Source organism: Rothia sp. HMSC072E10, assembly GCF_001813965.1.
GTDB lineage: Bacteria > Actinomycetota > Actinomycetes > Actinomycetales > Micrococcaceae > Rothia > Rothia mucilaginosa_A.
In genome coordinates, this window is the sequence record NZ_KV814486.1 from 288,399 (window position 1) to 346,069 (window position 57,671).

Genomic DNA, 57,671 nt, shown 5'->3' on the forward strand with positions numbered 1-57,671 from the left:
AATCTCCCGCGCGGCCCACTGCCTAAACGATTGAGGCTTTCAATCGCAGCATGAATACGGCGGCAGATAAACGTAGAAGGGGCGTGAACCCAACGGGTTCACGCCCCTTCTACGCATTTACGTATCGGCGTGCGATGCTCGAGATGCCTGTGCCGGGACAACCTCTCTAGAGCGGCATACACATCGGTGGGAAAAACCCACGGCGTATCTTAGTACGCGCCCTCCTTCGCAAAGACCGCACGAACGGTGCGCAGGAGAATGATGAAGTCGCCGGTCAGCGACCAGTTCTCAACGTAGTAGAGGTCCAGGCGAACCGACTCTTCCCAAGAGAGGTCGCTACGACCCGACACCTGCCACAGGCCCGTAATACCGGGCTTCACCAGCAGGCGACGGTACGCAATGTCCTCGTACTGCTCGACCTCTTCCACCAGCGGCGGGCGGGGGCCCACCAGCGACATATCGCCGATGAACACGTTCCACAGCTGGGGCAGCTCGTCAATCGAGTACTTGCGGATGAACTTACCAATAGGGGTAATACGCGGGTCATCCTTCATCTTGAAGAGCACGCCGTTACCCTCGTTCTGCGCCATGAGACGCTTCTTAACCTCTTCCGCATCGGTGCGCATGGAACGGAACTTCACCATCTTGAACAGCTCACCGTTCAGACCCACACGACTCTGCAGGAAGAAGACCGGGCCACCATCACGCTTAACCAGCAGAGCAACCACCAGGAACAGCGGGGACAGCAGAATCAGACCCAGGCCCGAAGCAATGACGTCCACGGAGCGCTTGAAGAAGGCCGACAAGCCGGTGATGCGCGGGGTCGACACGTGCACCAGCGGCAGGCCGTTCAGCGGCTGCATGTGCATACGGGGGCCGGCGATATCGGTCGTAGCGGGAGCCATAATCAGTGAGATGTGGGCGTCCGCGAGCTTCCAACCCAGCAGGCGAACCTGATCCGGGCTCAAGTGGTGACCATTCGTAACAGCAACCATGTGAATATCGTTCTCGCGGATAGCATCCATAATATCGGCCGGGGAGGTGCTGTAACCGAGCACCGGAATCGGAGCGCCGGCCACGGTGGTGCCGGGGGTAAAACCGGGCAGATAGAACGCAGCGGGGGACAGGCCGGAAGCGATCACGCCCTCCAGGTTCTTGTACAGGTGCTGACCGGTCGTCACATCAGAAATAATCATGACGCGAGTGAGCGCACGACCGCGGGTACGCGAACGCACCAGACCCTGACGAATCAGCCAACGCTCGATGAGCAGGAGGAGAAGGCCCAGCGGGTAAGCAATCAGCAAGTACATGCGGGTGACGTCAACCTTGAGGAAGAACGCCAGAATAATAAGCCCGCAGAAGAAGTAGGTAGTGCCGCGAGTGATGAGGCGGTATTCCTCGGTGCCGAAACCCATGATGCGCAGGCTACGAGAGCCATTGAGCTGGAGGATAATCCACCAGCCGAGAATCATGCCGACGCCCAGGAAAATGTAATCCAGAGCGGGCACTCGGCCGTCCAGAACGTTAATGGGCCAGACATTCACGTAGGGCAGGTCTGCGTTTTCTAGGCCGAAGCGAATAAGGTGGGCAGCGAGAACCGCCAGGGTGATGGATGCAAAATCACCCAGGTAGAGGGCACGCTGAACCTTCGGGTGCCAGCTTCGTTTAACAACGAAGTCTGCACCCCACATTTTTTTGAGACGATCTTGTACTTTCAACGGTGTAATCTTCCCCGGAAATTTGTCCTGTGCTGCGGACAGAGAGCGGCGAATAGGCACATTTACCCCTAAATATCGGTGCAAGGAGCCGTATTCTTATCTTTGTCTGTTGAATGAGTGAACAGTAACCGTGCTGAGTAAACAATGGCAGGGATTACGGTAAAGGCGCTGGTGAGGCGCCTAATGGAGCGTTATATCGAGCCAGAAGCACAATAACGTGTTCCGTAAACTATTCTACGGGTTTATGGGTCTTCCGTCCCGAAGAACGATAGCGATATCTGTCGCCTATAGTGATGAAATCAATCACAGAGGGCGAAAGATGTATAAGCTTTCTCGACTAGGAGATAACTAAATGATGGGCGCTATATTTGGCACCCGCGTGCATCTTTCCTAGGGGATTCTCAGAACAGCGTAAAAGCCCGTCCGCGGTAGGTCGAGTACGAGGAACAGCGACAACAAACGATACCCCGGACCTTGCGAGGCGGGAACCTGCGAATCCGGGGTATCGAGTTACACACGGCAACCCGACCAGCGGGGTAAACCATGACGAAAACGGCGAGAACCTACTAGGGGCGCTCGAGGCCCACGCGGTCCAGGATGAAATCAATCATCGGCTCGTAACGGCGCGGCGGGACGTTATCGTCCATCGGCACGCACACCGGCAGATCCCCCTGCTCCGCGGCCACGAACAAGCCCGGATCGTTACAATCGGCGATACCAATCGTCAGCAGCTTGCGAGTCGACGAGGCGTAGCCGGCCATGCCGTGATCGGAAACCACCAGGTCGGGGACCACGCCGCGGGCCTGCAACTGGTCCAGGGCGATGCGCATCGGGCCGGGGAAGTGCGTGTGCTGCAGGTTGCCGTATTGCTCAAACATCACGACGTCCATAATCTGGCGGACATCGCCGTCCAGGAAACGCTCGCCCTCTTCAATCTGAAGGACCTCGGCACCCGCGGCACGGGCCGCCGCGGCCAGCACCGCATAAATTGGGAAGAGGCCCGCCGGGTGACCGGTCGCAAACAGGATACGGGAGCCGGAGCGCACCGCCTCACCGAAGATACGGGCGTACTCCTCCAGGGCGCTGATGCACTGCTCCGCACCGATCGTGTCCTGGCCGTGTGTGTGGGAGCGGTCGGGGTTCAGACCGGCGCGGCGAACCATCACCTCAAACACAGAGTCGTAGTCCCAATCGCGGGTCCACTGCACGCCAAACTCGAGGTGCTCGTTGCCGTCAAGGAAACCCTGAATATGGTCCAGGTTGTTTTCGCGGGGGGTTGCCACCTCGCCGGTAATGCGGGCGGAGTCCAGGTAAGCGGCGAATTCATCGCGGCTCATGGAGAAGGACATGAAAGCTCCTTTGGGGAATTGGTGGAAGTAGAAAAGTCGAGGGTGATGTAAGCTTCGCGAAGCGGCTATGTTTCAGTGGGCCGAGGCACCGGCACAGCGGTCTCGTAGACGTCCAGAGTCTTGCGGGCCGTGGATTCCCAGCTCATCGAACGGGCGCGGGCCGCCGCGTTCGCCCCCAGGGAGTGGCGCAGGTACGGGGCGCGCACGAGGCGTTCGATAGCCACCGCCCAGCGTTCGGCAGTGCGGGGCGCCACAAGCAGACCCGTACGGTGGTTTTCCACGGCAAAACGCAGGCCGTCAACGTCGGAGGCGAGGACCGCCGCACCGCAGGCCTGCGCCTCCAGAGCGACCAGGCCAAAGGTCTCAGACGAGGAAGGGCAGGCCACGATGTCGGCGCTGCGGAAGATGCGGGCGAGCTCCTCCGGCGGTACCGGATCTTTCAGTCGAACCCAATCGGCGAGGCCGAGCTCGGCGGCGCGGTCCAGAAGACGCTGCTCGTAGTCCGACTCGGAACGGCCAATAATATCGAGCTCCACCTGGATGTCCCGGGGGAGCAGGGCGAGCGCCTCCACGAGCAGGTGCGGCCCCTTCAACGGCTGGGGTCGGCCGGCAAACACGATGCGGCACCGGGTCTCGGAGGTGTCGTGATCGGGGTGAACGCCGGGGAGCGGGCGGAAGATGTCGGTATCAACTCCCGGGGTGATAATGCTGATTCGCCCGGAGAGGCTGGGGTGGCTTTGCGCCAGTTCCTCGGCCTCCAGCGGGGTGTTCACAATGTACCCGTCCACGAAGGCCGGTAGCCGGTTCTCGATGCTGTGGCGAATACGCGGTTCGGCGGGCTCGCCCGGGCCGCGCCGCGCATCCTTGGCGGCCGCGGTGGTGTGCGGGGTGAAGAAAATTGCGACGGCCCTGGCCGAGAGGCGATGCTCGCCGGAACCATCGGAGCTACCGGAGTCGTCGGCTCCGTCGGGAACCCGCCCGGGAAAGAGCCTGCGGCTCCACGCGCCCTCTGCCTGCACCGCAGCCCAGCCGGAGAGCCAATAGTGCGCGTGAACCACATCGGGAACATTCATGGCCTGGGTGACGCAGGATTGGGCGAAGTCCTCCAGGTATTCGGCAAGGTCATTCTTTGTCGCTTCGCGCGCCGCGGGAACGTCAATGTAGTGACGTACCAGGCGCGAACCCCACTCGGGGTCCTCGACATGCGCCCGTTCGGGAGCCTGCGGGGTGCGGTTCAGCGTAAAAACCTCGACCTTCAGCTGAGGATTGATGGTGAGCATGGCCCGCACGGACTGCGCGATGTAGACGTTCATGCCGCCCGCATCCCCGCTACCGGGCTGTGCAAAGGGGTCGGTGTGCATAGAGTACACGTGAACCGTTCGGATTGCCTCGGGGCTACTCATCGACGCTTTCCTCTCTATAGCACAGCGCAAAGACCTACCCGCCTAGTGTATCGCGACAGGACTTTCGCACGTCGGGAGGTCTAGAATTTAGTACAGACTAGCCGCCTCACGGCGGCCCACGAAAGAACCCACCACGAGAAAGACCTCGACGGACATGACCCACCCCTCCGAGCAACAGGCCGCACCGCTGTACTGCCCGCCCTGCACCCCCGAGCGTGAGGAACGCACCGCGTACATTGACCTCGACGCCATCGAGCACAACGTGCGCCGCCTCAAGGAGCTGATTGGCCCCCGCGTGCTCATCGCCATCGTCAAGGCGGACGCCTACGGCCACGGTGCCTACCCGGTGGCTCGTTCCGCTCTGGCCGCCGGCGCCGACATGCTCGGTCTCGTGCACGTCAACGAGGCCCTGGAGCTGCGTGCCGACGGTATCGAAGCCCCCCTCATCGCCTGGCTGCACACCCCCTCCACCGACTTTGACGCGGCCCTGCGCGAGGGCGTTCGCCTGGGCGTCTCCGGCTGGGACCTGGAGGCGGTTGCCGCCGCCGCCGAACGCACCGGAGAGCGCGCCATCGTGCATCTGGCGGCCGATACCGGCCTGGGCCGCAACGGCGCCACGGTCGAAGAGTGGCCGGCCCTCGTGGCCCGCGCCGCCCAGCTGGAACGCGAGGGCCTGGTCCGCGTGGAGGGAATCTTCAGCCACCTGGCCGTGGCCGACGAACCCCTCCGCTCCGAAACCGCGGAGCAGCTGAAGGTTCTGGAGGGCTTCGTCGCCCGGGCGAAGGATGCGGGTTTGACTCCCGAGCTCGTGCACCTGGCCAACTCTCCCGCAACCCTGACCGCCGCCCTGGACGGCTGGCAGGCCGACGAGAGCCTGCTCGTCGACGGCGTGCGTTGCGGCCTGGCCCTCTACGGTCTTTCCCCGCTTCCCGAGGCGACCTCCGCGGACCTGGGGCTTGAACCGGCCATGACGGTGAGCAGCTACATCGCCAACGTGAAGGAAGTTCCCGCAGGTCAGGGCGTTTCCTACGGGCTGCGCTACCACACCGAGAAGCCCACGACCCTGGCTCTGGTGCCCCTCGGCTACGCCGACGGCGTGCCCCGCATCGCGGAGAACGCGCCGGTGCGCATCTACCCCGGCGCACAGGACGAAGCGGCCGGGCGTATCCCCGCGGGACCGGAGGGTAAGAACTACCGAGTGGTGGGTCGCATCGCCATGGACCAGATGGTTGTCGACCTGGGCGAGGCGGGCCTGAGCGACCCCGCTCTGGGCTACCTGGGAGCCCCGGTGGTTCTCTTCGGAGCCGGCGAGAACCCTCCCGTCGAGGAATGGGCCGAGGCCGCGCAGACCATTAACTACGAAATCGTGACCCGCATTTCGTACCGCGTGCCCCGCGTGTACGTGGGCGGCTCCTGGGTGGAGGCCGAACTCGACGGGCTCTGGGGCACCGAGACCGCCGAGACCGCAAACGAAGAGCGCGAGGGGTAAAGATGTCTGAGTATGTCTCCGCCGCCCTCGACCTGGACGTGACCGGGCCCGAGCACACGCGCCGCCTGGCGCTCGCCCTGGCGGAATACCTCAAGGCCGGGGACGTGCTCCTACTCTCCGGTGAGCTCGGCGCGGGCAAGACCACGTTCACCCGCTCCCTGGGGGAGGGGCTGGGCGTGCGCGAAGGCGTTATCTCCCCGACCTTCGTGCTCTCCCGCGTGCACCCGAACCTGCCGGAGGGCCCCCGGCCCGGCGGACCCGACCTGGTGCACGTGGACGCCTACCGCCTCTCCAGCGCCGAGGAGCTCGACGACCTGGACCTGGAGTTCTCCCTGCCGCGCTCGGTGACCGTCATCGAGTGGGGTCGCGGCAAGGCCGAGCACCTGAGCGATTCCCGCCTAGAGCTGGACTTTACCCGCCTGACCGGTGCCGATGCGCGCTTTGCCTACTCGGAGGAATTCAGCTGGGACGACGAAGATGAGAGCGTAGCCGAGGACGGCTCGGATGGTGAGGACCTCGAGGCGGATGTGCCCGAGCCTCGCCTGCTGCGCGTGCGCGCCTTCGGCCCCCGCTGGGAGGGTACCTTCGAGGAGCTCGCCGACCAGCTCCGCGAGGCGTAGCCCCCCGCACAGATATGGCGGGCGGCCCGCTGAGGGATAAGCCTCCCGGAGCCCCTCGGGTACCGCGTATCGCTCCCGGCGCACCGCCGGGGGCCTCGGCGGGTGCGCGTTAGAATGGGAGGGTGCTAGTACTTGCCCTTGATTCATCCGCCACCGCATCCGTGGCGCTCGCCCGCGTGCACGGCTCCGAAGCCGGTGCTTCCTTTGATATTCTGGCCCGCTTCGAGAGCGAAGATACCCGCTCCCATGCCGAAGTCATGGCCCCCTTCACCCGCGCCGCCCTGCAGGAGGCCGGCGTGCGCGGCGAGGAGCTGGACGCGATCCTGACCGGTACCGGCCCGGGCCCCTTCACCGGCTTGCGCGCCGGTATTGTCACCGCGCGCGCCCTGGGATTTGCTTGGTCCGTGCCCGTGTACGGCATGATGAGTCTGACCGCTCTGGCCGAGCGTGCCTATCAAGAACGGGTATTCGCTCAGGGCGGGGAAGCCGGCGAGGCGGAAGGCGCTGAGCTGCTGGTCGCCTCCGATGCGCGCCGCCGCGAGGTCTACTCCGCACGCTACCGCGTCAACACCGAGGGCTACAGCCTGGTGGACGGGCCGACCGTGAGCCCCGCCTCCGAAATTCTGCCCGGTGAGGGCCCCTCCTACGCCTACGGCTACGGTGCCGGCCTGTACGCCGAAACCCTGCGCGAATTGGGCTGGGATCTTGTGGAAGCGGGGGAGGGAATCCACCCCCACGCCGAGTACCTGCTGGCTGCCGCGGCACGACGGGGCCTTAACGCCCTGAGCCTCGACACCTCAGCCCTGTACCTGCGTGACTCCGATGCGAAGATCCCCGCCGCGATGCTGGCCCGCCAGCAGAAGCAGGCCGCACGTGCTACCGCACAAACTGTCGGGCAGAGGGAGGGCTAAATGAGCGCAGCCGAGAACTCCACTGAGAACTCTGAAAACATCGTGCGGGACGGTCTGGCCATAGGTGCTCGCCTGCGCGTGGCTGAGCTGCCCGATGTGCAGGCCATGCATGCCATGGAGACCACCCTATTCCCCGCTGACGCCTGGCACATCGACATGTTCCTTGCGGAAATCACCCACCCGACCCGCACGTACTACCTGCTGGAGATCCCCGCGAAGAACGCGGCGGGCGATGACCCGGATGCCGTTACCGAACGGTACTTCACCGATGGGGAAGATACCTGGCTCGCTATCGGCTATTGCGGCACCATGGTGGTCGCCGATACCGCTGACGTGCAGACCATCGGTGTGCTTCCCGAGTACGAGGGGCACGGCTTCGGCCGGGCCATGCTCGAGCAGATGCACGCGAGAGCCCGCGAGCTGGGGGCCGAGCGCATCCTGCTGGAGGTGCGTGCCGACAACCCGCGCGCCCAGCGCCTCTACGAACGTAACGGCTACCGCCAGATTCACGTGCGCCGCCGCTACTACGATGACGGGACCGACGCCATTATCATGGAATGTGCGTTCTAGATAGCACGGTATTCCCCCTCATTCCTCAGCCATTTTCTTCACCACAGCATTACTACGCGCGGCCGACGTGAGGCCGCGCGACAGAAAGACGAACTATGAGCACTCGCGAACCCCTCGTGTTGGGCATTGAATCCTCCTGCGACGAGACCGGAATCGGCATTGTGCGCGGCGCGCAGCTGCTGAGCAACACCATTTCCTCCTCGATGGAGGAGCACGTGCGCTTCGGCGGCGTGATTCCTGAGATCGCCTCTCGCGCCCACCTGGATGCGATGATTCCCGCCCTCAAGGCGGCACTCGCCGAAGCGGACATTACCCTCGACGAGGTGGACGCCATCGCCGTGACCGCGGGTCCCGGTCTGGCCGGTGCCCTCATGGTGGGTGTTTCCGCGGCAAAGGCGCTCGCCATCGCCACCGGCAAGCCCCTCTACGGCATTAACCACCTGGTCGCGCACGTTGGCGTTGGCCTGCTCGAGGACAACGGCACCGAGGACGGCTCCGACCTGCTGGCCAACGCCGGCTCGGGCGGCCTGGGCGCGCTTCTGGTTTCTGGTGGTCACACCGAAATCCTGCAGGTGCGCGACATTACCTCCGATGTGCGCCTGCTCGGCGCAACCCTGGATGACGCCGCCGGCGAGGCCTACGACAAGGTCGCCCGACTGCTCGGCCTGGACTACCCGGGCGGCCCCGCGATTGACCGCGCCGCCGCCGAGGGCAACCGCAACGCCTTCGTGTTCCCGCGCGGCCTGTCGAACCGCAAATTCATGGGCACCGCCGAGAACCCCGGGGAGCATCGCTACGACTTCTCCTTCTCGGGCCTGAAGACCGCCGTGGCGCGCGTGATTGAGAGCTTCGAAGCCGCCGGTGAAGAGGTCCCGGTTGCTGATATCGCCGCCTCCTTCCAAGAAGCGGTCGTGGACGTCATCACCAAGAAGGCGATGCTCGCCTGCCGCGAGCAGGGCATGAAGACCCTGCTACTCGGCGGTGGCGTGGCGGCAAACTCGCGTCTGCGCGAGCTGCTGGCCGCCCGATGCGCCTCCGAGGGTGTGCGCCTAATCATTCCGAAGTTCACCCTGTGCACCGACAACGGCGCGATGGTTGCCGCCCTGGGCGCCCGCCTGGTTGCCGCGGGCCGCGAGCCTTCGGGCGTGGACTTCACGACGGACTCCTCGCTGCCGGTGACCACCGTCTGCTTCTAAACTGCCTGCTTCTAAAAAAGCTCGTAGAAATGCCTCGGCACAGTCTCATGATGACTGCGCCGAGGCATTTTACGTATCTAAGTTTTCTTCCCGCGAGGGGTTAGCGCAGCGCTCGCGCACGAGACTGCGCGGCAACGTCTAGTGCCACCTCACGCATCGAGCCGGTGCGCTCGAACACTGCACGCTGGCGGTCGGCTCCCGTACCTTCTGCAAGGATGCGGCGCACCTGTGCCAGCTCCACCTCGCAGTCCAGATCGCGGGCCACCGGCTCCAGCTCGGGCAGCAGCAGTTCAAAGTCCTCGCGCAAGGTGCGCTGCTCCGGCGCGTTGGAAACCACGATCTTTGCGTCCAGGCCGTAGCGGGCCACGCGCCACTTATTCTCCTGCGCGTGCCAGGGGGCGAGCACCTCGGGCTTGTCGCCAGCCTCAATGCGGCGGGAGAAGTACTCTACCAGGCACTGGGTGAACGCCACAACCGCGGCAACATCCGGCAGGGAGGCCAGGCCGTCGCAATAGCGCATCTCGATGGTGCCGTAGCGCGGAACCGGGCGCACATCCCAGCGGTCCTCACTCGGGTCGTTAATCACGTCGGTCGCCACCAGTGAATCCAGGTACTCGTTGTACTGCTCCCAGGTGTCGAAGTGGAAGGGCAGGCCGTTGGTCGGCAGCTGCTGGTAGAGCTGGGTGCGGTGCGAGGCGTAACCGGTGTCGATGCCCTCCCAGTATGGGGAGGAGCAGGAGAGCGCCAGCAGGTGCGGCCCGTAGTTGGTGAGCGCGTCAACGAGCGGCAGAACCTTATCGCGAGAATCCACACCCACGTGCACGTGCACGCCGTAGATGACCATGTGGCGGCCCCAATACTGGGCGCGCTCCACGACGCGCCGATAGCGTTCTTTGGCCACGACGGGCTGCTCGGACCAGCGGGAGAACGGGTGCGTGCCCGCCGGGTAGAACTCGATACCCAGCCCGTCGGTAATCTCGCGAATGGTGTCGGTCAACTCCTGCAGCTGGCGGCAGGCCTGCGCCACGGTCGTGCAGACGCCGGTGATGACCTCGATGGTGTTCTCCAGGAATTCCCCGGTCACGTGTGCCCGGTCGGAGGCGGGCTCCAACAGTTCGGGGCGGCGCTCGCGCAGGATGCCGAGCACCTCGGCGGCGCGCTGGGTCAGTTCGCCGCTTTCACGGTCGATGAGTGCAATCTCCCATTCCACGCCGAGGGTGGACTGAGGGGAGGAAGCAAAGTCGATCATAGGACCTTTCCTGCGTCTGGAAATAGTGTCGTGCACAGTGCCGACTACGGAAGCGGATATCGGTGGGCTCTGCCCGTTCGGGCGCCGGCCGGTGAGAACCGGCCCGGCGGGAAGCACCGTTGTCGGGCACCGTATCTAGTGTACGGTCTGACGGTGCTCAACGCCCTGTCGAACGCAGAATCCGGAACCGGTACCGTAACGAATCGTCACGAAGTGTAACCCTCACCGCCCGAAGGCCCGGAGGTTGGGCGCACGGGGCTGGGGTGCCCAAGGCCGGAGGAGGTTAGACCGGACGCACGTGCCAGCCGACGCGGCGCGAGTCCCTGCCCGCGCCGATGCGCGTGAAGAGCAGCGTTGCCGGGCGGTACGAGGACTCCTGCGCATCACCAGAAGAATCAGCGTTCTTTTTCTGCTTCTTCTTGGCGGGCTTAGAACCCGCCGAACCCAGCAGACGCGCACGTAGCTGTTCCGGCACAATATCCACGCCGCGCTTCTTAATCGTCAGCGCGGTAAAACCCTGCTCGCGCACCCACCGCTTCAACTGCTTCTCCTGCAGGGGAATCTCCTCCAACACCTCGTAGCAGGCGACCAGCGGATGCTCCACCGGTTCGGCAGAACGCAGGTAGGCCAGGTGCTCGTCCAGTAGCTGCGCGCCAATGCTCTGCGCAAACTCCGCCACCAGGTGCGAGCGCACAATCACCGGGGCGGGCTCCAGCAGGTACTCACCCGGCCGCGGCAGGGACACCGGAACCTCCACGCTCCGCTCAGCCTCAGCTGCCGTGAGGGCGCTGCGGAAGCTGACCGCCTCGTAGGGCGGCAATAGGTCGGCAACCTCGCCGGCCGCCTCGGTCGCGGGCGATGCCGTGTCGGCCGACAGCTCGCGCACCGAGGTTGCTGTGCGGGCCACGCCCTCCTGGGCCAGCGCGTTAAACCAGAGGACGAGCTCGGCGAGGGAACCCTCCGACTGGATCCACTCCGCCTCAACGCGCGGGGCGGGGTTCTCCTCCGAGGCGATGTCCTCGGGGGAGGGGATACCCTCATGCGGAAAACCGGGTCCCAGCTTCACACCCATCGGCATGCCGGTGCGCGCCAGGCCCAGTACGAACGAGAACGGGGGCGAGAACGCCTCCGGGTCGAAGAGGCGTTCCGTCTGCGCCTTCTTGGCCCCTCGTAGCTCGCGGCGGGCCGGGTCCAACCACAGAATGGCGGGGGAGGCGCCCGCGCCGTCGGTGAGGGGAGCCTCCGAGCCTGCACCGCTGGCGGGGCCGTAGGCGGTGACATCGCCCGAGTACACGCGTGCCCGCGGGCAGAATGCCAGGTTTGCCGCGGCGAATGAGGCGGTCAGCGGATCGAGCTCCACCGCCACGGCGGAACCGCGAGCCGCGGCGTAGACGGCGGTATCCGAGCCGATACCGCATCCCAGGTCGGCCACGAGTCCTGGAACCCGCGCGAGGCGGTCGGCGCGGTAGTGCGCAATCACCGGGCGGGTGGCCTGCTCGGAGGCCTCCTGCGTGAGCATGAGCGTGCGGGCGCGCTCGCCGAACTTGGCGCGCGCACGGGTGCGAGCCTGCGCCAGGGAGATGATGGCAGAGGAGTCCTCGGGGCTGAACCCGCGTGAACGCAGGGAGGTGACGGCGCCGAGGGTGTCGGAGCCCAGTGGGTAGAGCTCATCGGCCGCCGCGAGCGCGTTGTCGCTGAGGGGCAGCGGAGGAGCGGGAGAAAAACCGAGCGGGTATTCTTCTGTAGGAAGAGCTCCGGGGGATGCGTTAGGGGTGTGGGGCATGTCCCCATTTTACGGGCCTCCGCCCGGGGAGTTGTGCCCCCTGCCGGAGCCCGCCCGCCGGGCCGCCCTAGACCCGGTGCCGACCCCTGTTCGCCTTGCGGTGAAACGCTCCGGCGGAGGGCGGGTTTTCTTGACCGAAAGCACCGGTGAAACTAGAGTTGAGGTAGCACTCGAGGCGGCCTTCTGGCGCATCACCGCGCCGCCGTCTCGCACCAAACGTTAATCCACAATCCGGAGGAACCGATTATGGCCATCAAGCCGCTGGAAGACCGCGTCGTTATCAAGATCGAACAGGCTGAGCAGACCACCGCATCCGGTCTGGTCATCCCCGAGACTGCGAAGGAAAAGCCGCAGGAAGCACGCGTTGTCGCCGTTGGCCCCGGCCGCGTGGATGAGAAGGGCAACCGCATCCCCGTTGACATCAAGGAAGGCGACGTTGTCGTGTTCTCCCGCTACGGTGGCACCGAGGTCAAGTACCAGGGCGAGGAGTACCTGATTCTCTCCGCACGCGACGTTCTGGCAATCGTCGACTAATCACTTCGAATACTCATGCGCCGTACCGTTCACCCGGTGCGGCGCATGAGCTATCATCTGCCCCCTCATTTTCTTTCTGTGACGCACTAGGAGTAGCGAACACATGGCTAAGCAGCTTGAATTCAACGATGCCGCCCGCAAGTCCCTGCAGGCCGGCGTCGATAAGCTGGCAAACGCGGTCAAGGTAACCCTTGGCCCGCGCGGGCGCAATGTTGTGCTCGATAAGCAGTGGGGTGCGCCCGTCATCACCAACGACGGCGTGTCCATTGCCCGCGAGATTGAACTGGACGACCCGTACGAGAACCTGGGCGCCCAGCTGGCGAAGGAAGTCGCCACCAAGACCAACGACGTAGCCGGTGACGGCACCACCACCGCAACCGTGCTCGCACAGGCACTGGTCAACGAGGGTCTGCGCAATGTCACCAGCGGTGCGGCTCCCGCCGACGTCAAGCGCGGCATCGAGGCGGCCGTGGAGGCTGTCTCCGCACGCCTGCTCGAGAACGCACGTCCCGTGCAGGGTCCCGAGGTGGCGCACGTCGCCGCTATCTCCGCCCAGTCCGAGCAGATTGGTGAGTTGCTGGCTCGCGCCTTCGAGAAGGTCGGCCAGGACGGCGTTATCACCATCGAGGACGGCTCCTCCACCGAAATTGAGCTGGAAATTACCGAGGGCATGCAGTTCGACAAGGGCTACCTCTCGCCCTCCTTCGTCACCGACGCTGAGCGCGGCGAAGCAGTGCTGGAGAACAGCCTCGTGCTGCTCTACCAGGGCAAGATTTCCACCATCGCAGAGATCATGCCCGTGCTCGAGAAGATCGTTCAGGCGAAGAAGCCGCTGACCATCATCGCAGAAGACGTTGACGGTGAGGCGCTCTCCGCCCTGGTCGTGAACAAGCTGCGCGGCACCATCAACGTGGTTGCTCTGAAGGCCCCCGGTTTCGGCGACCGCCGTAAGGCAATCATGCAGGACCTGGCAATTCTGACCGGCGGCACCGTCGTGACCGGCGAGCTCGGTATTGACCTGCCGCAGGTCACCCTGGAGCACCTGGGTTCGGCACGCCGCGTGACCGTGACCAAGTCCCACACCACCATCGTGGACGGCGGCGGCGACCCCGAGGCCATCGAGGACCGTGTGCAGCAGCTGCGCCGCGAAATCGAGCGCGTGGACTCCGAATGGGATCGCGAGAAGCTCAAGGAGCGCCTGGCTAAGCTGGCCGGCGGCGTGGGCGTCATCAAGGTCGGCGCCGCAACCGAGGTTGAGGCGAAGGAACGCAAGCACCGCATCGAGGATGCTGTCTCCTCCACCCGTGCAGCTCTGGAAGAGGGCATCGTCTCCGGTGGCGGTTCCGCGCTGGTCCACGCGCTGAAGGCGCTGGACGGCCTGGAGCTGGATAACCACGACGCAAACGTGGGCGTGCAGATCGTTCGCCGCGCCCTGGTCCAGCCGCTGCGCTGGATTGCGGAGAACGCCGGCGAGGACGGCTACGTCATCGTTTCCAAGGTCTCCGAGCTGCCCGTGGGTCACGGCTTCAACGCCAAGACCGGCGAGTACGGCGACCTGATTGAGGCCGGCGTGATTGACCCGGTGAAGGTGACCCGTTCGGCCCTGCAGAACGCCTCCTCCATCGCGGCTCTGGTGCTGACCACCGAGACCCTGGTGGTTGAGAAGCCCGAAGAAACTGAAGAAGACTAAATAGTGTGTGTGCCCGGTACTGCCCCCTGAACTGGAGGCGGTACCGGGCACTAGCTATCCCCTCAACGCCGCAGCATCGGGGTCTTCGCGTGCAAGAACCCCGTGCCCACCGCCATTCTTCGGGCGGCTCGGTATCTTCCGAGCGAAGAAACCCTAAGCGGCTTATCATAGAAGGTAGACTGTCCGTTTCCGCACCCTCCCCGGAGCATCCGGCGGACGCGCCCGCTCAGAACCCGCGTGGGCCTCCGCCCGGTACTCGCGCCGGGGGAGTGGGGTACATACCGCGACACCGTATAAAGCGCTTCCCCACGGCAAAATCGCACCGGCGAAGCACACCATCCGAAAGGTAGACAATGACCATCCCCACCGCTCTGTCCGAGGATCCCTTCGGCTTCACCGGCCTGACCTACGATGACGTGCTGCTGCTGCCCGGCAACACCGACGTCATTCCTTCCGAGGCTGACACCTCCACTCGCCTGTCCAAGCGCATTAACCTGAACATCCCCATCATTTCTGCGGCAATGGACACCGTGACCGATTCCGCTATGGCCATCGCCATGGCGCGCCTGGGTGGTCTCGGCGTGATTCACCGTAACCTTTCCATCGAGGACCAGGCCGCACACGTGGACCGCGTGAAGCGTTCCGAATCCGGCATGATTATCAACCCCGTGACCATCGGCGCGGACGCCACCATCGCCGAGTACGACGAGGTGTGCGGTTACTACCGCGTCTCCGGCCTGCCCGTCGTGAGCGAAGAGGGCGTGCTGGAAGGCATCATCACCAACCGCGATATCCGCTACATGTCTCGCGGCGACTTCGAGAACATCCGCGTTCGCGACATCATGACCCCCATGCCGCTGGTGACCGCCCGCCCCGGCGTTTCCAAGGACGAGGCTTTCGCCCTGCTCTCCCACAACAAGATTGAGCGTCTGCCCCTCGTGGACGAGGCAGGCAAGCTGGCCGGTCTGATCACCCTCAAGGACTTCGTGAAGACCGAGCAGTACCCCCGCGCCACCAAGGACGAGGACGGCCGCCTGCGCGCAGGTGCCGCTATCGGCTTCTTCGGTGACGGCTACGAGCGCGCCATGACCCTGGTCGAGGCCGGCGTGGACGCCCTCTTCGTGGATACCGCAAACGGCCACTCCCAGGGCGTGCTGGACATGATTGCCCGCCTGAAGAAGGACCCCGCCGCCGCACACGTGGACGTTATCGGCGGTCAGGCCGCAACCCGCCAGGGTGCTCAGGCCATCATTGACGCCGGCGCCGACGCCGTGAAGGTTGGCGTGGGCCCCGGCTCCATCTGCACCACCCGCATCATTGCGGGCGTGGGCGTGCCCCAGGTGACCGCGGTCAACGAGGCCGCTAAGGCAGCTATCCCCGCCGGTGTTCCCGTGATTGCCGACGGCGGTATGCAGTACTCCGGTGAGATTGGCAAGGCCCTGGTGGCCGGCGCTGACTCCGTGATGCTCGGCTCCCTGCTGGCCGGCACCACCGAATCCCCCGGCGACCTGATTCTCGTGAACGGCAAGCAGTTCAAGGCGTACCGCGGCATGGGTTCGCTGGGCGCTATGCAGACCCGCGGCCGTCACAAGTCCTTCTCGAAAGACCGTTACTTCCAGGCCGACGTATCCAGCGAGGAGAAGCTGATTCCCGAGGGCATCGAGGGTCAGGTTCCCTTCCGCGGCCCGCTCTCCGCCGTGATTCACCAGCTCGAAGGTGGCCTGCGCCAGACCATGTTCTACGTCGGTTCGCGCACCATCGAAGAGCTCAAGAACAAGGGACAGTTCGTGCGCATCACCCCCGCGGGCCTGAAGGAATCGCACCCGCACGACATCACGATGACCGTTGAGGCACCGAACTACCGTCGCTAAGACGCATCACCAACGATGATTCGCCGCACGGCGTGCACACCGTGCGCCGTTGAGCCCGTCCCGTACCCTCCCGGGTGCCGGGGCGGGCATCGGTGCGAATAACGCCCGGCGGCACCCCTCAAACCGAATTCGAAAGGATTCACCTATGTCTGAAATTCAGATTGGCCTCTCCAAGAGCGCCCGCCCCACCTACTCCCTGGACGATGTGGCGCTGGTACCCACCCGCCGTACCCGCGATCGCCGCGATGTCGACACCTCCTGGCAGATTGACGCCTTCAAGTTCGACACCCCGATTATTGGTGCGCCCATGGACTCGGTCATGTCCCCGGCGACCGCTATTGCCCTGGGCAAGCTGGGCGGTCTGGGTGTGCTGAACCTCGAGGGCCTGTGGACCCGCTACGAGGACCCGCAGCCGCTGCTCGACGAGATTGTTGAGCTGCCCGAGGCGGACCCCGCCTCCGCAACCACCCGCATGCAGCAGATTTACTCCGAGCCGATCAAGCCGGAGCTGATTACCGCACGCCTGGAAGAGATCCGCGATTCCGGCGTGGTGGTTGCCGGTTCGCTGAGCCCGCAGAATACTCAGGAGCACTACGAGACCGTGGTGAAGGCCGGCGTTGAGCTGTTCGTCATCCGCGGTGCATCCGTCTCTGCCGAGCACCTTTCGACCTCGCACGAGCCGCTGAACCTGAAGAAGTTCATCTACGAGCTGGATGTTCCCGTCATCGTTGGTGGCGTGGCCGGTTATTCGCAGGCTAAGCACCTGATGCGCACCGGTGCCGCCGGTGTGCTGGTGGGCTTCGGAGGCGGTTCCGCTCAGACCACCCGCCAGGGCCTGGGTATTTCCGCACCGATGGCAACCGCCATCGCCGACGTGGCGGCGGCACGTTCGGACTACCTGGACGAGTCCGGCGGCCGCTACGTGCACGTGATTGCTGACGGCTCCCTGGGCCGCTCCGGCGATATGGTGAAGGCGCTCGCGCTGGGTGCTGACGCCGTGATGCTGGGTGCTCCGCTGGCTCGCGCCTCCGAGGCGCCGGGCCAGGGCTGGTACTGGGGCAACGAGGCGCACTCGCTGGACTTCCCGCGCGGCGTGCGCACCCCGCTGGGCGTCGTCGGCACGCTGGAGGAGGTCCTGTACGGTCCTTCGCACCACGTGAACGGCACCAGCAACATTGTCGGTGCGCTCAAGCGCGCGATGGCTAACTGCGGCTACCTGGAGTTGAAGAAGTTCCAGAAGGCCGAACTGACCGTGGTCCCTTCCTACCGCGGCTAATGTAGCGTCATGAATCACCGCTCGGCGGCTACGGGGCTATCCCCGCGGCCGCCGGGCGGTGCCTTCTATCTGCAGCGTAAAAAGAACGGTCGTAGGCGGAATAGTACCCGCGCCACGGGCGTTCAAGCTCACACCGCGATAGCGTAAAATAGATATATCCCCGCGCAAGTGCGCGGATTAGCACCAACACGTTGAGGTAATTTTCGTGACCAACTCTGTGAACCTGGACCAGCTCGAAGAGCGTCCCGTCCTGGTGGTAGATTACGGTGCACAGTACGCGCAGCTCATTGCTCGACGCGTGCGTGAAGCCGGCATCTACTCCGAAATCGTCCCCCACTCCATGAGCACCGAGAAGATGCTCGCCAAGAACCCGGCAGCCATCGTGCTCTCCGGTGGCCCCTCCTCGGTTTACGCCGACGGCGCCCCCAAGGGCGACAAGGCCCTTTTCGAAGCTGGCGTGCCGATCTTCGGTATCTGCTACGGCTTCCAGGTCATGGCCCAGACCCTCGGCGGTACCGTGGCCCAGACCGGCCTGCGCGAATACGGCGCAACCGACGCCGTCGTCTGCGCTGAGAACTCCTCCTTCCTCACCGGCACCCCCACCACCCAGAACGTGTGGATGTCTCACGGCGATTCCGTGACCGAGGCCCCCGAAGGCTTCGAGGTGCTGGCAAAGACCCCCGGCGCCTCCGTGGCAGCATTCGTGGACGAGTCCCGCAAGCTCGGCGGCGTGCAGTGGCACCCCGAGGTGAAGCACTCCGACTACGGCCAGGTCGCCCTGGAGAACTTCCTCTACAACGTGGCTGGCTTGAAGCCCACCTGGTCCACCAATAACATCATCGAGGAGCAGGTCGCTAAGATTCGCGAACAGGTCGGTAGCGACCGCGTTATCTGTGCGCTCTCCGGCGGCGTTGACTCCTCCGTGGCAGCAGCGCTTGTGCACAAGGCTGTTGGCGACCAGCTCACCTGCTTCTTCATCGACCACGGTCTGCTCCGTGAGGGCGAGCGTGAACAGGTCGAGCAGGACTACGCAGCATCCATGGGCATCAAGGTCATCACCATCGACGAGTCGGAGCGTTTCCTCTCCGCACTCGAGGGTGTTACCGAGCCCGAGGCGAAGCGTAAGGCTATCGGCCGAGAGTTCATCCGCTCCTTCGAGGAGGCACAGCGCAAGCTGATTGCAGAGGCCGGCGAAGAGGGTGCAGACATCAAGTTCCTGGTCCAGGGCACCCTGTACCCGGACGTTGTCGAGTCCGGCGGCGGCGACGGCACCGCAAACATCAAGAGCCACCACAACGTGGGCGGCCTCCCCGACGACCTGACCTTCGAACTGGTTGAGCCGCTGCGCACCCTGTTCAAGGACGAGGTCCGCGCCATCGGTCGTGAGCTCGGCGTTCCCGAGAAGATTGTGGCACGTCAGCCGTTCCCCGGCCCCGGCCTGGGTATCCGCATCGTCGGTGAGGTTAACCGCGAGAACCTGGAGACCCTGCGCGCAGCTGACGCCATTGTGCGTGAAGAGCTGACCGCGGCTGGCCAGGACGAGCACATCTGGCAGTGCCCCGTGGTTCTGCTGGCTGGCGTTCGCTCCGTGGGCGTTCAGGGCGACGGCCGTACCTACGGTCACCCGATTGTTCTGCGCCCGGTCTCGTCTGAGGACGCGATGACCGCTGACTGGTCGCGCCTGCCGTACGACCTGCTGGCTAAGATCTCGAACCGCATTACGAACGAGGTCAAGGACGTTAACCGAGTGGTGCTGGACGTTACCTCCAAGCCCCCGGGAACCATCGAGTGGGAGTAATCCCCGAGTGGGAGTGAAGCTCCTTCCGTGAAGAAGCCGCCCGGTGCATCCTGCTGTGGATGCGCCGGGCGGCTTCTTCGTATCTTCCTAACGATATATAGCGGGTCTGAAGATGGAGGGGTTGTCGTAGTACCAGATGCAAAATATAATGTAGCTACGTAGTTACATGCTTTATATTTTCTATGTCATGAGTAGAAGGGGGAAATCATGACCGTTATGACTAGCCGCGAGTTCAACCAGAATCTCGCCAAAGCCCAAAAACAGGCACAACACTCACCCGTAATTATTACAAAGCGTGGTGAACCTACGTATGTCCTCATGACCTACGAAGAATACTCACGCAACCAGAATGAGGGAACCTCTCTCTATGACTTCTTCGCTAACTACCCTCAACCTGCTGAGGATGTAGATCTGCCTGAAGATTTTCCTGTGCCTGAACGCTCTAAGCATCAGCGCCCCGTCGTAGAGTTCTAGGGGTAACGATGTATCTGCTAGATACCAATATCATTTCTGAGCTGTGGAAACTCTCTCGAGGTAAAGCTGACCCCGTCTTTGAATCTTGGTTTCGTATTTACTCAGACAAGCCGCTCTATATTAGCGTCGTGACCCTGATGGAGCTGGAGCGTGGAGTGCTCGCCATGGAGCGTAAGGATCCGGCACAAGGTGCATATCTGCGTGAATGGTTTTTGGCAGTCCGAGAGAAATTTCAGAAACGGACTCTTGTTATCGACGGAGCTGTAGCTGATTGTTGTGCAGGGCTTCATGTACCAGACAAAGCTCCTGAAAATGACGCCTGGATTGCTGCAACCGCTTTGACCCATGGTCTTACTCTCGTAACACGTAACGTAAAAGATTTCGAGCGGCTGAATGTTCGGCTCCTGAACCCCTTTGAGTGTGTAACCTAAGATGGCTGAGAGTCCGTGAAGAAGCCGCCCGGTGCATCCTGCTGTGGATGCGCCGGGCGGCTTTTATCTATGAGGGCGAAAAATATTAATACGAAACGGATATTTTCTTCGAAATTAAAGAAAACCGCTTATTTTTTTAAACTGCGAGTCTAAATAAAAGAAATACACTCCGGAAAATTCCGCAAAAATAAGCGGGACAGAAATATTTAATACGGCCGATTCGGGTGGCGAATCGAACTACGCCAATGCGCGCTCGAGCCCAGGCCAAAATGCAGACCAAAGAAGGCCCCAAAACACAGGAACCCAAAAGCGCAGGCCATGTACACGCCGTAGGTCAGCACCAGGAAATCGGAGTCGTGTTCCAGGCCGGAGAGTACCAGGTGAGTCAGGTTTACGCCCAAAACGGCAAGCCATGCGACGCTTGCCACCGCAATCAACCAGGACAGTAGGCTCAGTACCGGGTGCGGGACCCTAAACGTGCGTTCCTCGACAAGGGCTTCTGAGGGGGTAACCGCTGAGGCGCTCGTAGCGGCGGACGCGGAACGCCGCGGGATACGCACCCCGGCGTGGGGGTGGGCGGCGCGGTGCGGGGTTTTCTGACGCGCTACCTTGGAGGAGGGGACACCCCCGGAGTCGGAAGGGCTGGAGAGGTAAGGCTGCTGCATTGCGTGCTCCCGGCGAGATCTTGAAGGGAACTAATCCTGCTGAGTTCGCTTCGTGAGGGTATGGACGGCAGACGAGTTCATACGGTAGGAAATGCAATCTCTGCGTATTTCTAGAGTAAATTTGATGTATAAAAAATACGAGGGTTTCGGCAAATATGATGCAATATGACGCGAAAATTTCGAAATGGCATCCCGTGAAATGCTCAACCTTAATCTGAATGTATAGGCGGTCGATATTAGACAGGCTCACATTCTCGAGAATATTCCTCGCCAACCCGTCCTCGGTGCCCGAACGTGAGACCATGGAAAAGGCGGCCTAGCGCAACGGCGCGGTGCGCATCCAAAATAAGGGCCAACGCGGTGACCGAAGGAGCGTCTTGTGGGAATCATCCTGCCCCTCATCTACCTGGTTGCAGGGCTGACGCTGGCCCTCACCCTGCCCGAGCACCGGGGCAGACGGCTCAAGGAATGGGCCTCGGCCCTGCTGACCCGCTGGATTATTCCCGCCGTCATCATCTACACGGTCGCCACCAGCCGCCCCGAGCTGTTCTTTGTTGCCGCGTCCACCATGGTTATGATGCTCCTCGGTGTGCTCGGTGCCGGGCGGATTACCCGAGATCCCGTGCAGAAGCTCGCCTTCGTGTACCTAAACGCCGGGCTCTTCGGCATCCCCGTGGTTGCCGGCTTCTGGGGTGAGGAAGCCGTGCGAGTCTACATCGGCGCGTATATCGGCAACTCCATCATGGGTAATATTCTGGGTACCTCGCTGCTACGGGGCGACTCGAGGGCCGAATCGGGTGAAGGTTCCCCACCCCGTACGGCCACCGCCGTGAGCCGCGGCGCAACCATCCGCAGGGTACTGCGAGGGCTGCGCACGAGCCCACCCGTTATCGCCGTGGTAATCGGCCTGCTCTGCCTGCCCGTAGGGCACTTCCTGAGTGTTCACGGAGCCGGGTTCTACCGGGTGCTGACCTGGGTCTTCAGCTTTATCGGAATGATCGTTCTGGGCATGTGGCTCGGGGCCGCCAAGCTGCACCGCGCAGACCTGACCCGGGCCGCCGGATGGGGGGTGCTCCGCACCGCGCTCGTGAGCGTTTACAGCCTCGGCGTGCTGGCGCTCGCCCGTTGGGCGCACGACGCGGCGGGCGTACACTTCGACCAGCTACTGGCCTACCCGCAGGTGCTCTTCATCCTGGGAGTCCTGCCGCCTGCCGCCAATATCGTGATCCTTGAGACCCACTACCGGCACGAGGGCACCGCAGCCCCCGTCATCGCCGCAGGGGCGGTCGTCAGCGTCGGTCTTATCGCGCTGGCGGTGCCGATTCTTCAGCTTGCGTTCTCCGGTTAGCCGGAGCCGAAACGAGCACACAACGAGCGGGTACAGCAAAAGGAGGGCGGGGATCGTACAATCCCCGCCCTCCCGCGGTTCTACGCCGACCTAGAGGTCAGCAGCCGTCGGACAGCTTTCGCTATCGAACGATGTGGTAGACCTTTGCCTCGTAGGGGCGCAGGGTCGAACCCGCATCGTCCTTGTAGTTCGAGCTCACCAGCTCGACGCGGGCGCCCGACTCGCGTGCCTCAGCAAGCACCGCGAAGTCGCGCTCCTGCTTCTCGGCAGTGAAGTTCGAAATCACCAGCAGAGACTCGTTAGCGGGGGAACCATCCGCGCCACCGGTACGGGTGTAGGCGTACACGGCCTCGTCCTCATCGTGCGGAACCTGGAGCGAATCCACCGGAGCGAAGGAGGCGTAAACCATCAGATCCTTCAGCTCACCGCGGCGCAGAGCCACCAGCTGCTGGTAGTGGTAGAAGATCGAATCCTCATCCGCCAGAACAGCCTCAGCGTTAATCGCCGGGTAGTTCGGGTTCACGTTAATCCAGGTGGTCACGCCCTCGGGGCTGAAGCCGGCGTTTGCCGAAGCATCCCACTGAACCGGGGTACGAGCGTTATCGCGGCCCTTGATGTAGATCGCCTGCATTGCCTCTTCGTGGCTCAGACGCTTGTGGTCCACGTGCATGTCCTCGTAGAAACGGATCGAGTCACCATCGCGGTAGTCCTCAATCGAATCGAACTTCACGTTGGTCATGCCAATTTCTTCACCCTGGTAAATGTACGGGGTGCCCTGCATGAAGTGCAGAGTGGTCGCCAGCTGCTTAGCGGACAGGGTGCGGAACTCATCCGAATCGTTACCGAAACGGGAGACCACACGCGGCTGGTCGTGGTTGTTCCAGTACAGCGAACCCCAAGCATTACCCTCCAGGGTGGTCTGCCAGTCGTTCAGGATGCTCTTGAGCTCGGTCAGCTTGTACGGCGCGTAGGACCACTTGCCGCCCAGAGAGCCGTTCGGGTCGTTATCCACGCCCATGTGATCGAAGTGGAAGATCATGTTCAGCTCACCGGTGTGGTAGCCGGCCCACAGCTTAGCGTCCTCGGGGCTGGTTGCGCTGGTCTCGCCCACGGTCATCACATCGTAGCGGCTGAAGGTCTCGCGGGTCAGTTCCTTCATCCACGGGTGCACCATGGTGCCGTTCGTAATGACGAACGGAATCGAGGAGGTGTGCTTCTCAAAGTCGGTGGAGGGGTCATCCGGGAAACCCTCGGGCTTGGAGATGATGTTGATAGCGTCCAGGCGGAAGCCGTCAACGCCCTTGTCCAGCCACCAGCGGACCATGGAGTACAGGTCCTCGCGAACCTTCTCGTTCTCCCAGTTCAGGTCGGGCTGTTCCTTGAAGAAGATGTGCAGGTAGAACTGGCCAGTCGCCTCGTCCCACTCCCACGCCGGGCCACCGAACTCGGATGCCCAGTTGTTCGGAGGAATCGGGTTGCCGTCCTCGTCGAAGCCCTTCGGGTCCTTCCAAATGTAGTAGTCGCGGTAGGGATTGTCCTTAGACGAGCGGGACTCCTTAAACCAGGGGTGCTCATCGGAGGTGTGGTTCGCGACCAGGTCCATCAGAATCTTGATGCCGTGCTTGTGAGCGGTTTCAAGCATCTCGTCAAAGTCTTCCATGGTGCCGAAGTCACTCATGATGGCGAAGTAGTCAGAGATATCATAGCCGTTGTCCACGTTCGGCGAGTCGAACACGGGGGAGAGCCAAATGACGTTGATGCCCAGCTTAGCCAGGTAGGGCAGCTTCTCGGTGATGCCCTTCAGGTCGCCAATACCGTCGCCGTTTGCGTCGTTGAAGGAACGGGGGTACACCTGGTACACCACGGCTTCCTTCCACCACTGGCGGCCTTCGTAGGAGGGAACCTGGTATGCCTCGGAATTGCTCATAATTGCCTTTCTGTACCGGCGGGTTACGCCGAAGAGAAAAAAGGAGTCTGTGATTGAAGTATAGGGCGAGGGGGACCGGAACGTCCGCGTCTGGTCCCCCTCGCGCACCATTATTTTGGGGCGTGCCTACTCGGCGTTACCGAAGAGGTAGACCTTAGCCTCGTAGGGGCGCAGCAGGGTGCCCTCGTCGGTGAACTCGCGGTTCTCATCGCGGTAGTTCGAGCTAATCAGCTGCGGAACGTTCGAGATAGCCTTCAGCTCGGTCGGGGAGAGGGCCTGCGAGTTGGTCAGCACGACCGAGTCCAGGTTGCCGCCCGCGTAGTTCAGCTGAACGGTGTCGTCGGTGAAGTTGGCGACGACCAGCAGGGCGCGCTCGCCGGTTGCGGCTGCGTCCTCGTCGGAGTTCACGCGCAGGTAGGCGTAGACCTGATCGTCCTCTTCATCCAGCAGGCGGTACTCGCCGGTCAGGACAATCGGGTGCTTGCGGCGCAGGCTAATCAGGTCGCGGTAGTGGTAGAACACCGAATCCGGGTCTGCCAGCTCGGACTCCGCGTTAATCTCGGTGTAACGCGGGTTCAGCTTCAGCCACGGGGTGCCGGAGGTGAAGCCTGCGTTCTCGCCAGCGGTCCACTGCATGGGGGTGCGGGCGTTATCGCGACCGGAGGCGCTGATGTAGCGCAGCATGTCCTCGGGGGAGACGCGGCCGGACTCCTCAACGTACTTGCGCCAGGAGTCGTGAATCTCCAGGTCGTTGTAGTCCTTGACATCGTCGAAGAAGACGTTGGTCATGCCCAGCTCTTCACCCTGGTAGATGTAGGGGGTGCCCTGCATCATGTGCAGCACGGTACCCAGCATCTTGGCGCTGACGGTGCGGTACTCGGGGGAGTCGTTACCGAAGCGGGAGACGGTGCGCGGCTGGTCGTGGTTGTTCCAGTACAGGGAGTTCCAGCCGCGGCCGTGCAGACCCTCCTGCCAGTGGGTGAGCACCTTCTTCAGGTCCACCAGGTCGAAGCGGCGGTCGGACCATTTGCCGGTCACGCCGCCCTCGGAGGCATCCACGTCCATGTGCTCGAACTGGAACACCATCTGCAGCTCGTTGCGGTCGAAACCGGTGTAGAGCGCGGCGTCGTCCACGGTCACGCAGGGGGTTTCGCCCACGGTCATGACCGGGTACTTGCTGAGGACCTCGCGGTTCATCTCCTGCAGGAATTCGTGTACGCGCGGGCCGTTGGCTGCGGCGGCCAGGGAGTTGTCGAGGCCGCCGGCCAGTACGGCGGGGTCCTCGGGGAAGGAGAGGTCCTTGGAAATCAGGTTGATGACGTCCATGCGGAAGCCGTCCACGCCCTTGTCCAGCCAGAAGCGCATGATGTCGTAGACCTCTTCGCGGACCTTCGGATTCTCCCAGTTCAGGTCGGGCTGCTTGACGGAGAAGTAGTGCAGGTAGAACTGGCCGGTCGCCTCGTCCCATTCCCACACGGAGGGGCTGAAGCAGGAAATCCAGTTGTTCGGCGGAATAGGCTTGCCGTCCTCGTCGAAGCCCTTTGGGTCGCGCCAGATGTAGTAGTCGCGGTAGGGGTTGTCCTTGGAGGAGCGTGCCTGCTTGAACCATTCGTGCTCGTCGGAGGTGTGGTTGACGACGAGGTCCATCATGAGCTTGATGCCGTGCTTGTGTGCGGTTTCGAGTAGCTCATCGAAGTCTTCCATGGTGCCGAACTCGGTCATGATGGCGCGGTAGTCGGAGATGTCGTAGCCGTTGTCATCGTTCGGAGAGGAGTAGATGGGGGAGAGCCACAGTACTTCGATGCCGAGGTCTGCCAGGTACGGAATCTTCTCGGTAATGCCGGGCAGATCGCCGATGCCGTCGCCGTTGGAGTCGTTGAAGGAGCGGGGGTAAATCTGATAGACAACGGGTTCCTGCCACCACTGGGTCTGGGTCGTCATTGGGGTTCCTTCCCTTGGTATGGATGAGTGTTGTGTGGGGCCGCTCTGTGGGCGGCTAAAGTCTGATGCCCTTAGTGCTGGGTGGTGAGGGGCGTCAGGACGCTCTGCGGGGCCCAGCTTGCGGGGTCAATCTCCAGGAGCAGGCCGCTGTGATCGGAAATCGCCTCGGGGGAGTTATCCCGGAAGACCACCTCATGGGAGGCCACGTCGACGAGGCGGTCGGTGAACACGAAATCGATGCGCTTGGCATCCGAGGAGCCCTCCCAGCCGGCAATCTCGCGGTGCACGGTGTTCTCACCCTTGGTGTGCTTCGCGATGGCGCGGGTATCAATCAGGCCGGTAGAGGTCACGAAGGCGTAGCCCTCGTCGGGCAGGTGCGCGGCGGAATTGAAGTCGCCGCCGAGCAGTACGGGGGCGGTTTCGGCACATTCGGCCAGGGCCTGCGAGAGGCGGGTGAATTCCTGAGCGAAGAGGGGCTCACCGTCGAAGTCCCACCAAGACATGTGGGTGGTGGCGCACCAGAAAGGACCAGAGGGGGTCTCGATGAGGGCGGCCTGCGCGGCGCGGCGCTGCACCTGGAAGTAGGTGTAGTCGGGGGACATGTCGATGGGCCTGATGCCGCGGATCGGCATGCGCGAGAGGACGGCCACGCACTCGTCGTAGCGCTCCCACCCGAGGTGGGTCTCGGTGAGGGTCCACTCGTAGCGGGCGCCGAGCGCCTCCAGCGCGCGCACGAGGAGCAGGGCGTAGTTGTCTTCACGGACCGGAATACCCGCGCCGCCGCGGAAGTGGAGGGGATGTTCCACCACGGGGGTGGAAGTCAGCTGGTTGATCTCCTGCAGGGCGATAACGTCCACCTGCTGATCAACGATGAACTGCGCGAGGGTGCGGATCTTGTCAATCTGATGGATTTCGCACCAGCTGTGGGTGTTGAGGGTGAGGAAACGCATATATATAAGTTCCGATTGGGTTTCGGGTAGGGGTACGGGGTGGGCGCGTCGGATGGCTCTCCCTGTGGAAGCTCTGAGTGGTGGAGGGCAGTCTCCGGCCGCGCAAGTATGTTCATGCTATCGAGTCTGGGCCCCGGCAGACAGGGGAAAAGCTTGATTATTCCCCAGTATTTTTACCCGGTGCCGGGATATGTTTCAGGTTGTGAAAAACTCTTTCAGAACTGTCCTTCGGGTGCATATGGGTCGGAATGAAGTGGCATTATTATTTCTGTCTAAAACACATTCGACACTTAGCGCGCGCAGGTCGTGTGGTGTGCATCTCATACACTTTCAAGGGTGTTTATAAAGATGCGTTAGCCCAGGCGGGCAAAGACCGCCCGCCCCTTGCGCCCGCTCACTCGATACCCGAAAGGGCGTATAGCCTCATGATGGAAAAAGTACAGAGGTTCGGCTCTGCCATGCTGGCACCCGTTCTTCTCTTCGCATTCGCTGGCCTCGCGGTCGGTATTGCGATCATCGCGCAGAACGACCAGCTGATTGGCCTGGCCGCCGATAAGAACAACCTCTGGTCCCAGTTCTGGGCCGTATGGGAGTCCGGTGCGTGGACCGTCTTCAACCAGATGGAACTGCTCTTCGTGATCGGTCTGCCCATTGCACTGGCAAAGACCGCTAACGCACGTGCAGTGATGGAAGCTGCAATGGTCTACCTGACCTTCAACTACTTCGTCGGCACCATGCTCAAGGTATGGGGCAAGGGTGGCACCGGTTTCTTCGACCTGGACTACACCACCGACATCTCTGAGAGCGCGGCAGGTACCGGTCTGAAGATGATCGCCGGTATCAAGACCATGGACACCGGTATCTTCGGTGCCATCATCATCTCCGCAATCGTGGTGTGGGCACACAACCGCTGGTTCGATAAGAAGCTGCCCGACTTCCTCGGCATCTTCCAGGGTTCCCAGTACGTCTACGGCGTCTGCTTCTTCCTGATGATGCCCATCGCCTTCCTGTTCTCCTGGCTGTGGCCCTACGCTCAGCACGGCATCTCCTCCCTGCAGGGCTTCTTCATCGCATCCGGCGCACTCGGCGTGTGGGTTTACACCTTCCTCGAGCGCTTCCTGATTCCGACCGGTCTGCACCACTTCATCTACTCCCCGTTCGTCTTCGGTAACGTTGTTACCCCGAACGGTATCGCTAAGGACTGGCCGACCCACCTAACCGAGTTCGCAAAGAGCGACAAGCCCCTGAAGGAACTGTTCCCCGGCGGCGGCTTCGCACTGCACGGTAACTCCAAGGTCTTCGCACCCATCGGTATCGCAGCGGCGTTCTACACCACTGCTCGTCCCGAGAAGCGCAAGGAAGTTCTCGCTCTGATGATTCCCGTCTGCCTCACCGCGATCCTGATCGGTATCACCGAGCCCCTCGAGTTCACCTTCCTGTTCCTGGCACCCCCGCTGTTCCTGGTCCACGCAATCCTGGCAGCATCCATGGCAGCAATCATGTACCAGCTGGGTCTGGTTGGTTACATGGGTGGCGGTCTGCTCGACTTCCTGTTCCAGAACTGGATTCCGCTGTGGGCAAACCACTCCGGCACCTACCTCATGCAGATTGGTGTGGGCCTGTGCTTCACCGTCCTGTACTTCGTGATCTTCCGCTTCATGATTCTGAAGTTCGACTTCAAGACCCCCGGTCGTGAAGAAGACGGCGGCGAGACCAAGCTCTACAGCAAGGCAGAGTACAAGGCTGCTAAGGCTGCTGAGAAGGACGGCGGCGCAGCCGCTGCCGGTGACGCCGAAGGCGCCGACCTGTACGCACCCCGTGCGGCTGGCTTCCTCGAGCTGCTCGGCGGCGCAGACAACATCCCCACCGTGAACAACTGCGCAACCCGCCTGCGTGTCTCCGTGGCCGATGAGTCCCTGGTCAGCACCTCGGATGCGGAGTTCAAGAGCGCTGGCGCCCTGGGTGTCGTCCGCAAGGGCAAGGCCTTCCAGGTGATTGTCGGTATGGACGTTCCCCAGGTCCGTGAACGCTTCGAGACCATGGTGAACAGCTCCAAGAGCAACGTCTAGAGCCATCGCATTTGCTCGCCGCGTAGTTCGCGCATCGGGCAGTGAATAATCCGCTTCGCCGGCGGTACCGGATACATCCGGTGCTGCCGGCGAAGCTGTATCTTGGGTATCCTTGGCCCCGGTTGTGGGCCTCTCTCGAAAGGTTCTGCGTGAGCGGGAACAATACGGCAGAACCGGGCTGTGGAATCCGAAGCGTGTAATATTTATATATTGCTCACCATCGGATTCAGGAGCTCTGAGTGGATTTACAAGACGTCGTGAATGCGAATCAGCACCGGTTCAGCGAAACTGAACGGGAAATTTTGGCCTTCATGCTGGAGAACGAAGAATTCGTCGCGGAGTCGACGATTAATTCTTTGGCGCACAAAACCTACACCTCGACCAGTTCGATTATTCGACTGACGAAGAAGCTGAACTTTTCAGGATTCGCTGAGCTGAAGTACTTCATCAAGTCTTCCCTTAGCCGTAGTGAGCCCTTCAACCCCCGCTTCATCGAGAGCGGCCGCGAGGATATTCAGCGCACCTACGACTACCTCGACCACATGGAGTTGAGCGGTCTGCTTAAACGCATCTACGAGGCGCGCACCGTCTACTGCTTTGGCACCGGTTACGCTCAGCGCAACGCGGTGCAGGAGTTCGCCAAGTCAATGCAGGCCTGCGGCAAATTCTGCCACGTTATTCCGGCTCGCAACGAGTTCGAGAGCGCCATGAACACCATGACCCAGGACGATGTGGTGATTATCGTGTCGTTCTCGGGCCAGACCGAGAACATGCGCGAGCACATCAAGATGCTGTCGCTGCGCCGTATTCCCATGGTTGCGGTGACCGCGATTGGCGTGAACTACATGTCCTCGCACGCCGAGTACTCCCTGCACTACCAGGCGACCCCCACCCACATCAGCACCCAGCGCAAGCCCTACCACTCGTTCGTGGCTCTCTGGGTGGTGCTGGACTACGTGGTGCGTCGCTACATTGAGTACTCGGAAACCGCGCGCCGAGAATCCCTCAGCAAGCAGGTTGAGGATGCCCTCGACGGAGGCACCGAAACCACCCCGTAGTTGCGGGCGCTCCTGCCCGGAGCCAATTTATTCCCGCTGCCCTGAATCTACCTCCTGAACAGAACCCGAAAGAGACACCTTCGTGACCGCAATCCTGGCGCTGATTGATAACTCCGAGAAGATGCGTAAGTACCTTTTCTGGTACCTCATGATTATTCCGGCCCTCCTCTTCTTGTGGATTGCCGTGGGTGCGGCAAACTCCCAGATGAGCTTCCAGGACGCCATGAAGATTCCCTTCTTTACGGTTGCTTTCATGAACGGATGCTTGAGCCTGCTGCTGGGCGGTACTCTTAAGCTTGCGGGAATCGAGAATGAGCGCACCGAACGAGCCTATGCTCTGTATTTGATTATCTTGCTGGCCGTCATCGGTAACCTGCCCGGCGCGCTCCTGTCCTTCTTCCTCTTCCGTTCCCTGCGCTTCGGTAACCTGGAGGGTGAATTGGCCCCCAGGTACCGCTGGGTCCTGCTGGCGGCCGTGGCGTTTTATGTCATGGTGGCTTTGGTGCTCACCATGGCTAATCTCTCGATGACGCTGGGCTAGGACGCTATCGTAGATTGAAGAACGCCTGAGCGCGAGGACCGCTCACGAAGCACCACCGGATTGCACGCCGTGCATCACACTGACATACAAGGATAGTCGAGACGTGAATCATACTCCTGATTCTGTTCACATGCAGAACACCGACGGAACCCCGAGCGATACCGCCGAGGTGCCCGTCGCATCGGCGACCCCCGAAGAACAGGCGCAGCTTGCCGAAACGACCGAACCCGAGATGAGCATCGCCGAGCTTCCCCCGCACCTGAACCCCGCTCACGAGGACTTCGACCCCTCGGCGGGGCTTGAGCGCTGGGCCGAACAGATGGACGTCTACACCGGCCCCGACGCGATGCTCGACTTCAACCAGGTCGACTACGTGCACATCGACCTGTCGGAGGCGAATCCCTCCGGCCTGGCTCAGCTACTTGCCGGACGTAAGACCCGCCTCTCCACCATCCTGCGCGAAAAGTCGCAGCTGGAGGCGGGCATGCGCTCCGCCCGCACCCTGCGCACCAAGATTTACGAGCTTGCCACCGACCACGGTCTGGACTCCGGCTACTTCGTGGCGGGCACCGCATCCTGGCTTTCGCACGACACCCGCGAGGCCGCCGCAGCCTACGAGAAGCGCTTCATCGCGCCGATCCTCATGGCGCCGCTGAGCATCACCCCGCACCCGAAGGATGACGACTTCGAGCTGCGCCTGGCCGGCTCCGCGCGCCTGAACCCCGCCATGGTCCGCCAGATCAAGCAGGAGTACGGCATCGACCTGGGCACCATGGACGTGGCCCAGCTGGCGAACTCCATGTCTCGTCTGGATCCGGAGCCGGTCATCGAGCGCATGCGCGCCTCGGCCGGCCGTATCCCGGGCATGACCATCGAGTCGAAGTACTTCATCTCAACCTTTGCCGACCTGAAGGAAAGCCTGGGCGAGCTGCCCCACACCGCCATCACCCCGCTCGTGCGTGACGTGGCGGCGCTGAAGGTGCCCGGCGTGAAGCCGCGCGAGCTGAACGCCCACAACCTGCAGCAGCCCCTGGACCAGCGCGACCCCGCCGAGGAGATGCTCCTGCTCGACGCGGACGCAAACGCCCAAGACATTATCGACACCGCGGTGAGCGGTTTCTCCTTCACTGTGACCGCGGCCCCCGGCACCGAGCCGCTGCGCACCGCCGTGAATATTGCCTCCGCCCTCATCGGCCGCGGCAAATCCGTGCTCGTGGTGGGCGAGAAGCGTTCGACGCTCGCCGAGTTCTCGGCCCTGCTCAAGCGCACCGGCATCGACAGCCTGCGCTACGACCTGCTGGCCGAACACGATTCGGAGGCGCAGCGAGCCGAATTTATCCGCGCCATCGTACGCAACGAAAGTGCCGAGGAGCCGAACTCCGAGGACCTCAACGAGGAACTGTGCGCCACCCGCCAGACCCTCATCGACCACACCCGCGCTCTGCTCACGAAGGACCCGCACTGGCAGATTTCGGTGTACGCCGCCCTGCAGCGTCTGGCCGAGCTGACCGCATCCGAGGACGGCCCGGCCACCCGCGTACGCTTCGACCGCCCCATGCTGGACTCCCTCCTGGAACGCGATCAGGTACGCGCCGAGCTCGTGCGCCTGGGCGAGATTGACGGATTCGCCGCGGCCTCGCGCACCTCGCCGTGGTACCGCGCCCGCCTAGTCAATGATGAGGAGGCCGCGGAGGCCTACGCCCTGGTCATTACCCTGAAGTCCTCCCTGCTGAATCTGCGCGAGGCCATGAACCGTATGGCCGCCATGCTGGGCCTGCGCCCGGGCCGCACGATTGCCGAGTGGGAGTCGCAGCTGGCGATCCTGATGCGCATTCGCGAGACGCTTAAGCGTTTCCGCGCCGATGTGTACGACCGCCCCGTGACCGATCTGATTGCCGCAACCGCCTCCGGTGCGTGGCGTCGCGAGAACGGCATCGAGATGAGCAGTATGCAGCGCTCCCGCCTGCGTCGCGCGGCGAAGGAGTACATCCTGCCCGGCGTGAACATCGGGGATTTGCACGAACAGCTCAAGATTGTGCAGACCGAACGTGCCGAGTGGATTCGCCATATCGAGGCACCCCGCACCCCGCAGATTCCGCAGAACCTGGATCAACTGGCCGACGCCCTGAACTCCCTGGTGTCCGAGCTGGCGGGCTTGGGTATCGTGCTTGCCGATACGATCGACGGCACCGACTTTGTGCGCACCGACCTGGACGTTTTGGACGCCCGCCTGGACGCCCTCATGGACGACCGCGTCCTGCTCATGACCCTGCCCGAACGTGACGCGCTCCAGCAGAAGCTTCACGAACGCGGCCTGTCCGAGCTGCTGGATGACCTGTACGCCCGTCAGGTACCGACCGAAGTTGTCGCGGCCGAGCTGGAGCTCGCCTGGTGGCAGTCCGCCCTGGAGTACCTGCTGGAACGCCACGAGGGCAAGCTGCTGGACGGCGACCGCCTGCGAGACACCGAATCCCGCTTCCGTCGCGCCGACTACGCCCACATGACCAGCGCCCCGGCCCGCCTTCTGGCAAAGGTCGCGCGCGTGTGGACCGACCGCATCGAATCCGAGCACGACCAGGCGGCCTACCTGAAGAGCCAGCTGCGCGGCTACGAGTTCGTGCTGGAGGAGCTGCTGACCCACGCGCCCGTCATGGCGCGCACCCTGCTGCCCCTGTGGACCGCCAGCCCCTTCGCCCTAGCCCGCAAGGTGCCGGCCTCGATGCGTTTTGACGCGGCCATCCTGCTGGACTCTGAATCCACCCCGCTGGCGGCCAATCTGCCGGCTATCACCCGCGCCGACCAGGTGATCGCCCTGGGCGACCCGCACTCGGGATCCCCCTCGCCGTTCATCGTGTCCGCACCGACCTTCGGAGCGCCGGACCCCGCCGATGAACAGCTGGACAGCACCTTCGACGTGCTCGCCACGGTACTGCCGAACCGCACCCTGGCCATGCTGCACCGCAGCATGGACCCGGTGATTCTCGACTACCTGAATCGCGAGTTCTACGATTCGCAGCTGCACGCCGCCCCGGTGAGCCGCGCCTCCTCGCAGCCGGCCGCAACCCTGACCGTGGAGTACATCGACACTCGCGGCAAGGTGAGCGATAACGCGAACCTTGATTCGCCCGGCGTTGAGGTCGAGCGCGTCACGAACCTGGTGCTGGAGCACGCCTACCGCACCCCCGACCGCTCCCTCGCGGTCGTGACGGCCAGCCCCAAGCATGCTCAGCGCGTGGCCGAATCGGTGCGTCACGCCCTGAACCTGTACCCGCAGCTCGCCCCGTTCTTTGCCGCCGGCGAGGAGTCTTTCCGCGTGGTCGACCTGACACGCGCCGAGACCCTCGAACGCGACACCGTAATCTTCTCGCTGGGTGTGGGACGCGCCCGCCTGGGCCAGGCCTCCTATGACCTGGGTCAGCTCTCCACCGAGCACGGCCGTCAGGGCTTTGTCGTGGCGCTAACTCGCGCCCGCCGGGCCCTGCGTATCGTCTCGTGTATCGACCCGACCGAGCTGGACCCGCAGAAGCTACACCACGGCGCGGTCGACTTCTACCACCTGCTGCGTGAGCACGCGGAACGCCAGGCCCGCGAAGAGGCCGAGGCGAAGGCACAGCGCGTGCCCGAGACTCTGCCGCGCAACGCCTTCCTAGCTACCGACGAGCAGGAAACCCCCGACCTGGGCGATTGGCTGCTCAACGATCTGGTAGCGCGTTTGCAGGCCCGCGGCGTACGCGTGACGCAGGGTGAAGGTGACATCGCGCTGATTGCGCACGCCCCCGAAAAGCTCGTGGCCGAGCCCGTGCCCGCCCTGGGCGTGGCTCCCGTGGTTTCCTCCGGCCCGAGCGCTCCCGCCGCGATGCCTCTGGTGGCTTGCTCCGACGGCGAGCAGAACTACGCGCGGGCCTCGGTGCGCGAGCGTACGCGCCTGCTACCCGAGCGCCTGAGTCGCACCGGCTGGAACTACATCACGCTGGGCACCCTGGAGGTCTTCTCCGACCCGGACGGCGTGGTGGCGCGCATCCTGCACTACCTGGACATGGACGAGGATGCTGAGGACCGTGGCTAACTATTCGCCCGTGCCCAAACCCCGACGCGGTAACCGCCGGGTGAGCGGGGGCGGAACCGTGGGAGGTGCCGAACCCCGTCTTGCGGGTCTGGACCCGTCGTCGGGGACCCCCGCCGCCGCGGTGCCCGGCGACCGGTCGGCCGCGCCAAAAACTGCCGATTTCGGCGGTGGCTCCGGCAGTAGCTCGCGGAAGAAGCGCACCGCCCACGGCGCCTCGAAGCCCCTCACCCCCGAGGAGAAGGAGCGCCTGGAGTGGATGCGCCAGCAGCGTCCCCCGCACTGGGGTAACAACATCGTCTAGGCTTCGGTGGCATGAGGCCGCGAGCCATCATCCAATACACGCTAGGGCGGCGGGTACCTGTTCGGTACCCGCCGCCCTAGCGTGTTATCGAACGCCGAGCCGGTCGGCGCTATCCATCCGTCGCGTTCTGCGGCAGCTGGTTTGAATTCTTATTAGTTTGAGTTCTTATCGGTGCTGTAGAAGCCGGAGCCCTTGAAGGTAATGCCCACGGTGTTGTAGCGCTTGCGCAGGGTCTCCTGACCGCACTGGGGGCAGACGCGCAGGGCATCGTCGCTAAAGGACTGGCGCTGTTCAAATACGTGATTGCAATTCTTACACTGGTAAACGTAAACCGGCATAACTTCCTTCGCCCATTGATATTTCGTTGATTACGGTTAATTGCGTGGTTTGAGTGTACCGCTTTTGAATCGTGAGGGGTATTTTGTTTTCTTCCCACGACTAAAAGTAACGCGGCGTATTCGTTATGAGGGGTTCTGCGCGGTGCGTTCTGCCGGGCGGTAGGTTCCTTCTTCGGTCAGAATAACCGGCAGGATACTGTCCCAGCGGTCGTAGGGGACGGTTTCGTAGATTTCCTCGGCGAAGACGATGCCGAGGGTCTTCTCACGCAGTTGTTCCTCGCTCAGCAGGGGGATGATTCGGTCGTAGTAACCGCCTCCCTGGCCGAGGCGATGCCCGGCCGCATCGTAGGCGAGGGCGGGGATGAGGCGCACATCGGCCTCGACGAATGCCTGTACGTCGCGTTCTTCGCCCTCGGGCTCGGGGATTCCCATGGGGCTGCAGGGGTGGTCAATGGTGGGATCCCACTCAACCCAGGCGAGGGTTCGACGGGGACGGACGACCGGCACGATGATGCGGTGTCCGGCCTCGTGCAGGCGGGTAAGCGCCTCGGTGATGGGAGGTTCCGAGGGGGTGGGCAGGTACGCGGCAACCGTACCGGGGGAGTGCAGACGCTCTCGCACCTCGCGCAGAATATTCTCGGTGAAGAGGTCCCGCACTCGCTGCTGTCCGGCGGGCCCTCGCTCGCTGCGAGCGATGAGGCGTCGGGGACGAATCTGCGAACGGAGGATGTTCTTATCCAGGGAGATATCCTCGGCGCTGGCGCCCGAATCGGAGGTGCTGGCGGCTACTGCGGTGTTGAAGTGCATGGGGGTCCCATCGTCGTTGCGGGGTGAGCGGTGTCTTGAACATGAGGTACAGACTCGCGGCGTAGGCCCCAAATCTCGCGAATAGTGGAGATTTGTGAAGGGGCACACTTCTCTCAGTATAGGACGATTTAAAGAAAGAGCGGCGTGCCGATCTTTTGATATTTTCGGTATCTGCACGAGCCTGTATGCAGTTAATCACGTTAGGGATTTTTCACGTCATAGTTTCACGATTCGACCTAAGTACTTTACAACTTAGGGTATTCTTGTGGCATGGCTACTGAAATTAAGTCTGTTACTAAGGCGGTTATTCCTGCCGCCGGTTTGGGCACCCGATTCCTGCCCGCCACGAAGGCCACCCCGAAGGAAATGCTCCCCGTCGTTGATCGCCCCGCGATTCAGTACGTGGTGGAGGAAGCTGTTCGTGCCGGCCTGCACGATGTTCTGATGATTACCGGTCGCAATAAGCGCGCTCTTGAGGATCACTTCGACCGTGTTCCCGTTCTGGAGCGTCAGCTCGCCGAGCAGGGTAAGGATGCTCTGCTGGCTTCGGTTCTTGAGACCAACGAGCTTGGCGGCGACCTGCACTACGTACGCCAGGGTGACCCGAAGGGTCTGGGTCACGCCGTGCTGCGCGCAAAGCGCCACGTGGGCGACGAGGCTTTCGCCGTTCTGCTCGGTGACGACCTGATTGATGAGAAGGAAGACCTGCTCTCCCGCATGGTGGAGGTCCAGGAGCGTACCGGCGGTTCCGTCGTTGCTCTGATGGAGGTTCCCCGCGAGGCAATCTCGGCTTATGGCGCTGCCGCTATCGAGACCGTTGAAGGCGAAGATGGCTTTGTTAAGATCACCGGGCTGGTAGAGAAGCCCGCCGCTGACGAGGCCCCCTCGAACTACGCGGTGATTGGCCGTTACGTTCTGAGCCCGAAGGTGTTCGAGGTTCTGGAGAATACCGCTCCGGGCCGCGGTAACGAGATTCAGCTGACCGATGCCCTGCAGACCCTGGCTCAGGGTGAGGGCGAAGGCGAAGGTGTCTACGGCGTGGTCTTCTCCGGCCGCCGTTTCGACACCGGTGACAAGCTGTCTTACCTGAAGGCAAACGTTATTCTTGCTGCTGAGCGCCCCGAGTTCGGCGACGACCTGCGCGCTTGGCTGAAGGAATTTGTGGCCGAGAACTGCTAAGGCCGTTCTTTCGTAACACCACCCCGGTTACGGGGTATCAATCACCTGATACGCTGAGGGAGGCGTTCCTTGTCGGCTTGCCGAGCGGGGGCGCCTTCCTCAATTTATTTGGTCGTTCCGTCTTTTGGGGAGACGGAGTGACTAATATGCGTGCAATATTGCGCATAACGTTGTGTATGCCGTCCGGGGTATATGCGCTCATCCATCCCATTTTTACCTTTTATGGAAAGAAATGGGAATATAAGGGTATGATTAAAGTCTAGGGATTTAGGGACGATAGAGGGCGACCTAACATGACGTTGTTGAACACCTCGGGTGTATTGGTAATTCTGACCGTGATTTTGCTGCTGTGGTTTGTACCCAGGAGCCTGCGTCGCGCGCCCGCCGGCCACACGGTTGAGCCCGAACGACCCCTGATTAGCGCCGAACGCACCGCTGAGGACATTCTTGCCTCCGCCGGCGTGCTGCTGAACGAATCGGAAGCCTACCAGTCTTCTGACCACGCCGTGGCGCCGGGCACCTCCCTGCCCTCTTCTGCTCTTCCGCGTTCCTCTTCCTCCTCGCACGCGGTGGGGGACGGCGCGGCACCGCAGACGGCGTCCATTTCGCAGATTCGCGATTCCTCCCCGATGGCCCCCTACACGGATGAGATTCCCGTGGTGGAAGAGCCCAAGCAGTCCCTGCTCTCCTCCCTCGATACTTCAACTCCCTCTGGTGTGGCCTACCTGGTCGCCGCCGGGGCTGGCGTTGCCGCAGTGCTGTGCCTGCTTCTGGTCCTCTTTGATCTGTTCTCCTGGGCATGGTTCGTGATTTTCGCCGTGCTGGGTGGTCTGGCCTGGGCCGCGGGCCGCTTTGGTCTGGCAGATACCTTGAGTCAGCGTCTCGCTCACCGCGAGGGCGACGATGACGAAGACGAGCGCTCCGAGGTCGACTTCGATAATGAGCAGCTTGACCGTGAAGCCGAAGAGTCTGCTTCGGCTGCTGAGGCTCACCCCGCGCCGGCTCCCGCCCCCAAGGCTCCCGTCGCACAGCCCGTTCGTCGTGAGGGTTCCTCTGAGGCTTCGTCCCCGAAGACTTCGGTGCCTGCAGCTGAGCATCGTGACGCTGAACCCCGCACACCCGAGCCCCGAGTGCATGAGTCCCATGCCGCTGAGAGTGTCGATTCTGCGCAGGATGCGCCGGCCCACCGCCGAGCAGAAGGCCGTCCCGCGGCTTCGCGCCACGCACAGCATCCGCAGCGCCGCCCCCAGCGCCCGAGCCGATTCCAGCCCATCCGCCGCGGTAGCGTGCTCTTCGACCAGGAGAGCGGTAGCGGGGCGACCTCTCAGCCCGCACCTCGAGCTGCTGAACCTCAGTCTTCGGCCGAGCGAGCAGTAGCGGCTCAGCACACGCAGCCCGTGCAATCCGCTCAGCCCCGTCCCGCGCAGCAGGTTCCGCAGGCGGCCTCCCAGCAGGCCCCGCGCGTTGCTCCCCGGGCCGAAGCCACGGAGCAGCCGGCTGTGCACCAGGCTGCCCCCGCTCGCGAGCCCGCGCCGCGTGTGCCGACCGATTCCTCCGCCCCTCGCCCTGCCGGCACTTCGCAGGAGCGCCCAGCGGCTCAGCAGGCTCCGCAGGCGGCGCACCCGAACCAGTCGAATCAGGGTCAGCCGCGTCCGGCCCTGCGCGACGGTTCCCCGGTGCGTCAGGCGCCTCAGCAGGCCCCCGCACCGATTCCGGAGGAGATTCCCCTGCCGGACGTTCTGGACGATTCTGAGTTCGACGCCCTGGATATCGCCTCGTTGAACAATCCCGCAACCCAGCCTGGTTCGTCGCTCGGCGTATCCCGTCGCGCGGGAAGCCGTCATCCCGGTGGTGGTTCCTCATTTGAGGCGGTCAGCAACACCTGGAACCCCGTGCAGCTGCCCAAGCCTCTGAGCGCCCTGCACCGCGAGAACGACGAGAAGAACTCCAAGAAGTAGCTGGGCAGGCACCTGCGGGCTACCGCCGGTTGCGTGCATTGCCTAGAAACTCCCATGAACGAATGTCCCGAAGGATAGAGTCCTTCGGGACATTCTGCGTATTCGGTGGTGTATCACCGTGATTATTTGGCGGGGGAGTAGCAGAGACAAAAAGAAAAGGGAGCCCCGTCAATGGGGCTCCCTTTCCAGCATCACACACAGGAAGAAAGTCTTCTAGACCGATCGGGGAGGCCTTCCCACAAGGCCAGCCCCATTCGGTAATAAAAATATAACCTAATTCGAGAGGGTGCACAAACTGAAAATAGCGACGGTCTGTCACTAAACTAAGGTTACCCTAAATAAAATCCGCGCCATTGCTGGGAAGAGCGGGGCATCGAGGGTGCATAAAAATCTTTAAAAAAAATTTTCGGAGGCCGCTCGAAGCTCGTTGGGTCATATCAGAAAGGTATACACCGTCGGAAAACGTTGCTCGCCGAATCGCCCTTGGGCACTCGTCTGAGCTTCGCGAGGCTCATCCCCGATGTGTGTCACGGAATAGGCATATTCGCGCTCGGGGAGGACTGGCGAATCTGTTCGTGAGAGAATAGCCGGGTGAAAGAATGGATTAACTCTCTACCGATTGAGGTTGCCCTACTCTTCATGTGGATTGTGGGAATCGTCCGCACCAGCCTGGTCTACTGGGTGGCGGCCCTGGCCGCAAAGGGGAGCGCGCGCCTCCACCGCATCCGCGAGGCAATGGAACGTCCCCTCTACCGCAAGGCCCGCGCCTTCATTAACCGATGGGGCGTTATCGCCGTGCCCCTGTGCTTTCTGACCGTGGGTTTTCAGACCGCAGTCATCGTCACCACCGGCTTTACCCGCATGCCCCTACGCCGCTGGATTCCCGCAATGCTGGTTGGCACCCTCATGTGGGCCGGCATCTACACCACGATTGGTTTTGCCATTCTCGCCGCCCTGGGCCTGGAACCCTGGATGTTCCCCGTGGCCCTGGCCTTTGTGGTGGCCGGGGCGGTCGTCATCTCCGTGGCGCGCGAGAAGCGCCTAGACCGCGAAGGTGCGGCCGAGGATCTCGACGACACCGATGCTCTGCCTCGGGCCCTCACCCAGCGCGACTAGTTTCGCCGGACGAATGTGTTAGCGTGGAGGGATGAGTTCAACCGACACCTCCACCGCAGGCACCCCCGAGCAGCCTCTCGCAACCCCCGCAGAGCACCGCGAGAATCATGCAGAGCAGACGGCCCCCCTTGAGGCGGCCGTCGCCGAAGCGCCCTCCGAGGCTCCCACCCGCGTGTACCTGCACCCCGAGCAGCTGGCCACGATTCAGACTCCGGAGGCTCTACCCGTGCCGGTTCTGCAGCGCTCGGCCCTGCGCGTGAGCTACGTGCCCGGCATTATGCCCGGCAAGTGGTTCAACCGCTGGCACGAACGCTACGGCGACCGCGTGCCCCTGGCCGAGGTGCCCGTGCGCGAGGCGCGCGGACTGGACTCCCTTCACCAGAACCTACAGCTGATCGACCCGGAGTCTGCGGAAGGCTCCGAAACGGCAAGCCCCGCAGACAACGCAGAGCCCGCACCTATCGAGCGAGTGGAGGTTCCCGAGAACCCCTTCGCCCACATGAGCATCCTGCGCCCCTACCGCGAGCCGGCCAGCACCGACGGCGAGAAGTACCACAGCATCCGCCTTTACGAGGAGCTGCCCGTGGTCATCCTGCCGGTGGACCACGTTCTCACCGTGCTCGACGAAGTGCCCGTGGCCGAACTGGCCGAGGAGTTCCTGCTTCAGCCCGCCTCCGATATTCCCGCCTACGAGGAGGTTTCCCGCTCCTGGCGTGAAAGCTCCGGCCGCATTGTGCCCGAGGGGTTGAATGACCAGGAGACTATCGATTTGGTGGCCGCCGGCGTGGGCCTGTACATCGTGCCCATGTCCATCGCGCGTTTCTACCACCGCAAGGACCTCACCTACCGCCCTGTGCCCGATCTGGACACCTACCCGGTGCACCTGGTCTGGCCGCGCGCGCCCAAGGGGGAGCCGCGCCCCGAGGAGCTCGAGGCTCTCCTGCAGGACTTTATCGGCATCGTGCGCGGACGTACCGCCAGCAGCGATCGCGGCACCGAAACTCGCCAGGCACGCGCCGAACGCGTGGCCGCGGAAAAGGCCAAGGCCAAGGCGAAGGCCCGCGCCGCTAACGCACGCCGCGAGGCACGCGATAAGAAGCGCGCCAACGCCAAGAAAAACGGCAACGCCCGACAGCACGCCCGCCAGACCTCCAAGGCGGCCTCAGCGCGCCGGGGTAAGAAGCGCTAGGCGGTAAAATCGAACCATGGCATTATCAATGGAAACCCGACCCGCGGCCTACGCGGTCATCATCGAGCAGGGTAAGCTGCTCATGACCCACTGGGTGCCCGAAGACCGGAACCTCAGCCCCCTCTGGTCGCTGCCCGGTGGCGGCATGGAACCGGGCGAGCAGGCCGACGAAACGGCGCTGCGCGAGACCCTCGAAGAGACCGGATACAGCGTCGCTATTGAGGACATCCTGGGCGTGCATGCCGGTCACTTCCCCGTGCGCTCGGCTCAGGCTCAAAAAGACCCGGAGGCGCTACCCTTCTGCGCCCTGCGAATAGTTTTCCGTGCCCACATCGTCACCGGCGAACTGCGCCACGAGGTGAACGGCTCCTCCGACACCGCGCGCTGGGTGCCCATCGCCGAGCTCGATACGATTCGCTACGGCACGCTCATCGACGAGGTGGCCTCCATGATGGGGTACACCAACGCCGCAAGCTGGGCCCGAGAATACCGCGAATTTCTCGCCGATGAGAACGCTAGGAAGCTCACCTCATGACCCGCCGCACCCTAACCCGCCGCGCCCTGCTAGGCTCCGCGGCGCTTGCCCCGCTACTGGCCGCATGCGCCACCCACGACGCGATGCCGCAGGTCGACCCCTCCGCCCCCACCTACGGCACCCTGCGCATCGGCTACGGTGCCCTGCGCGAAATGCACGCCGTGGCCCACGTGTATGCTCAGGCCCTGCGAAGGGTCGGCTACACCGTCGAATTGGTTGAAACGGGCCACAGCCGCAGCCTGGCCCTGCGCGCCCTCCTCGCGCCCTCGGGACGCCAGGAAAGCACCGGAACCGAATCGACCACCCCCGAGGTGAGCGAGGCCGAAGCCACCGCCGCCTACGAGGCGCTACCCGTGGACCGCGGGGCCGCCTCCGTCGAAGCCCAGGACGTTGACCCGCTGGATATCGTCATCGACTACAGCGGCGACCTGCTGCTCTACCTGACCGATGACGGCAAGCTCAGCCCCGCCGCCGTACAGAACGAGCGCGTGGCGGCCTCGGTGACCGCCTCCGCGGCCGCCGCCGGCGTGACCCTGCCCCCGGCTCCTACTCAAAACCCCACCCCGAGCGATACGGCCTCCGGTAGCGGAGCGACCGGAGAGGCCTCCGGCACCGCAAGCCCTTCCGCGGATTCCTCGGCCGACCCGACGGCCAGCGCCTCCGCGACCCGTTCGGCGGATCCCATCAATCTGCGCGCCATGACCACCACCGACATGACCAACGCCATCTCGCGCATCCTACCCGAGGGGCTGAACCTGCTGAACGGCGCCAGCGCCACCAACAAGGATGTGCTGGTCACCACCCGCGCCGTCAGCGCCCGCTACAAGCTCACCTCGCTGGTCGGCCTGCGCGATGTGCGATCCACCCTGGGCTTCTCCATTCCCGATAGCTACTCGGTCGGGACCTACGGCATTGAGTCGTTGCGCAGCCTCTACCGCTTCACGGCCCGCGCCGTCACGCAGCAGAATGACCCCGCCGAGCGCGTGCGTGCCCTCACCGACGACAGCGTGCAGGTGACCCTGCTGCACAGCGTGAACCCGGCCATCGACGACAACCGCCTGGTCGTGCTGGAGGACCCCTCCAGTGCCATGTTGCAACAACAATTGGTGCCGATTATTCGTCGCACCCTGCCAGATAGCGCTCGCAACGCGGTTAACCGCGTATCATCTACATTAGACACGGGTAACCTCTCGTTCCTGCTGCAGCTCACCAGCGGATCCAACCCCATCGCCGATGACGACGCAGCGCAATTCATTTTGGATCACCCTAGAAAGTAAATCATCATGACGAAGTACCGTCAGTCCTCCCGACTGAACAACGTCCACTACGATATTCGCGGACCGATTCTGGATGAGGCGAACCGCATGGAAGCGATGGGCTACCGCATCCTTAAGCTGAACATCGGTAACCCCGCCCCCTTCGGTTTTGAGGCGCCGGACGCGATCATGATGGATATTATTCGTCACCTGCCCGAAACCCAGGGCTACTCCGATTCCCACGGCCTGTACTCCGCACGTACCGCCATTGTGCAGCACTACCAGAACCACGGCATCATGAACCTGGACACCGAGTCTATCTACTTGGGTAACGGTGTGTCTGAGCTGATCCCGATGACCCTGCAGGCACTATGCGAGACCGGCGACGAAATCCTGGTCCCCATGCCCGACTACCCGCTGTGGACCGCATCCACCGCGCTGGTGGGCGGCAAGCCCGTGCACTACCTCTGCGACGAGGAAAACAACTGGTACCCCGACATCGAAGACATTAAGTCGAAGATTACCGAGCGCACCAAGGGCATCGTGGTGATTAACCCGAATAACCCGACCGGTGCCGTCTACCCGCGCTCGATTCTGAAGCAGATCGTGGATGTGGCACGCGAGCACGGTCTGGTCGTGTTCTCCGACGAGATTTACGAAAAGATTACCTACGATGGTGCAGAGGCCATCAACATGGCCACTCTGACCGGCGACGACGTGCTCTGCCTGACCTTCTCCGGCCTGTCCAAGGCCTACCGCGTCTGCGGTTACCGCGCGGGTTGGGTGGCCATTACCGGCCCGAAGAAGGACGCCGCAAGCTACCTTGAGGGCATCCACCTGCTCGCCTCCATGCGCCTGTGCTCCAACGTCCCGGCACAGCACGCAATCCAGACAGCGCTTGGCGGCTACCAGTCCATCAACGAGCTGGTTGCTCCCGGCGGCCGCCTGTACGAGCAGCGCACCCTGGCCCACAAGATGCTCAACGAGATTGACGGCATCAGCTGCACCCCCGCCGACGGCGCACTGTACCTGTTCCCGAAGATTGATATTGAGCGCTTCGACATTACCGATGACGAGCAGTTCGCTCTCGACCTGCTCAAGAGCCAGAAGATTCTCTTCAGCCACGGCCGCGCCTTCAACTGGAAGGACCCCGACCACTTCCGCCTGGTGTACCTGCCCGATACGCAGACCCTCACCAGCGCCCTGGAGCGTCTGGGTAACTTCATGGCCGACTACAAGCAGAAGCACTAGCGAGGGATATCTCGCCGGCCGCTTAGCGAACCCTACCGGAATATAAACGGCCTGCCCCGTAGCTCTGATGAGCTGCGGGGCAGGCCGTTTTATCGCTAGTCGGAGGAGCCGGGGAGGGGCACGCTAGTTGGCCGTGGGTTCCTGACCACCCTGCTCGCCTCGCACCGCGTTCAGGCGCTCCTGCGCGCCCTTCAGCCACGCCTCGCATCGGGTGGCCAGGGCCTCGCCGCGTTCCCACAGGGCAATAGAGGTTTCCAGATCGCTGGTGCCGGACTCCAGCTGACGCACGACCTGCTCCAGCTCGGCGCGGGCCTGCTCGTAGCCGAGGGTTTCGACGGGTGCGCCCAGCTCGGCGCTGTTGAAGCTAATGTTCTCGCTCATTGAGGAACCTTTCAGGGGTAAAAAACTGGGGGTAAAACTTAGGGGTATCGAGGTTTAGGAGATGTTCGAGGGATTCGTGGAGGTCACGGTCGCCTGCGCCGAACCGGTCGCCGCGCGCACCGTAATTTGCTCGCCCTCGTGCAGCACCGAGGCGTCACGCACAATAGCGCCCGCAGAATTCTGAACGATGGAATAGCCGCGGCTGAGGGTCTGGGCGGGGGAGAGGGACCGCACGCGCGCAATCGTGTGTTCCAACGTTCCCGACTCTCGCTCGATGCGGTGCTCGGTGGCCCGCAGGGCGCGTTCGCGCAGGCGATTCACCTCGTCGGCACGCATGAGCAGCGCCGAATCGGGATGGGTGAACACCGGGCGGCTCCGCAGCTGCGCGATGTAGCTCATCTGCATGCCCACATAGCCGAGTACCGCGCGGTCCAGGCGGGCTCGGGCCTCGGCGATGCGGGCCGCCTCCTCGGAGATATCGGGCACGATGCGCTTGCCCGCATCCGTGGGCGTGGAGGCGCGCAAATCGGCCACCGCATCGAGGATGGGGGAGTCCGCCTCGTGGCCAATCGCCGAGACCACCGGGGTGACGGCAGCCGCGACGGCTCGGATGAGGGATTCTTCGGAGAAGGGGAGCAGGTCCTCGAAGGAGCCGCCGCCTCGGGCGATGACGATGACGTCCACCTCGGGGTGGGCATCCAGCTCCGCGAGCGCGGCGATGACCTCCTGAGCCGCGCCCTCACCCTGCACGCGGGTGTTGCGCACCTCGAAGGACACGCCGGGCCAGCGCAGGGAGGCGTTGCGGATAACGTCCTTCTCAGCATCGGAGTCGCGACCGGTAATCAGGCCCACGCGGTTGGGAAGCATGGGCAGCGGCTTCTTGCGGGCGTCGGCGAATAGCCCCTCGGCGGCAAGCTGCTCACGCAGACGCTGTAGCTGCTCGTGCAGGTTGCCGGTGCCGACCGCGTACACCTCCTTGCCGATGAGGGAGAGCTTACCGTTCTTCCACAGGCTCGGCTTGGCGCGGGTAACGATGCGCGAGCCCACGGTCACGTCGGCGGCGAGGCCGCTACCGGCGCGGCCGAAGAGCGCGAGGGTGAAGGAAAAATCCTCCTGAACGTCCTTGAGCTCCATGAAGACGTTGCCTCCGCGGCCGTTGAGCGAGGCGACCTGCGCCTCAACCCACAGCTCGGGAACCTTGTCCACATAGTTTTTGAGGTTCTGCGCGAGCAAAGCCAGCGGCCAGGGGTTGGTGGCGGTGGTTTCCTGCGATTTCGCGGGAAGCTGCCGCTCGTGCACGGGCGGCACCACGAGCGTCGGCCGTGCTGCGGAGGGGTTGTAGAAGTTCATGTTCCTATTGTCGCCGATACGCCGAATTTCTGCCCGCCGAACGGTGACGGGGCTCCGGGCGAGCGGAATGGGGAGCGGGCGAATCCCTCAGCTGATGGCACATTCTCATCGAGTCGCCTCGTGACCTTAAGGTTGAGGCGGTACGCTAGGCTCATGCGTTCACCAGATCATCACAACGCCACCCGCAACCTGGACGAGGAAGAGACCTCGCTCCTGCAGCCCACGCGCGCGATGCCGGCATCGGGCTATCCGGCCGGCGGCTTACCGAGCCCCGCCGCACAGTCCGCGGCGGCCCCTCCCGCGCACGCACCCGTTGCGGCGGGTTTGCGTACGGTTATCGCCCTCGTGCTGAGCCTGCTCTCGGTGCTGTGCGCCCTGGGCGCCACGGGCGGCGCCTGGGTGAGGGCAAATATCGCCTCCGAGACCGGCTTTTCGGAGATTTCAGCGAACCTGGCCAGCGACCAGCAGCTGGCCACCCGCATCGCTGACGGCGCGGTCGAAGACCTCATGAAGAGCGAAGCTATGACAACCTTCCTCGACGGAACCAAAGCAAGCGGCCTATACTCCATTCTGGTGAAGCCCACCGAAGACGGGATCCGCTCCATGCTCAACCGCGCCGCCGGTGAGCTCTCAAAAACTGATGAATACCGAAGCCTCTGGCGCGATATCGCGGAAGAGACTCGGCGGTACAACCTGAGCCACGACGGGCCCGCCGTCATCGTGCTCACGCCCTTCTACCGGGCCCTGGACGAAAAGGTCGGCTCGATCGGCCCCTTCGACCCGGACCTGACGAAGCTCGGCCCCGAAACCCTGAACATTGACAGGGTCCGGGACGGCGCGGCCCAGGGGAGCGCAACGCAGGATAGCGATTGGGTGGTCCACTCGGCGATTAAACGCGTCGCCGCAATTGGGCAGGCCACCGGAACCCTGATTGTTCTGGCGGCAGTTCTGCTCTTCGTGGCCGTCCTGGTTGCGCCTCGCCGCCGCGTGCTGGTGCCGGTCGTCTCCGCCCTGCTGTACGCCCTGGCTTGCTGGGGCGCCGCCTCCTGGCTGGGCGCCCAGACTCCCGCCGCCCTGGGGATCACCAGCCGTAGCGCTGCCGGAACCGCGTTTATTGACGGGGCGTGGAACGTAACCCGGCCCTTGGCGACATCTCACCTGGGAGCTGCGGCAAGCTACGGTCTCGCCGCGGCGGTCATCCTGCTACTGGTGGGGATTCTCGTGCACCTGGTCCACCTGGGCCGCACCACTGCGAGCGATGCCACAGTCATCACACACTAAAAGTCCGAACAACGTAGGATAGTAACCATGTCCACTGAAACTATTGCCCTGGGCCTGCCGCCCGTACCCCGCGAGCGCCGCAGCCGCGCCGACGTTGAAGCCGCCGCACCCGTCACCGGTGAGAAGAAAGTCCTGCTCGCCACCCCGCGCGGTTACTGCGCGGGCGTTGACCGTGCCGTGATCGCTGTTGAGAAGGCGCTGGAGCACTACGGTGCGCCCGTCTACGTGCGCAAGCAGATTGTGCACAACCGCCACGTGGTGGAGACCCTGGAAAAGCAAGGCGCTATCTTCGTTGATGAAGTGGACGAAGTCCCCGAAGGTTCCGTGACCGTGTTCTCGGCGCACGGCGTGTCCCCGGCGGTGGTTTCCGCAGCCGGCGACCGCTCCCTGAACACCATTGACGCGACCTGCCCGCTGGTGAACAAGGTGCACCGCGAGGCTGTGCGCTTCGCCAAGCAGGACTACGACATCCTGCTCATCGGCCACACCGGCCACGAAGAGGTCGAAGGTACCGCCGGTGAGGCGCCCGAGCACATCCAGATCGTGAACTCGCCCGACGAGGTGGATCAGGTGACCGTCCGCAACCCGGAGAAGGTCGTCTGGATTTCCCAGACCACCCTGTCCGTGGACGAGACCCTCGAAACCGTGGCGCGTCTGCGTGAGCGTTTCCCGTCCCTGCAGGATCCGCCCTCGGACGACATCTGCTACGCAACCTCCAACCGCCAGGGCGCTATCAAGGAGATCGCTCCGCGCGCAGACCTGGTGATTGTGGTCGGTTCGGCGAACTCCTCGAACTCCGTGCGCCTGAAGGAAGTAGCACTCGAATACGGCGCTAAGCGTGCCGAGCGTGTGGACTTCGCACACCAGGTGGACGAGTCCTGGTTCGAGGGTGTGGCAACCGTGGGCCTGACCTCCGGCGCGTCCGTGCCCGAGGTTCTGGTTCAGGAGGTGCTGGCTCTGCTCGCCGAGTACGGCTACAACACCATCGAAGAGGTGGAGACCGCGAAGGAAGACATTCTCTTCTCCCTGCCGAAGGAGCTGCGTTCCGCCCTGAAGAATGATGAGAACGTGGGCCGCCAGCTCGGTGGCCGCGGCGCTAAGCCCACTCGCTAAGACTTTTAGCTTATGACCCCGTGTCCTCTTCCCCATGTGGGGAGAAGACGCGGGGTCTTTCGTGTCTGAGGATGCACAGGTAGGGGTTCTTGCGCAGCTTCGCGGTCTCGCTACGCGGGGGAGTGCCCCCTCTGCGGCGCTGGGGCGCCTTGAGGACAGAGCCCCCGCTTCGCGTGACCGCCTCCGCTGCGGAGATTACCTCGTCGCCACGCTCTATTACCGCTGAAAAACCCTCGTTAGAACAGCCCCTCCGCGAACTCATGACATTTGTCATGTGCAGGTCATGACACTCTGTACCGTAGCGGCGCGAGAACCGGCGGTGTAATAGAAACATGAACACCGCAGCACTTCAGAACAGCAAGCACAACACCGCAGAAACCGTTATTTCTGCCCGCTCCCTCCGCCAGGTTTTCTCCACCCGCGCGGCAGGCACCGTGGTCGCCGTCAACTCGATTGACCTGACCGTCAAGCGCGGCGAAATCATCGCCCTGCTCGGCCCCAATGGTGCAGGTAAGACCACCCTCATCGACATGATTCTTGGCCTGACCCAGCCCAGCGGCGGCGAGTTGAGCGTCTTCGGTCGCAACGCCTCCGAGGCGGCACGCGCCGGTCTGCTCGGTGCGGTGCAGCAGACCGGTGGCCTGCTCAAGGACCTGACGATCCGCGCTACGGTCGAGATGATTGCGGCGCTGTACCCCAAGCCCATTGACGTGGATGAGGTACTCGCCGGCGCCGATCTGACCGATATCGCTAAGCGTAAGGTCGGCAAGTGCTCGGGCGGTCAGCAGCAGCGTCTGCGTTACGCCTTGGCGACCATGCACTCGCCGGAACTGCTGATCCTGGACGAGCCGACCGCCGGCATGGACGTGAATGCGCGCCGCACCTTCTGGGAGCGTATGGAGGCCATCGCAGAACGTGGAACGACCATTCTTTTTGCGACGCACTACCTGGAAGAAGCACAGAACTTCGCCCAGCGTATCGTGCTCATGGAATCCGGCTCCATCATCGCTGACGGCTCCTCCGATGAGATTCGCGCCCTGACCGGTCACCGCCACCTTTCCTTCCTCGCACCCGCGCCCATCACCAACCTGAACGTGCCGGTCGAGGTGACCGAAGAGTCCGGCGGGTACCGCCACCGCATCTCCGTGCTGGAGATTGAGCAGGTACTGCGCACTCTGCTGAACAACTACAGCATCAGCGACCTGGAGGTCACCAAGCCCTCCTTGGACGAGTCCTTCACCCTGTTGACCGAGCAGGCCGCCGCCTCCAAGGCATCCGACGCCTAAACATCAGACCATCTAAACGCTACGCCGCCGTTACACACCTCAAGGAAAACATCATGCTCCGCTACGCACTCTACGACATCCGCGCTTCTATCCTCTCGACCGACCGTTTCTTCTTCGGCGTGGCACTGCCCATCGTCTTCTTCCTGCTCTTCGGCGCGATGCAGGACTACTCCTCCCAGCCGATGGGTGACGGCAACGTAGCAGCGTACGTCATGATTGGCATGGCGCTGTACGGCGCCGTGCAGAACACCGTGGCGATTAGCGGTAGCACCGTCACCGAGCTCTCCAGCGGCTGGAACCGCCAGCTGGCGCTGACCCCGCTGACTACCGGCAAGTACCTGGGCGCGAAGGCGCTGACCGCCCTGGTGATTTCTGCGGTGCCGGTGATTGCGGTGAACATTGTGGGCATGTTCACCGGTGTCGAGATCCCTGTGAACCAGCAGCTTGCCGCTGGCGCGCTGACGGTGCTGTGCGGTCTGGTGTTCGCCTTCTACGGCATCATGATGGGTCTGCTGATTCGTAACGAGAACGCCGTGTCCATTGCGAACGGTCTGCTGGTGATTATGAGCTTCTTCGGTACCGTGTTCTCCCCGCTGAGCACCGACCTGCTGAAGTACGCCCGCTTCACCCCGCTGTACGGTGCCGCTGAGATTGCCCGCTACCCCTTCAGCGCAGGTCAGACCATTATTCTGGGTGGTGAGGACTGGTTCGTGACCGAGCCGCTCTGGTACGCAGTGGTGAGCCTGGTTGTGTGGGCGGCTATCTTCCTGGGTGTTTCTGCCCTGCTGATGCGCCGCGCAACCCGCCGCTAAACGCTTCTTCCCGCCGCAGTCTCAAGGGTTCCGTAGTATCAGGGCTCCCGAGGCTGCGGCGGAAGCCGTATCCACTCACACTGCTCCTACTAACACTGCCGCTACTGACACCGCCGCACCGGTGGTATCTGCACCCCTGGCACCTGGACCCCTGGCACCCACACGTTAGGCTAGAACCATGACCGAAACCCACACCCACCCGCAAAACACTGACCAGGCCCGCGCCGTGAGCGAACACCCCCACGCAGAGAACGAGGCGGCACCCTCCGCCGCGCAGCGCACTCTGGGTAAGAACCGCTTCCGCTTCCTCTACCGCGAACGCCGCGGCAGCGTGAACTGGCTGGCGCTGGGCTTCAGCGCCCCGTGGCTGGTGTTTCTGCTCATGCCGCTGGATAGCTTCCTCACCGCCCCGGGGCTGGCGCATGTGCGCTGGACCGGTGTGGCGCTGGTGGCGCTGTTCGCGGTGGTGAACTGCTCAGCGTACGCGGTGCCGTGGCTGGTGCCGGTCGCCTCCACGGTGCGCCGAAGCGTCATCTGGACCATGCTGATGGCACTGCCCGTGGCTGGCCTGACGGTACTGCAGGTGGAATCGGCATATATGGTGTTCCTGTCGTTCAGCATGTACTTTGTGGCGTTCTGGGTTTTTGGCACAATCGCCCCGTACCGCCTGCGCTTGGGTGTAGCGGCGACGATTGCCGTGGCCTGCTGGCTAATTTTTATGGTGGGCACCGGCTTTGATGTCAGCGCACACGGCGGTATCGCTCTCTTTATTGGTGCGCCGATGGCAGGCATGCTGGGCTTCTCCTACCTGATTGAGCTCGGCGAACGTGCGGACGTAGCGCGTGCATCCCTGGCGCTCTCCGAGGAACGTGAAGAGATTGCCCGCGACGTGCACGACGTGCTGGGCCACTCCCTGACTGTCATCACCCTCAAAGCGGAGCTGGCGCAGCGCCTGCTGGAGATTGACCCCGCCCGCGCCGGCGCCGAAATGGAGGCGATCGCGCAGCTGTCCCGCGCATCCCTGGCGGAGGTTCGTTCAACCGTGACGCGCCTGCGCGTGCCCGACTTCTCGGGTGAGATTGAGGGTGCGGGTCGTGCCCTGCAGACCGCCGGTATTCGCGCCGAACTGCCGGAGGCGCAGAGCGCGCTCGCGGTGGCCGGTGTGAACGCGAAGCTGTTCTCCTGGGTTCTGCGTGAGGCGGTCACGAATATGGTGCGCCACTCGGGCGCGAACACGGCGCGGGTGCGTTTGAGCGCAACCGGCCTGGACATCCTCGATAACGGCGTGGGTGTGGGCGATGCGCGCGGTAACGGCCTGACGGGCATGGCTCAGCGCGTGGCGGCGTCCGGCGGTAGCGTGGTGATTGAGCCGGCACCCGAGCAGTGGCTGGCGGAGAACCCCGGCGGTGGGGTGGGTACGCGCATCCGCGTGAGCATGGACGGTGATACTTCGCTGCTGTAGATTGTGGAACATGGCGCCGCGCCCTGGACGGGGGAGCTACCCGCCCCCTGTATGGTGGTGGTAGGCAACCTCACGCGGTTGTTCCGCCCGCCGTTATCACCCGTCTTCGCCCCTGGGAGGCTCCCATGATTCGTGTTCTGCTCGCTGACGATCAGCAGCTCATCCGTGAGGCTCTTGCCGCTCTGCTGGGTTTGGAGGTTGACCTGCAGATTGTGGGTCAGGTCGGTAGTGGTGATGAGGTGTTGGGTGCTGTCGCCCTGTTGAAGCCGGACGTGGTGCTGTTGGATGTGCAGATGCCCGGTACTTTGTTGGCTGATGGTATTGAGGCGGCTGCGGCGCTGCGTGATGCGGGCGCGCTGAGCGAGTCGGGTGAGCCGGTGCGTACGCTGATTGTGACGACTTTTGGCCGCCCGGGCTATGTGCGCCGCGCCCTGGAGGCTGGTGCGAGTGGTTTTGTGGTGAAGGATACGGGTGCTCGCCAGTTGGCGGAGGCGATTCGTCGTGTACATGCGGGGTTGCGTGTGGTGGATCCGTCGTTGGCGGCGGATTCTTTGGTGACGGGTGCTTCTCCGTTGACGGAGCGTGAGGCGCAGGTGCTGCGTGAGGCGGCGTCGGGTGGTACGGCTCAGCAGATTGCGTCGGCGTTGTTTTTGTCGGCGGGTACGGTGCGTAATTATTTGTCGGCGGCGATGGCGAAGACGGGTGCGTCGACTCGTCAGGACGCGGTGCGTATCGCTACGGAGAACGGCTGGCTTTAGCCCCCTGCTCTCATCAACCCGGGCGGCTCCTGCTCGAACACGGTAGAATGGTAGTGTCTATGCCCGCAGGCGCCCCGCACCCGTTTCTTCCCGAGACTTGCGGTGCCGCGCTTGGAAGCGGGCACCATTTTCGCCCTGTGCCCGCCCGCACCCGCCGCATCACTTACGCGGCGCATCCGTGCGTATGGCGGGGTACATGATTCGAAGGAAAACTTGTGGCTCTAACTATCGGCATTGTTGGCCTGCCTAATGTGGGCAAGTCCACCCTGTTCAACGCTCTGACCGGCAACACTGTGCTGGCGGCTAACTACCCGTTCGCGACCATTGACCCGAACGTGGGCGTGGTGAACCTGCCGGATGCGCGTCTGAACCGTCTGGCTGAGATTTTTGGTTCGGAGCGTATTCTGCCTGCGACTGTTTCGTTCGTTGATATTGCGGGTATTGTGAAGGGCGCTTCTGAGGGTGAGGGCTTAGGTAACAAGTTCCTCGCGAACATTCGTGAGGCGCACGCTATCGCCCAGGTGGTGCGTGCGTTTGATGACCCGGACGTCATTCACGTGGACGGCAAGGTTGACCCCGCCTCCGATATGGAGACCATTAACACTGAGCTGATTCTGGCTGACCTGCAGACTCTGGAGAACGCTATTCCGCGTCTGGAGAAGGCTGTGAAGATTAAGAAGGGTGACGCCGCTCAGCTGGAGACCTACAAGGCTGCGCAGAAGATCCTGGAGGATGGTGACACCATCATTTCTCGTGCGAAGGACGCGAAGCTGGAGCTGACTCACCTGAAGGAGCTGAACCTGCTGACTGCTAAGCCGTTCATTTACGTGTTCAACGCGGATGAGGGCATTCTGGCATCTGAGGAGAAGCAGCAGGAGCTGCGTGACATGGTGGCGCCGGCTGAGGCTGTGTTCTTGGATGCGAAGCTGGAGGCTGATCTGGTGGAGCTGTCTGAGGAGGAGGCTCGCGAGATGCTGGAGATGAACGGTCAGGATGAGTCCGGCCTGGACCAGCTGGCTCGTGTGGGCTTCTCGACTCTGGGTTTGCAGACTTATCTGACTGCTGGCCCGAAGGAGGCTCGCGCCTGGACTATTTATAAGGGTGATACTGCGCCGCAGGCTGCTGGCGTGATTCACTCTGACTTTGAGCGCGGCTTCATTAAGGCTGAGGTTGTGTCTTTCAAGGATCTGGATGAGGCTGGCTCCATGGCGGAGGCGAAGGCTCGCGGTAAGGTCCGTATGGAGGGCAAGGACTATATCATGCAGGACGGCGACGTGGTGGAGTTCCGCTTCAACGTCTAAGCTGACGGGTCGATAGGACTTTGAGAATCCGGTGATGGAGGGATGACGAAATTCATCTCACTGTCACCGGATTTTCTGTACTCTTAATGCGTAATGTAATTCGCTAATTGAAATTTATGTAGGTAATACAAAAATGTCACCTAGATGAAATTCTGTTTTAGCTTGATTCTTTTATTTGGAGGATAAAATGAATGAATCTCCATTTCCTTTTGCTGAAAAGGGTGAATGGGTTGGTCATTGGTGGCTTCCCGAAAATCCTGATAACAAGGTTGCAGGAACCCTTATTTACGATGGTGAAGGGGGACTGAACCTCAAATTGGATAATCATTTTGATGGATATTATCCTAATGGACTTGGTGACATACGTAAAGATGAGAATGGGAATCTATTTCGAGTTCGGGCCGTAAGGAGTAAAGACTATTTAAATTCGTATGATGTGATTTATGGTGTCGCTGACGGGGTAGATATTACCATCATGGATGCAATGGGTAAGAGCTATACGAAGACTCAGGGGCGAATTGGAAAAAATCATACAAGTAGTTACAGAATCAGTGCGGATAAGTTGATTCTAGGGAAGCATCTAGGAAATAAGAATAATAAAGTATTTGATGGTCTTAGGGTGTCTGTTGATAACTTGGGGTGCTGGGATTCCCCCGAAGGTGGTCAAGAATTTAAATTTAGTGTATTAGGTAAAACTGTCGAAATCTGTGGTGTGGGTAGTTCTGAAAAACATAATCAAAGAGGTCCGTTTTGTCAGATAATTTCAGGCGAAGGTTTTTCGTTGCAGGAAGCTTTGGAAGAAGTTAATGTTATTCAGAATTTCATTTCTTTCGTTGTCAATCAATTCTCAGGCATTGTCTGGGTGCAACTTCAGGCTGGTAATGAATTCCTGAATCTTCTTTTCTCACCGAATAAGATTGGAACGGGAGCTGGGGTGGCTCGTGGTAAGTTTGACGCTGAAATTTCCTCTAATGCATTCCCTATTGCATCCCTCTCGAGGTGGTTCGAGTTGGTAAATCGGGCTCAGGCGGCTATTAGTATGGTTATCGCGATGCAATTCGAGAAGATGCCATTTGTTGAAAATGACCTCTTGATGGCGACTATGACTGCAGAAGTTTTACATCGCAACCTTAAGCTTGGTGGGAAGCCTTATGATAATCAGGAATTTAAGTTGATGAGAGAGAAGTTATTAGAAGTTGCCCCAGATGGGTATAAAGAAATGATTAAGTCATCCATACGTAATGAACTGACTCTCCGGCAGAGGCTGGTTAGCCTTGCGGATTTTGTGGGTGAAGATTTGATTTCAACTCTTATTCCTGACGTTAAATATTGGGCAAAAGAGACTACAAAAGCCCGAAATTACCTTACACACGAGGGGAAAGCCAAGAACCAATCTGTCGAAGAGCTAATGGCTATCGTGGATGTGACGAGGACCGTGGTTGTGTTGAGTGTTATGCGATGTATAGGTGTATCAGCTGAATATCAAAAAATAATCGTTAGTCGTCATCGTCAATACAATAATGCAGCTCGGTGTGCGGGAGAGTGGCTCACACCTCCGCCGGAAGAAATAACTGAGGAAAAGCAAAACCATACTGATGCATGATAACGAACTGGCGGAGCTCCGCTTCAACGTTTAGGAGGTAAAAGTGATAACCGAATGGTGGCATTCCCTTTTAAGTAAGTGGGCGTGGGATGATCCGATGCTTCTCTTGGGTTTAGCATCCTTTGTGGCTACTGCACTCATCCCCATTGTGTTATGGAGGGCAGGAGCGAAACAAGTAAAACGTGACAGCGAGTTGCAAGCCAAAATCCTCGCTAATCTAACGTCGGTTTCTCAGCTCCAGCGACGCGATGCGCTGCTGGGGATTGTTCCTCAAGCCTCAGACCCCACACATCTGGCGCTACTGTGGAAGGAGATTCGTGAGTATGAGGGAGCGGATTGGGATTTCCTCCTCAATCATCTTCGCGCCAATCCTGCTCTTGCACTTCCGGGAACGTCCACCGGTGTGAAAGTGCAAGATAACCTGACTGATGCCACTGTGAGTAATTATGTTGACGGACTTGAACGTCGTTATGCAGAAAGTGATGGGTACCCGCCTTATCCTGGATTGCTCCAATTCATTGCGGAAGTAACAAGACAGGGATCTAAGGTTGAAGTTTCACGTATCGTCGAACTTGTTACGGGACCGACTGCAGAAAAGCAACGTCCAGGCCACTCCTTCTACCGGGAGCTGGTTACTGCTCTTCCCCAGGTAGCGAGTCCTCTTCTTGACGCGGTCGAGCGGATTGATTCTCGGGCTCCCGGTGGTCTTAAGCTGAATGTTCTGACAGGTGCCCTTCTCGCGGTCAAAGACTTGGAAATGGGGCGCCAAGGCCCGGGGTCGGAAGCGGATGAGGTGGATGAGCTGAAGAGAGACATCGCGGATGCTCTCGCCTATCTGCTGCATCGAGATGTCCTGCGCTCGTTTGACCGGTGGGAAATTAAGGGCTCGACCGACAGTGTTACTGCTACAGCAGCCTGGCTCATCAGAGCGGTTGGATGGGTTGCCGATGCTGATAGTCATCTAGCGATGCGGATGATTCAAAATCTAGCTGTCGCAATTGAATCAGTACCTGAATCAGACCGTATAGGGGGCTGGGGGATTGATGACGTCGATGTCCGTCAGGGTTTCGCATGGATTAGTGAAAAGTGTCCTGAATTGTGGGAAACCTACGGGGAAGGACTGGAAAAGGCAGCCACGGAAATTGGGCCGTGGAAGGAGACCTCTCCTCGTAAAATGTCGCTTCCTCCGAAACATTGATATACGCCGTGACGTGGTGGAGTTCCGCTTCAACGTCTAAGCGATAAAAACATAAAGGTGGAGCCCCGCGCTGTGAACGTACAGTGCGGGGCTCCGCCCTATTAACCCTCGCGCGCCGCAACAGGCAGCCGCCCGAGTTTAAACCATATTGACCGGGATTAGTGGTCAGAACCAACCATCACGTTGGAAGCCTTGATCACTGCGTAAGCGGTCTCGCCAACCTTCAGGCCCAGCTCCTCAATGCGATTGTCTGTTATGACCTTGACCGC

48 protein-coding genes and 1 pseudogene (1 of these 49 only partly in view) are annotated in these 57,671 nt (G+C 62.2%); 35 read left to right on the forward strand and 14 right to left on the reverse strand.

Annotated features, from left to right (window positions below):
- Positions 1-209: 209 nt before the first annotated feature.
- The 3 genes from HMPREF2944_RS02875 to HMPREF2944_RS02885 all read right to left on the reverse strand — a co-directional run bounded on the left by HMPREF2944_RS02875 (position 210) and on the right by HMPREF2944_RS02885 (position 4,470).
- On the reverse strand, positions 210-1,691 hold the full coding sequence (locus tag HMPREF2944_RS02875; RefSeq protein WP_070680238.1) for a sugar transferase: 1,482 nt from the start codon (positions 1,689-1,691) through the stop codon (positions 210-212).
- A gap of 593 nt (positions 1,692-2,284) precedes the next feature.
- The gene (locus HMPREF2944_RS02880; protein WP_070680241.1) at positions 2,285-3,067 is read right to left on the reverse strand and encodes a phosphatase; all 783 of its coding nucleotides are present in this window, start codon (positions 3,065-3,067) and stop codon (positions 2,285-2,287) included.
- A gap of 65 nt (positions 3,068-3,132) precedes the next feature.
- On the reverse strand, positions 3,133-4,470 hold the full coding sequence (locus tag HMPREF2944_RS02885) for a glycosyltransferase (protein ID WP_070680244.1): 1,338 nt from the start codon (positions 4,468-4,470) through the stop codon (positions 3,133-3,135).
- Positions 4,471-4,624: 154 nt separating this feature from the next.
- Between HMPREF2944_RS02885 and alr the strand changes: the two genes are divergently transcribed.
- The 5 genes from alr to tsaD all read left to right on the forward strand — a co-directional run bounded on the left by alr (position 4,625) and on the right by tsaD (position 9,256).
- Positions 4,625-5,959, forward strand: coding sequence for an alanine racemase (gene alr / locus HMPREF2944_RS02890; protein WP_049343378.1), 1,335 nt, complete (start codon positions 4,625-4,627; stop codon positions 5,957-5,959).
- Between the two features lie 2 nt (positions 5,960-5,961).
- Positions 5,962-6,579 (forward strand): tRNA (adenosine(37)-N6)-threonylcarbamoyltransferase complex ATPase subunit type 1 TsaE, encoded by a 618-nt coding sequence (gene tsaE / locus HMPREF2944_RS02895; RefSeq protein WP_070680247.1) that lies wholly within the window; start codon positions 5,962-5,964, stop codon positions 6,577-6,579.
- Positions 6,580-6,701: 122 nt separating this feature from the next.
- Complete coding sequence (gene tsaB / locus HMPREF2944_RS02900) at positions 6,702-7,490, forward strand: tRNA (adenosine(37)-N6)-threonylcarbamoyltransferase complex dimerization subunit type 1 TsaB (protein WP_070680250.1); 789 nt, start codon at positions 6,702-6,704, stop codon at positions 7,488-7,490.
- On the forward strand, positions 7,491-8,060 hold the full coding sequence (rimI, locus tag HMPREF2944_RS02905; RefSeq protein WP_070680253.1) for a ribosomal protein S18-alanine N-acetyltransferase: 570 nt from the start codon (positions 7,491-7,493) through the stop codon (positions 8,058-8,060).
- 95 nt (positions 8,061-8,155) lie between these two features.
- The gene (tsaD, locus tag HMPREF2944_RS02910; RefSeq protein ID WP_070680256.1) at positions 8,156-9,256 is read left to right on the forward strand and encodes a tRNA (adenosine(37)-N6)-threonylcarbamoyltransferase complex transferase subunit TsaD; all 1,101 of its coding nucleotides are present in this window, start codon (positions 8,156-8,158) and stop codon (positions 9,254-9,256) included.
- A gap of 100 nt (positions 9,257-9,356) precedes the next feature.
- Here the strand turns inward: tsaD and HMPREF2944_RS02915 are convergent, their stop codons facing one another.
- A complete protein-coding gene (locus HMPREF2944_RS02915) occupies positions 9,357-10,505 on the reverse strand; it encodes a glutamate--cysteine ligase (RefSeq protein WP_070680259.1) in 1,149 nt (382 codons plus the stop codon).
- A gap of 283 nt (positions 10,506-10,788) precedes the next feature.
- Positions 10,789-12,288, reverse strand: a complete 1,500-nt coding sequence (locus tag HMPREF2944_RS02920) for a THUMP-like domain-containing protein (protein ID WP_070680263.1) — start codon at positions 12,286-12,288, stop codon at positions 10,789-10,791.
- Positions 12,289-12,534: 246 nt separating this feature from the next.
- On the opposite strand from HMPREF2944_RS02920, the gene groES reads away from it, so the two are divergent.
- The 7 genes from groES to HMPREF2944_RS08960 all read left to right on the forward strand — a co-directional run bounded on the left by groES (position 12,535) and on the right by HMPREF2944_RS08960 (position 20,362).
- Positions 12,535-12,822 carry a co-chaperone GroES gene (groES, locus tag HMPREF2944_RS02925; RefSeq protein WP_005505066.1) on the forward strand — a complete coding sequence of 96 codons (288 nt, stop codon included), beginning with the start codon at positions 12,535-12,537 and terminating at the stop codon, positions 12,820-12,822.
- 103 nt (positions 12,823-12,925) lie between these two features.
- Positions 12,926-14,512, forward strand: a complete 1,587-nt coding sequence (gene groL, locus HMPREF2944_RS02930) for a chaperonin GroEL (RefSeq protein ID WP_049331979.1) — start codon at positions 12,926-12,928, stop codon at positions 14,510-14,512.
- Between the two features lie 353 nt (positions 14,513-14,865).
- Positions 14,866-16,383: an IMP dehydrogenase gene (gene guaB / locus HMPREF2944_RS02935; protein WP_049331981.1), complete on the forward strand. Its 1,518-nt coding sequence runs from the start codon at positions 14,866-14,868 to the stop codon at positions 16,381-16,383.
- A 145-nt stretch (positions 16,384-16,528) separates the two neighbouring features.
- Positions 16,529-17,659 carry a GuaB3 family IMP dehydrogenase-related protein gene (locus tag HMPREF2944_RS02940; protein WP_070680266.1) on the forward strand — a complete coding sequence of 377 codons (1,131 nt, stop codon included), beginning with the start codon at positions 16,529-16,531 and terminating at the stop codon, positions 17,657-17,659.
- 205 nt (positions 17,660-17,864) lie between these two features.
- A complete protein-coding gene (gene guaA, locus HMPREF2944_RS02945; protein ID WP_049331985.1) occupies positions 17,865-19,457 on the forward strand; it encodes a glutamine-hydrolyzing GMP synthase in 1,593 nt (530 codons plus the stop codon).
- A gap of 207 nt (positions 19,458-19,664) precedes the next feature.
- Positions 19,665-19,931 (forward strand): type II toxin-antitoxin system Phd/YefM family antitoxin, encoded by a 267-nt coding sequence (locus tag HMPREF2944_RS02950; protein ID WP_049346330.1) that lies wholly within the window; start codon positions 19,665-19,667, stop codon positions 19,929-19,931.
- An 8-nt stretch (positions 19,932-19,939) separates the two neighbouring features.
- Entirely contained in the window at positions 19,940-20,362 is a 423-nt protein-coding gene (locus HMPREF2944_RS08960; RefSeq protein ID WP_083298888.1) for a type II toxin-antitoxin system VapC family toxin, read from the forward strand.
- 206 nt (positions 20,363-20,568) lie between these two features.
- Here the strand turns inward: HMPREF2944_RS08960 and HMPREF2944_RS02960 are convergent, their stop codons facing one another.
- A complete protein-coding gene (locus HMPREF2944_RS02960; protein ID WP_070680273.1) occupies positions 20,569-21,027 on the reverse strand; it encodes a hypothetical protein in 459 nt (152 codons plus the stop codon).
- Between the two features lie 379 nt (positions 21,028-21,406).
- Here HMPREF2944_RS02960 and HMPREF2944_RS02965 point away from each other — a divergent pair, with 379 nt between their 5' ends.
- The gene (locus tag HMPREF2944_RS02965; protein ID WP_070680276.1) at positions 21,407-22,375 is read left to right on the forward strand and encodes an AEC family transporter; all 969 of its coding nucleotides are present in this window, start codon (positions 21,407-21,409) and stop codon (positions 22,373-22,375) included.
- Between the two features lie 121 nt (positions 22,376-22,496).
- On the opposite strand, the gene HMPREF2944_RS02970 is transcribed toward HMPREF2944_RS02965, so the two are convergent.
- The 3 genes from HMPREF2944_RS02970 to HMPREF2944_RS02980 all read right to left on the reverse strand — a co-directional run bounded on the left by HMPREF2944_RS02970 (position 22,497) and on the right by HMPREF2944_RS02980 (position 27,193).
- A complete protein-coding gene (locus HMPREF2944_RS02970) occupies positions 22,497-24,302 on the reverse strand; it encodes a glycoside hydrolase family 13 protein (protein ID WP_070680279.1) in 1,806 nt (601 codons plus the stop codon).
- A 126-nt stretch (positions 24,303-24,428) separates the two neighbouring features.
- The gene (locus HMPREF2944_RS02975; RefSeq protein ID WP_070680283.1) at positions 24,429-26,243 is read right to left on the reverse strand and encodes a glycoside hydrolase family 13 protein; all 1,815 of its coding nucleotides are present in this window, start codon (positions 26,241-26,243) and stop codon (positions 24,429-24,431) included.
- Positions 26,244-26,314: 71 nt separating this feature from the next.
- Positions 26,315-27,193 (reverse strand): endonuclease/exonuclease/phosphatase family protein, encoded by an 879-nt coding sequence (locus tag HMPREF2944_RS02980; protein WP_070680286.1) that lies wholly within the window; start codon positions 27,191-27,193, stop codon positions 26,315-26,317.
- Between the two features lie 428 nt (positions 27,194-27,621).
- Between HMPREF2944_RS02980 and HMPREF2944_RS02985 the strand changes: the two genes are divergently transcribed.
- The 5 genes from HMPREF2944_RS02985 to HMPREF2944_RS03005 all read left to right on the forward strand — a co-directional run bounded on the left by HMPREF2944_RS02985 (position 27,622) and on the right by HMPREF2944_RS03005 (position 35,228).
- The gene (locus tag HMPREF2944_RS02985) at positions 27,622-29,262 is read left to right on the forward strand and encodes an alpha-glucoside-specific PTS transporter subunit IIBC (RefSeq protein ID WP_305793981.1); all 1,641 of its coding nucleotides are present in this window, start codon (positions 27,622-27,624) and stop codon (positions 29,260-29,262) included.
- Between the two features lie 239 nt (positions 29,263-29,501).
- Positions 29,502-30,320, forward strand: a complete 819-nt coding sequence (locus tag HMPREF2944_RS02990; protein WP_049331998.1) for a MurR/RpiR family transcriptional regulator — start codon at positions 29,502-29,504, stop codon at positions 30,318-30,320.
- Positions 30,321-30,402: 82 nt separating this feature from the next.
- Positions 30,403-30,861: a hypothetical protein gene (locus tag HMPREF2944_RS02995; protein WP_049332001.1), complete on the forward strand. Its 459-nt coding sequence runs from the start codon at positions 30,403-30,405 to the stop codon at positions 30,859-30,861.
- A 232-nt stretch (positions 30,862-31,093) separates the two neighbouring features.
- Positions 31,094-34,927, forward strand: coding sequence for a DEAD/DEAH box helicase (locus HMPREF2944_RS03000; RefSeq protein WP_371440398.1), 3,834 nt, complete (start codon positions 31,094-31,096; stop codon positions 34,925-34,927).
- Complete coding sequence (locus HMPREF2944_RS03005) at positions 34,920-35,228, forward strand: hypothetical protein (protein WP_141755719.1); 309 nt, start codon at positions 34,920-34,922, stop codon at positions 35,226-35,228. The genes HMPREF2944_RS03000 and HMPREF2944_RS03005 overlap by 8 nt, the downstream gene beginning before the upstream one ends.
- 152 nt (positions 35,229-35,380) lie before the next feature.
- Here the strand turns inward: HMPREF2944_RS03005 and HMPREF2944_RS03010 are convergent, their stop codons facing one another.
- Together HMPREF2944_RS03010 and HMPREF2944_RS03015 are read right to left on the reverse strand one after the other, a co-directional pair.
- Positions 35,381-35,566, reverse strand: coding sequence for an FmdB family zinc ribbon protein (locus tag HMPREF2944_RS03010; RefSeq protein ID WP_049332007.1), 186 nt, complete (start codon positions 35,564-35,566; stop codon positions 35,381-35,383).
- A gap of 123 nt (positions 35,567-35,689) precedes the next feature.
- Entirely contained in the window at positions 35,690-36,373 is a 684-nt protein-coding gene (locus HMPREF2944_RS03015; RefSeq protein ID WP_070483700.1) for a 5-formyltetrahydrofolate cyclo-ligase, read from the reverse strand.
- A 270-nt stretch (positions 36,374-36,643) separates the two neighbouring features.
- On the opposite strand from HMPREF2944_RS03015, the gene galU reads away from it, so the two are divergent.
- The 7 genes from galU to HMPREF2944_RS03050 all read left to right on the forward strand — a co-directional run bounded on the left by galU (position 36,644) and on the right by HMPREF2944_RS03050 (position 44,857).
- Positions 36,644-37,552 carry a UTP--glucose-1-phosphate uridylyltransferase GalU gene (gene galU, locus HMPREF2944_RS03020; protein ID WP_049345134.1) on the forward strand — a complete coding sequence of 303 codons (909 nt, stop codon included), beginning with the start codon at positions 36,644-36,646 and terminating at the stop codon, positions 37,550-37,552.
- 293 nt (positions 37,553-37,845) lie between these two features.
- Complete coding sequence (locus HMPREF2944_RS03025) at positions 37,846-39,510, forward strand: hypothetical protein (RefSeq protein ID WP_070680295.1); 1,665 nt, start codon at positions 37,846-37,848, stop codon at positions 39,508-39,510.
- Between the two features lie 591 nt (positions 39,511-40,101).
- Entirely contained in the window at positions 40,102-40,626 is a 525-nt protein-coding gene (locus HMPREF2944_RS03030; protein WP_070680298.1) for a DedA family protein, read from the forward strand.
- Positions 40,627-40,657: 31 nt separating this feature from the next.
- Positions 40,658-41,815, forward strand: coding sequence for a LysR substrate-binding domain-containing protein (locus HMPREF2944_RS03035; RefSeq protein WP_070680301.1), 1,158 nt, complete (start codon positions 40,658-40,660; stop codon positions 41,813-41,815).
- 28 nt (positions 41,816-41,843) lie between these two features.
- Positions 41,844-42,350, forward strand: coding sequence for an NUDIX hydrolase (locus HMPREF2944_RS03040; protein WP_070680305.1), 507 nt, complete (start codon positions 41,844-41,846; stop codon positions 42,348-42,350).
- Positions 42,347-43,627, forward strand: a complete 1,281-nt coding sequence (locus tag HMPREF2944_RS03045; protein ID WP_070680308.1) for a glycine betaine ABC transporter substrate-binding protein — start codon at positions 42,347-42,349, stop codon at positions 43,625-43,627. Before HMPREF2944_RS03040 ends, HMPREF2944_RS03045 begins: the two co-directional genes overlap by 4 nt.
- 6 nt (positions 43,628-43,633) lie before the next feature.
- A complete protein-coding gene (locus HMPREF2944_RS03050) occupies positions 43,634-44,857 on the forward strand; it encodes a pyridoxal phosphate-dependent aminotransferase (protein ID WP_049346185.1) in 1,224 nt (407 codons plus the stop codon).
- Positions 44,858-44,980: 123 nt separating this feature from the next.
- On the opposite strand, the gene HMPREF2944_RS03055 is transcribed toward HMPREF2944_RS03050, so the two are convergent.
- Complete coding sequence (locus HMPREF2944_RS03055) at positions 44,981-45,238, reverse strand: exodeoxyribonuclease VII small subunit (protein ID WP_049346187.1); 258 nt, start codon at positions 45,236-45,238, stop codon at positions 44,981-44,983.
- A gap of 54 nt (positions 45,239-45,292) precedes the next feature.
- Positions 45,293-46,588, reverse strand: coding sequence for an exodeoxyribonuclease VII large subunit (gene xseA, locus HMPREF2944_RS03060; protein ID WP_049332022.1), 1,296 nt, complete (start codon positions 46,586-46,588; stop codon positions 45,293-45,295).
- 153 nt (positions 46,589-46,741) lie between these two features.
- Here xseA and HMPREF2944_RS03065 point away from each other — a divergent pair, with 153 nt between their 5' ends.
- From HMPREF2944_RS03065 to HMPREF2944_RS08965, 9 genes are all read left to right on the forward strand, one after another.
- Positions 46,742-47,869: a dehydrogenase gene (locus tag HMPREF2944_RS03065; RefSeq protein WP_070680311.1), complete on the forward strand. Its 1,128-nt coding sequence runs from the start codon at positions 46,742-46,744 to the stop codon at positions 47,867-47,869.
- Between the two features lie 27 nt (positions 47,870-47,896).
- Entirely contained in the window at positions 47,897-48,982 is a 1,086-nt protein-coding gene (locus HMPREF2944_RS03070) for a 4-hydroxy-3-methylbut-2-enyl diphosphate reductase (RefSeq protein WP_012903115.1), read from the forward strand.
- Between the two features lie 332 nt (positions 48,983-49,314).
- Entirely contained in the window at positions 49,315-50,268 is a 954-nt protein-coding gene (locus tag HMPREF2944_RS03075) for an ABC transporter ATP-binding protein (RefSeq protein ID WP_070680314.1), read from the forward strand.
- Positions 50,269-50,321: 53 nt separating this feature from the next.
- The gene (locus HMPREF2944_RS03080) at positions 50,322-51,080 is read left to right on the forward strand and encodes an ABC transporter permease (RefSeq protein ID WP_005508459.1); all 759 of its coding nucleotides are present in this window, start codon (positions 50,322-50,324) and stop codon (positions 51,078-51,080) included.
- 178 nt (positions 51,081-51,258) lie between these two features.
- A complete protein-coding gene (locus tag HMPREF2944_RS03085) occupies positions 51,259-52,542 on the forward strand; it encodes a sensor histidine kinase (RefSeq protein WP_070680317.1) in 1,284 nt (427 codons plus the stop codon).
- Positions 52,543-52,667: 125 nt separating this feature from the next.
- On the forward strand, positions 52,668-53,300 hold the full coding sequence (locus HMPREF2944_RS03090; RefSeq protein ID WP_005505116.1) for a response regulator transcription factor: 633 nt from the start codon (positions 52,668-52,670) through the stop codon (positions 53,298-53,300).
- A 215-nt stretch (positions 53,301-53,515) separates the two neighbouring features.
- Positions 53,516-54,601, forward strand: coding sequence for a redox-regulated ATPase YchF (gene ychF / locus HMPREF2944_RS03095; RefSeq protein ID WP_070593684.1), 1,086 nt, complete (start codon positions 53,516-53,518; stop codon positions 54,599-54,601).
- Positions 54,602-54,788: 187 nt separating this feature from the next.
- Positions 54,789-56,204 (forward strand): ApeA N-terminal domain 1-containing protein, encoded by a 1,416-nt coding sequence (locus HMPREF2944_RS09125; protein WP_141755720.1) that lies wholly within the window; start codon positions 54,789-54,791, stop codon positions 56,202-56,204.
- 124 nt (positions 56,205-56,328) lie between these two features.
- Positions 56,329-57,402 carry a hypothetical protein gene (locus tag HMPREF2944_RS08965; RefSeq protein ID WP_070616245.1) on the forward strand — a complete coding sequence of 358 codons (1,074 nt, stop codon included), beginning with the start codon at positions 56,329-56,331 and terminating at the stop codon, positions 57,400-57,402.
- 158 nt (positions 57,403-57,560) lie between these two features.
- On the opposite strand, the pseudogene HMPREF2944_RS09490 reads toward HMPREF2944_RS08965, so the two are convergent.
- A pseudogene (locus tag HMPREF2944_RS09490) lies at positions 57,561-57,659 on the reverse strand (TOBE domain-containing protein); the annotation flags it as partial.
- On the opposite strand from HMPREF2944_RS09490, the gene HMPREF2944_RS09350 reads away from it, so the two are divergent.
- On the forward strand, positions 57,648-57,671 hold the 5' end (the start) of the coding sequence (locus tag HMPREF2944_RS09350) for a recombinase family protein (protein ID WP_141753505.1). The gene runs 210 nt beyond the window's last position; only the first 24 of its 234 coding nucleotides appear in the window; the start codon lies at positions 57,648-57,650; its stop codon lies off the right edge, out of view. The pseudogene HMPREF2944_RS09490 and the gene HMPREF2944_RS09350 overlap by 12 nt on opposite strands.

Bases quoted from the DNA above. Each gene is read 5' to 3' on its own strand.
- HMPREF2944_RS02875 (WP_070680238.1), bottom strand. From the start codon at position 1,691: ATGTGGGGTGCAGACTTCGTTGTTAAACGAAGCTGGCACCCGAAGGTT.
- HMPREF2944_RS02880 (WP_070680241.1), bottom strand. From the start codon at position 3,067: ATGTCCTTCTCCATGAGCCGCGATGAATTCGCCGCTTACCTGGACTCC.
- HMPREF2944_RS02885 (WP_070680244.1), bottom strand. From the start codon at position 4,470: ATGAGTAGCCCCGAGGCAATCCGAACGGTTCACGTGTACTCTATGCAC.
- alr (WP_049343378.1), top strand. From the start codon at position 4,625: ATGACCCACCCCTCCGAGCAACAGGCCGCACCGCTGTACTGCCCGCCC.
- tsaE (WP_070680247.1), top strand. From the start codon at position 5,962: ATGTCTGAGTATGTCTCCGCCGCCCTCGACCTGGACGTGACCGGGCCC.
- rimI (WP_070680253.1), top strand. From the start codon at position 7,491: ATGAGCGCAGCCGAGAACTCCACTGAGAACTCTGAAAACATCGTGCGG.
- tsaD (WP_070680256.1), top strand. From the start codon at position 8,156: ATGAGCACTCGCGAACCCCTCGTGTTGGGCATTGAATCCTCCTGCGAC.
- HMPREF2944_RS02915 (WP_070680259.1), bottom strand. From the start codon at position 10,505: ATGATCGACTTTGCTTCCTCCCCTCAGTCCACCCTCGGCGTGGAATGG.
- HMPREF2944_RS02920 (WP_070680263.1), bottom strand. From the start codon at position 12,288: ATGCCCCACACCCCTAACGCATCCCCCGGAGCTCTTCCTACAGAAGAA.
- groES (WP_005505066.1), top strand. From the start codon at position 12,535: ATGGCCATCAAGCCGCTGGAAGACCGCGTCGTTATCAAGATCGAACAG.
- groL (WP_049331979.1), top strand. From the start codon at position 12,926: ATGGCTAAGCAGCTTGAATTCAACGATGCCGCCCGCAAGTCCCTGCAG.
- guaB (WP_049331981.1), top strand. From the start codon at position 14,866: ATGACCATCCCCACCGCTCTGTCCGAGGATCCCTTCGGCTTCACCGGC.
- HMPREF2944_RS02940 (WP_070680266.1), top strand. From the start codon at position 16,529: ATGTCTGAAATTCAGATTGGCCTCTCCAAGAGCGCCCGCCCCACCTAC.
- HMPREF2944_RS02950 (WP_049346330.1), top strand. From the start codon at position 19,665: ATGACCGTTATGACTAGCCGCGAGTTCAACCAGAATCTCGCCAAAGCC.
- HMPREF2944_RS08960 (WP_083298888.1), top strand. From the start codon at position 19,940: ATGTATCTGCTAGATACCAATATCATTTCTGAGCTGTGGAAACTCTCT.
- HMPREF2944_RS02960 (WP_070680273.1), bottom strand. From the start codon at position 21,027: ATGCAGCAGCCTTACCTCTCCAGCCCTTCCGACTCCGGGGGTGTCCCC.
- HMPREF2944_RS02970 (WP_070680279.1), bottom strand. From the start codon at position 24,302: ATGAGCAATTCCGAGGCATACCAGGTTCCCTCCTACGAAGGCCGCCAG.
- HMPREF2944_RS02975 (WP_070680283.1), bottom strand. From the start codon at position 26,243: ATGACGACCCAGACCCAGTGGTGGCAGGAACCCGTTGTCTATCAGATT.
- HMPREF2944_RS02980 (WP_070680286.1), bottom strand. From the start codon at position 27,193: ATGCGTTTCCTCACCCTCAACACCCACAGCTGGTGCGAAATCCATCAG.
- HMPREF2944_RS02985 (WP_305793981.1), top strand. From the start codon at position 27,622: ATGGAAAAAGTACAGAGGTTCGGCTCTGCCATGCTGGCACCCGTTCTT.
- HMPREF2944_RS03000 (WP_371440398.1), top strand. From the start codon at position 31,094: ATGAGCATCGCCGAGCTTCCCCCGCACCTGAACCCCGCTCACGAGGAC.
- HMPREF2944_RS03010 (WP_049332007.1), bottom strand. From the start codon at position 35,566: ATGCCGGTTTACGTTTACCAGTGTAAGAATTGCAATCACGTATTTGAA.
- HMPREF2944_RS03015 (WP_070483700.1), bottom strand. From the start codon at position 36,373: ATGCACTTCAACACCGCAGTAGCCGCCAGCACCTCCGATTCGGGCGCC.
- galU (WP_049345134.1), top strand. From the start codon at position 36,644: ATGGCTACTGAAATTAAGTCTGTTACTAAGGCGGTTATTCCTGCCGCC.
- HMPREF2944_RS03025 (WP_070680295.1), top strand. From the start codon at position 37,846: ATGACGTTGTTGAACACCTCGGGTGTATTGGTAATTCTGACCGTGATT.
- HMPREF2944_RS03035 (WP_070680301.1), top strand. From the start codon at position 40,658: ATGAGTTCAACCGACACCTCCACCGCAGGCACCCCCGAGCAGCCTCTC.
- HMPREF2944_RS03040 (WP_070680305.1), top strand. From the start codon at position 41,844: ATGGAAACCCGACCCGCGGCCTACGCGGTCATCATCGAGCAGGGTAAG.
- HMPREF2944_RS03045 (WP_070680308.1), top strand. From the start codon at position 42,347: ATGACCCGCCGCACCCTAACCCGCCGCGCCCTGCTAGGCTCCGCGGCG.
- HMPREF2944_RS03050 (WP_049346185.1), top strand. From the start codon at position 43,634: ATGACGAAGTACCGTCAGTCCTCCCGACTGAACAACGTCCACTACGAT.
- HMPREF2944_RS03055 (WP_049346187.1), bottom strand. From the start codon at position 45,238: ATGAGCGAGAACATTAGCTTCAACAGCGCCGAGCTGGGCGCACCCGTC.
- xseA (WP_049332022.1), bottom strand. From the start codon at position 46,588: ATGAACTTCTACAACCCCTCCGCAGCACGGCCGACGCTCGTGGTGCCG.
- HMPREF2944_RS03065 (WP_070680311.1), top strand. From the start codon at position 46,742: ATGCGTTCACCAGATCATCACAACGCCACCCGCAACCTGGACGAGGAA.
- HMPREF2944_RS03070 (WP_012903115.1), top strand. From the start codon at position 47,897: ATGTCCACTGAAACTATTGCCCTGGGCCTGCCGCCCGTACCCCGCGAG.
- HMPREF2944_RS03075 (WP_070680314.1), top strand. From the start codon at position 49,315: ATGAACACCGCAGCACTTCAGAACAGCAAGCACAACACCGCAGAAACC.
- HMPREF2944_RS03080 (WP_005508459.1), top strand. From the start codon at position 50,322: ATGCTCCGCTACGCACTCTACGACATCCGCGCTTCTATCCTCTCGACC.
- HMPREF2944_RS03085 (WP_070680317.1), top strand. From the start codon at position 51,259: ATGACCGAAACCCACACCCACCCGCAAAACACTGACCAGGCCCGCGCC.
- HMPREF2944_RS03090 (WP_005505116.1), top strand. From the start codon at position 52,668: ATGATTCGTGTTCTGCTCGCTGACGATCAGCAGCTCATCCGTGAGGCT.
- HMPREF2944_RS09125 (WP_141755720.1), top strand. From the start codon at position 54,789: ATGAATGAATCTCCATTTCCTTTTGCTGAAAAGGGTGAATGGGTTGGT.